Source organism: Stieleria bergensis, assembly GCA_007745635.1.
GTDB classification, from domain to species: Bacteria; Planctomycetota; Planctomycetia; order Pirellulales; family Pirellulaceae; genus Stieleria; species Stieleria bergensis.
The window spans coordinates 3,321,086-3,363,173 of the sequence record CP036272.1 but is presented as its reverse complement, the minus strand read 5'-3'; the positions used below and the strand labels follow the sequence as shown (position 1 = coordinate 3,363,173).

The 42,088-nt window shown below is 55.0% G+C and carries 31 protein-coding genes; 17 read left to right on the top strand and 14 right to left on the bottom strand.

Annotation, left to right across the window (positions count from 1 at the left end):
* The 9 genes from SV7mr_RS25310 to SV7mr_RS11545 form a co-directional block, all read left to right on the top strand.
* Window positions 1-201: hypothetical protein (locus SV7mr_RS25310; protein WP_419188413.1), on the top strand; the 201-nt coding region annotated here is incomplete at its 5' end.
* A 353-nt stretch (window positions 202-554) separates the two neighbouring features.
* A complete protein-coding gene (locus SV7mr_RS11580) occupies window positions 555-1,121 on the top strand; it encodes a hypothetical protein (RefSeq protein ID WP_145272134.1) in 567 nt (188 codons plus the stop codon).
* Window positions 1,122-1,907: 786 nt separating this feature from the next.
* Window positions 1,908-2,378, top strand: a complete 471-nt coding sequence (locus SV7mr_RS11575) for a hypothetical protein (protein ID WP_145272132.1) — start codon at window positions 1,908-1,910, stop codon at window positions 2,376-2,378.
* Between the two features lie 323 nt (window positions 2,379-2,701).
* The gene (locus SV7mr_RS11570) at window positions 2,702-3,499 is read left to right on the top strand and encodes a transglutaminase domain-containing protein (RefSeq protein ID WP_145272130.1); all 798 of its coding nucleotides are present in this window, start codon (window positions 2,702-2,704) and stop codon (window positions 3,497-3,499) included.
* Window positions 3,500-3,620: 121 nt separating this feature from the next.
* Window positions 3,621-4,001 carry a hypothetical protein gene (locus SV7mr_RS11565; protein ID WP_145272128.1) on the top strand — a complete coding sequence of 127 codons (381 nt, stop codon included), beginning with the start codon at window positions 3,621-3,623 and terminating at the stop codon, window positions 3,999-4,001.
* A 107-nt stretch (window positions 4,002-4,108) separates the two neighbouring features.
* Window positions 4,109-4,627, top strand: a complete 519-nt coding sequence (locus SV7mr_RS11560; protein WP_145272126.1) for a hypothetical protein — start codon at window positions 4,109-4,111, stop codon at window positions 4,625-4,627.
* A 561-nt stretch (window positions 4,628-5,188) separates the two neighbouring features.
* A complete protein-coding gene (locus SV7mr_RS11555; protein WP_145272124.1) occupies window positions 5,189-5,530 on the top strand; it encodes a hypothetical protein in 342 nt (113 codons plus the stop codon).
* Between the two features lie 205 nt (window positions 5,531-5,735).
* Complete coding sequence (locus tag SV7mr_RS11550) at window positions 5,736-6,161, top strand: alpha/beta hydrolase (RefSeq protein WP_145272122.1); 426 nt, start codon at window positions 5,736-5,738, stop codon at window positions 6,159-6,161.
* Window positions 6,158-6,649, top strand: coding sequence for an alpha/beta hydrolase (locus tag SV7mr_RS11545; RefSeq protein WP_145272120.1), 492 nt, complete (start codon window positions 6,158-6,160; stop codon window positions 6,647-6,649). Before SV7mr_RS11550 ends, SV7mr_RS11545 begins: the two co-directional genes overlap by 4 nt.
* Window positions 6,650-6,692: 43 nt before the next feature.
* Here the strand turns inward: SV7mr_RS11545 and SV7mr_RS11540 are convergent, their stop codons facing one another.
* Window positions 6,693-6,896, bottom strand: a complete 204-nt coding sequence (locus tag SV7mr_RS11540; protein ID WP_145272118.1) for a hypothetical protein — start codon at window positions 6,894-6,896, stop codon at window positions 6,693-6,695.
* Window positions 6,897-7,537: 641 nt separating this feature from the next.
* Between SV7mr_RS11540 and SV7mr_RS11535 the strand changes: the two genes are divergently transcribed.
* The 3 genes from SV7mr_RS11535 (at window position 7,538) to SV7mr_RS11525 (ending at window position 10,350) form a co-directional block, all read left to right on the top strand.
* Window positions 7,538-8,056: a hypothetical protein gene (locus SV7mr_RS11535; RefSeq protein WP_145272116.1), complete on the top strand. Its 519-nt coding sequence runs from the start codon at window positions 7,538-7,540 to the stop codon at window positions 8,054-8,056.
* A gap of 672 nt (window positions 8,057-8,728) precedes the next feature.
* Window positions 8,729-9,685, top strand: a complete 957-nt coding sequence (locus SV7mr_RS11530; RefSeq protein WP_145272114.1) for an endonuclease/exonuclease/phosphatase family protein — start codon at window positions 8,729-8,731, stop codon at window positions 9,683-9,685.
* 185 nt (window positions 9,686-9,870) lie between these two features.
* The gene (locus SV7mr_RS11525) at window positions 9,871-10,350 is read left to right on the top strand and encodes a hypothetical protein (RefSeq protein WP_419188412.1); all 480 of its coding nucleotides are present in this window, start codon (window positions 9,871-9,873) and stop codon (window positions 10,348-10,350) included.
* 86 nt (window positions 10,351-10,436) lie between these two features.
* Here the strand turns inward: SV7mr_RS11525 and SV7mr_RS11520 are convergent, their stop codons facing one another.
* The 5 genes from SV7mr_RS11520 to SV7mr_RS11500 form a co-directional block, all read right to left on the bottom strand.
* The gene (locus SV7mr_RS11520; RefSeq protein WP_145272110.1) at window positions 10,437-11,450 is read right to left on the bottom strand and encodes a PIN/TRAM domain-containing protein; all 1,014 of its coding nucleotides are present in this window, start codon (window positions 11,448-11,450) and stop codon (window positions 10,437-10,439) included.
* Between the two features lie 602 nt (window positions 11,451-12,052).
* Window positions 12,053-13,933, bottom strand: a complete 1,881-nt coding sequence (locus tag SV7mr_RS11515; protein ID WP_419188411.1) for a c-type cytochrome domain-containing protein — start codon at window positions 13,931-13,933, stop codon at window positions 12,053-12,055.
* Between the two features lie 134 nt (window positions 13,934-14,067).
* Window positions 14,068-16,533 (bottom strand): DUF1549 and DUF1553 domain-containing protein, encoded by a 2,466-nt coding sequence (locus SV7mr_RS11510; RefSeq protein ID WP_145272106.1) that lies wholly within the window; start codon window positions 16,531-16,533, stop codon window positions 14,068-14,070.
* 157 nt (window positions 16,534-16,690) lie between these two features.
* Window positions 16,691-19,174 carry a pre-peptidase C-terminal domain-containing protein gene (locus tag SV7mr_RS11505; protein ID WP_145272104.1) on the bottom strand — a complete coding sequence of 828 codons (2,484 nt, stop codon included), beginning with the start codon at window positions 19,172-19,174 and terminating at the stop codon, window positions 16,691-16,693.
* A gap of 496 nt (window positions 19,175-19,670) precedes the next feature.
* Window positions 19,671-20,972: a DUF1501 domain-containing protein gene (locus SV7mr_RS11500; RefSeq protein ID WP_145272102.1), complete on the bottom strand. Its 1,302-nt coding sequence runs from the start codon at window positions 20,970-20,972 to the stop codon at window positions 19,671-19,673.
* A 668-nt stretch (window positions 20,973-21,640) separates the two neighbouring features.
* Here SV7mr_RS11500 and SV7mr_RS11495 point away from each other — a divergent pair.
* On the top strand, window positions 21,641-23,332 hold the full coding sequence (locus tag SV7mr_RS11495; protein ID WP_419188409.1) for an arylsulfatase: 1,692 nt from the start codon (window positions 21,641-21,643) through the stop codon (window positions 23,330-23,332).
* Here SV7mr_RS11495 and SV7mr_RS11490 read toward each other — a convergent pair.
* From SV7mr_RS11490 to SV7mr_RS11480, 3 genes are all read right to left on the bottom strand, one after another.
* Entirely contained in the window at window positions 23,301-24,518 is a 1,218-nt protein-coding gene (locus SV7mr_RS11490) for an HD domain-containing phosphohydrolase (RefSeq protein WP_145272100.1), read from the bottom strand. The genes SV7mr_RS11495 and SV7mr_RS11490 overlap by 32 nt on opposite strands.
* A gap of 29 nt (window positions 24,519-24,547) precedes the next feature.
* Window positions 24,548-28,207, bottom strand: coding sequence for an ATP-binding protein (locus SV7mr_RS11485; RefSeq protein WP_145272098.1), 3,660 nt, complete (start codon window positions 28,205-28,207; stop codon window positions 24,548-24,550).
* A 394-nt stretch (window positions 28,208-28,601) separates the two neighbouring features.
* Window positions 28,602-29,531: a cobalamin-binding protein gene (locus tag SV7mr_RS11480; protein WP_419188408.1), complete on the bottom strand. Its 930-nt coding sequence runs from the start codon at window positions 29,529-29,531 to the stop codon at window positions 28,602-28,604.
* 302 nt (window positions 29,532-29,833) lie between these two features.
* On the opposite strand from SV7mr_RS11480, the gene SV7mr_RS11475 reads away from it, so the two are divergent.
* The gene (locus tag SV7mr_RS11475) at window positions 29,834-30,460 is read left to right on the top strand and encodes a hypothetical protein (protein WP_145272094.1); all 627 of its coding nucleotides are present in this window, start codon (window positions 29,834-29,836) and stop codon (window positions 30,458-30,460) included.
* On the opposite strand, the gene SV7mr_RS11470 is transcribed toward SV7mr_RS11475, so the two are convergent.
* The 3 genes from SV7mr_RS11470 to ruvB all read right to left on the bottom strand — a co-directional run bounded on the left by SV7mr_RS11470 (window position 30,461) and on the right by ruvB (window position 33,765).
* Window positions 30,461-31,834 (bottom strand): UTP--glucose-1-phosphate uridylyltransferase, encoded by a 1,374-nt coding sequence (locus tag SV7mr_RS11470; RefSeq protein ID WP_145272092.1) that lies wholly within the window; start codon window positions 31,832-31,834, stop codon window positions 30,461-30,463.
* A 94-nt stretch (window positions 31,835-31,928) separates the two neighbouring features.
* Complete coding sequence (gene nth / locus SV7mr_RS11465) at window positions 31,929-32,582, bottom strand: endonuclease III (protein WP_145272090.1); 654 nt, start codon at window positions 32,580-32,582, stop codon at window positions 31,929-31,931.
* 106 nt (window positions 32,583-32,688) lie between these two features.
* Window positions 32,689-33,765 (bottom strand): Holliday junction branch migration DNA helicase RuvB, encoded by a 1,077-nt coding sequence (gene ruvB, locus SV7mr_RS11460; RefSeq protein ID WP_145272088.1) that lies wholly within the window; start codon window positions 33,763-33,765, stop codon window positions 32,689-32,691.
* 245 nt (window positions 33,766-34,010) lie between these two features.
* On the opposite strand from ruvB, the gene SV7mr_RS11455 reads away from it, so the two are divergent.
* A complete protein-coding gene (locus SV7mr_RS11455; RefSeq protein ID WP_419188407.1) occupies window positions 34,011-34,592 on the top strand; it encodes a sigma-70 family RNA polymerase sigma factor in 582 nt (193 codons plus the stop codon).
* A 49-nt stretch (window positions 34,593-34,641) separates the two neighbouring features.
* On the opposite strand, the gene SV7mr_RS11450 is transcribed toward SV7mr_RS11455, so the two are convergent.
* Window positions 34,642-35,967, bottom strand: coding sequence for a Gfo/Idh/MocA family protein (locus SV7mr_RS11450; RefSeq protein ID WP_145272086.1), 1,326 nt, complete (start codon window positions 35,965-35,967; stop codon window positions 34,642-34,644).
* Window positions 35,968-36,525, bottom strand: coding sequence for an RNA polymerase sigma factor (locus SV7mr_RS11445; protein WP_145272084.1), 558 nt, complete (start codon window positions 36,523-36,525; stop codon window positions 35,968-35,970). It lies immediately after the preceding gene.
* 588 nt (window positions 36,526-37,113) lie between these two features.
* Here SV7mr_RS11445 and SV7mr_RS11440 point away from each other — a divergent pair.
* The gene (locus SV7mr_RS11440) at window positions 37,114-39,369 is read left to right on the top strand and encodes a sensor domain-containing diguanylate cyclase/phosphohydrolase (RefSeq protein WP_419188406.1); all 2,256 of its coding nucleotides are present in this window, start codon (window positions 37,114-37,116) and stop codon (window positions 39,367-39,369) included.
* A 385-nt stretch (window positions 39,370-39,754) separates the two neighbouring features.
* A complete protein-coding gene (gene uvrB, locus SV7mr_RS11435) occupies window positions 39,755-41,884 on the top strand; it encodes an excinuclease ABC subunit UvrB (RefSeq protein ID WP_145272080.1) in 2,130 nt (709 codons plus the stop codon).
* Window positions 41,885-42,088: the final 204 nt, after the last annotated feature.

The following is a 42,088-nucleotide window of genomic DNA, read 5'->3' as shown; positions in this document are numbered from 1 at the left end:
GCACCCTTGCTAGACGGGGACGCACCCTTGCTAGACGGGGACGCACCCTTGCTAGACGGGGACGCACCCTTGCTAGACGGGGACGCACCCTTGCTAGACGGGGACGCACCCTTGCTAGACTGGGGCAGTGAATCGTTGACACTCAGTGCGTTGTCTCCCAAGCCGAGTTGGTCCAAGGTATTGGGCATGGATTCGCAGTGAAGCCCATGGTGGTGGGGCGAGAGTCAAGAAAGAAATGAAAAGCAGCAATGGGATGAAGCGATGGGTGCGGGCTTTTACGACTGGTACGTCGCGGAGGTATTAAGGCCGCCTGAAAGTGCAAAGGAAACCGCACCGCCGATCACAGCAGCGGTCACACAACTTCTTCTGCCAGGTCTCGACTGGCAACCAGAATCGACTGGCAATTATTTCGCCGACTCGTTCTAATCAGTCCTTCCACGTCGCAACACGAAAGCGACAAACTTCAACGCACGATCTATCCCGGCACACCCCGTGCCCGGATAGATCGCATTTCGTTATCTGTTGTTGGAATTTCTTCGTCATTGGAGTGTTCTATGTTGCGCATTACCACCGCCCTCCTGCTCCTCTGCTTTGTCGCCGAGTCTCGGGCGCAAGACAAGGCCCGAATGGCGACCGGGGAACATTCGCTGATTGCAACATTCGACGAGCAAGACCCTCGCCGGAATTTCTTCCACGACGTAAAGGTTCACTCCAGATCAGAACGGCTCACCCTGGTTGTGCTGGACGATATCGCAAAGAAAGAAGAAAAAGCTGATTCGAAGCCAGCGAAAGGCGGCTTCGGCGATCCATCGGAAGATGGCACAGCGAAGTGGCCCGCCCGACCACTGGGACAAAGTCCTTGGCTTTCCACTCAGCGAAAGCTTAATGGGACTGTCGATGCTGAAGGAAGGATCCGTTTCGGGGGCACCACCACTCGTGATGGCAAGCTCGTCTCCCTTCATTTTGTTGGTCGCTCGTCATTTGCTGGTGCAGCTGGAAAAGTTTTTCTTTTGTCGGCGAAAGAGCCCGTCGTGGAGGGAACGTGGAAACTCAATCATCCATTCACCGATGGTGGCCTGATCCCTGGCTTCAACGGTGCGAGCAACCCCATCGGGAGATAGAAGCCACCGACGAAGCAGATCACAGAGCAATGCACTCGGAACCGCGAAGCCGATCTGTTTCAGAGTGGACAATCAACCGTCGCGCCCGGTGATTGCGGGCATTATTCGCTTTTGCGGATGCACATTTATCGCCACCGCTCGGCGCACAAACGATGCGATGTCCGAGGTCCCGGATCGGGAACGCTAATTATCACTAATCGATTAGGTCTGATTCGAGCGCATTCGTGTTCTGCGATTGCCTGCATTCGCTTCTGACGCTGAGGAATTGATCCACCGACCAGCGCCGACCATGACTCGACGATTCAAGCGCTGCACCGAAGGCACGAAGTCGAGGTTCGCGTGTAGGGTGAATCCCACGGCTCGGCGCACAAACGATGCGATGTCCGAGGTCCCGGATCAGGAACGCTAATTGTCACTAATCGATTAGGTCTGATTCGTGCGCATTAGTGTTGTGCGTGTGCTGCGATTGCCTGCATTCGCGTTTGACGCTGAGGAATTGATCGACCGAGACGCGTCGACACCAACGCTGAAACCCAGGCTGCTGAATGCAACGCCCGCTGGCCCATTGAAATTTGAATCGGGTACACTGGGAACGTCCGGCCAGCGCCGACGGTGACTCGACGAACCAAGCACAGCAGCGAAGGCGAGGTTCTCGTGAATTCAAATCATTCGCGTGCCACGGTGAATGCAGTCGTGATTCAGCCAAATGATCGGCAAACAAAAGCCAGGAATTGGTGACGCAGATAATGTGCAATGTGGGCTTTTATTGGCAGAGGATAGACCGACATGAACACCGAAAATTCGCGAGGGTCATTTTTGAAATTTTCAATACGTGACTTGATCACCGTGGCGACGTTCGTCGGCATCTCTTTAGCTCTTGTCATCAGTCGCTTCGACGTACGAGCATTGAAAACCGAGCTTAAAATGTTGTCTTCGGAACCATCTTTGAAAGTTCCTTTTAGTGATCCAACCAACACGAGTTACGCTGGGAGATTCTCGATGACGTCGGTGGGTGAATTTTACCCCAAGAACTATCTCTTTGATGCAAAACCAAGTGTGGCATACGAACTGATTGACTCTGATGGAACCAAAGTCTACGGTGGCGCGGTCCCGATTGATGTTAAATCCAAAATCTTTACGCTCAGAATTTCCCCGGCGTCTGAGTTGGACGGAGGGCTGTACGCTGTCAAGTTGATTGCGCTCGATGGCGATCAGGAATTGGTGGAGCAGTTCAGCGTTATTCGCATAACTGATTGAATCCAGTCCTCAGGTCTGACGTGCAATCGAATTACTGAAAATCCTAGCCACACAACCAATGAACGTCCCACGCGAGAACCACTGCGGGAAAAGGGGGTTGTTCAAATTCCAAACGAATGGGACTTCTGATCTTTTCCTGATCCCCAATTGAAAATATCGAAACGATCGTTGCTGAAATGATTCACTCCTTTTTGGGATTGGCAAACGCTGGATCACATTCGAAGTGGCTGTTCACTCGTTCCGGCAGGCTTACAGACGTTCGCCGACTAAACTGCGTCACAGAAAATCGTCTCCGAGTCTTCTCCTAACGGTAACCGCTAGCCATGTGGATGCACGCAACCTGCTACCTTGAGTTCAACACTCCGGTGGCAACTCCATTCTTGTTCATGCTGCGACCGCGCAGTGGGTGGCAGCAGTGGGTCAGTCGCGAACAGTACGTTCTAACGCCCAGCGTGCCGGTGGTCGAATTCACCGACACATTTGGGAATCTTTGCCAACGTTTAGTGGCGCCAGCTGGAAGGTTCTCGGTGCACACGTCGGTTGATATCGAAACTGCCGAAGCCTCTGATACAGCAGCGGGGGCTCACTTTGTTGAGGTACAGCAGTTGCCTGACGACACGCTTCCGTTTCTGCTGCCAAGTCGCTTCTGCGAAGCGGATCGTTTCAGCGAGATGGCGGCGTCCATTGTTACGGGCTGGGCGCCGGGGTACGACCAATGCACCGCAATTGTCGATTACATTCGCCAGACGAAGCGGTATGCACCCGGGACAGGGCAGGAGATAAACAGCGCGTGCGAAGTTAACGAGAGGCATCAGGCTGTCTGCCGAGACATGGCGCATTTAGGCATTGCCTGTTGTCGTGCGCTTTCGATTCCGGCGCGAATGGTCGTGGGATATTTCGAGCACCTGCAACCGATGGACCTGCACGCTTGGTTCGAGGCCTATGTCGGAGGGCGGTGGTACACGTTTGATCCAACACAAGGGGACCATCAAGGTGGACGTGTGGCGATCGCCTATGGTCGAGATGCGGCTGACGTCGCCATCTACACCCAATTCGGCGACCCGGTAGAATTGCTTCGCATGGATGTGGCAGTCGAGCGAATGGATGAACCGTCCTACTGAGATTGTTACGCATCAAATCCGCGAACCAAACAATGCACCGGGCGGCGCGGTGCTTTTCGTTGGACAATCTCTCGTCGCCGCCCGTTGATCTCCGGTCGCTATTCGTAAGAAGAACTAACGCATGAAAGCCAAAGAACAGTTTTCAATTCGACACCTGCTGCTCTCTACCCTGGTGGTCGCATTCCTCGTAGCAACGCCGATGAGTGCTCACCGGGTGGTGTTACCGCGTCTTGGGGCGGGGATCGCATGGATTGCGTACAATGGCTTGGTTCTGGCAACGGTCGCCTATCCGCTCTGGCATTTCAGCGGACGTGGATTGGTCGTACCAAGCATCGCCCTGTTGTTTTTCGTTGTCAACTTTGGTCCAGAAGTCGCCACGGTCGGTGACTTCCTTATCACGGGCAACAATGACGCTACTGGCTCCTGGCTTGCTGAGCGGGGACTCGACTACGATCCGTTGCTGAGTATCCCGTGTTGGTGCTCGATTGCAAGCAGCGGATAACAAGGCGGTGGTGCGTTCAAGTCAGTAGAGAGTCATTCCCCGCGGCCCGCATATCACAACCGCCGTCCGGCTAAACAGCACACTCACTTCGATTCAAAAGGACTCCCATGGCTGACGAAATCAAGATTCAGGAAATTGTAGAGTTTCTCCTTAAACATGGTGACGGATACGATGCAGACGAAGCTCGTGAGGCAGCCAAACAGTCGATCGAAGAAGGGCAACCCGTCGTCGAGACGATGTGCCTACAGATGCTCGCGGAACATGTCTTGGCCAGAATCCATGACCCGTCGTGGATCATTTCACGCGCCAACGAACCTGACTGTGAAGACTCAGAACTACTCAAACGATTGCTTGACTCTGGTGCATCAGCCGCTGATCTCGCACTCTTTGCCAGAATGTCACAACGGGAGTACTTAAGCAACTTGGGCTGTATTCTGGATGGCGCTGGCCTCTACGACACTCCGAGCTTGCCACACGAAGAATTTCGCATCTTCGCCGTAAACGATGAAGATCAACCAACAGCCATGATTGATGAACTTCACGAATCGCTGGGCTTTTCAGGTTTGGAAACCGAAATGGAGCTTTCTCGTCAAGCTGAACGGGACTCCGATAACGCCGGATCATAAAGAATGCACTGGACTCGCGAAGCCTGGCGTATTCAAATAGAAAATCACTTGACGCGCCCCAGTGACTTTAGACGTTAGGCCAATGAAAGACATTACGACGAATCCCTACCGTTCGTCTTCATCTGCCCCGCAAGGACGACACCGACCGCTGGCGTGATTCCCGGCATGTTGAGAGGTAGCGGTCGGCGTGTTGGCGGCATTCGCATTTTGGCTTGAATTGAAATTCAGGCGACACGAGAGCCGCGACTGCGAAACTGAGTGTAACGTTCGAAGGTGACCTTCACGATGCCGACAACCGCCAGAGCCATGACGTTCACAGGTGCGCGGTTTATGAAGTGGGAGATCTTTTGTTCGTCCCCCGTGAGTCGGACCGTGAGTTGGACCAAACGCAAAAAGTCTATCCGTAGAATGAGAGTCAAGATGGAATCATTTCGCACACGACGTTTTCGATGGCTCCTCGCTGCAGCCATCGTTCTGGCGTGCACGCCTTTGCCGAGTTTGATTAGTTCTGCCGCAACGCGGAACCAGGCGAGTTCTCTTACCATTTCTACGCTGCTCGTCTTGGACACCGATCACGAGAAGATCGTGAAGTACACGGTGCAGAGTGATGAGAGCTTCTATGCCACCGTCGATCATGGACAGGGGCACACAGCGGCTGCATCAGGCTTCGACAGCAAGACAAAGAAGCACTACGTCGGGATTACCGTACTCCTTGACCACATTGACTCGCGCCAGTGTGTGAAGGAGTTGCTGCGTGTTGGAAACGTAGGAGGACCTTCAGTCATGCCGGTTCTCGAAAATGACTCGTTGGTCAAAGAAGCCAAGATTTTCCGTCCTGAAGGCAACTATTCATTTGATCAAGCAGTTCACCTGCTAAAGTGGAACGATCGTCGTTACCAGTAAACTGTCGAGCGTTAGATAACGCGCTGACGCGTGCGGAAAGCAGTTCAGTTGGGAGGGTCCCATCTGCAACCTAACAGCGCCATGATCACGGAGTACTTAACAGCGCCGCTCCTGTCCCAAAACTATTCTGTTTGCACCCGGTGAACTTGGACGTTCGCTGGACGAGGTCACCGTAACATTGATGCCACCCACACGAGGAAGACGAATGATCAGCCGTGCTTTGATCGCCACGTTGTGCTTGGTCATCGCCGGATTGATGGCATCGTGGTTTGTCGCTGGCGCACTCGTCGCTCCTAGCCCTCGTGAAATCGGCGATCCACCACGCGACTTGAACGCAACTGCGTTCATCGTGAACAGCGATTCTGGTTCAAAGATTTCAGGCTGGCATACTCAACCCGATTCGAGCCACGGAGTGATCGTGTTGCTCCACGGCATACGGGGTTCGCGATTGTCGATGTTGGATCGCGCACGGATGCTTCATCATGCGGGATATGCGACAGTGATGATCGACCTCCAGGCACACGGTGAGAGCTCTGGGGACGCAATCACGGCCGGATACCTGGAACAACACGACGTTCGGGCCGCTGTGAAATTCGCGCGACATCAACACCCGCTGAGCCCATCGGCGTGATTGGCGTTTCGCTCGGCGGCGCGGCGGCTCTGCTGGCGTCCCCTTTGGACATCGACGCTCTCGTGCTGGAATCGGTCTATTTGGATATTCATCACGCCATCCACAATCGTGTCACCGCAAAACTTGGCCGGCTCTCATCGATTCCCGCTTCGCTGCTACTCATGCAACTCCAACCTCGTCTTGGTATTTCGCCGACAGAGCTTCGCCCCATCGACCACATGCCTCACATCGAATGTCCGGTCTACGTTGTATCCGGAGCGGAGGACCAACACACCACCGAATCGGAAACGCAAGCAATGTTTTCCGCTGCATCAGATCCCAAACAGCTTTGGTTGGTCGATGATGCTGCACATGTGGACCTGTTGCGTATCGATTCAATTGAATACCAACAACGGATTGTCGGTTTTCTGGACCGCCACCTCCGCAACGATAACAATGAGGCTGGCAAGCCATCCGATGCAAGCGAGCAGCAAAGTCGGGAGTTTTGAGTTCGATGATCCACCGTCGCCGCTGGCTAATTGCTACCGCTCGTCAGATCAAGACTTGCGTGAGCGAAAGACGCGTGGTCGAGGTCTTGGCTGGCTTCTTGGAAGGACTTGATTCATGCAGTGATCCAGGTTGCTTGCTGCGACGGATCTCGTTGGTGGGAAACGTGCGTGGTCGATTATGACCACGAAAGAGACGAATGACGCGAAAGAGTTCATGCAGGTGTTGAGTCTTGCTTGGTGCACACATTTTCCCTGTCTATGGCTCGATTGGCTTTGCCTTCAATCTTGTTGATCTGAGAAACTACAGACGCTTGGTCGCAAGATAGAGGTCTGATGAGGATCAACTCGATCACCGTTGGAAATGAAACGTCGAAGGGCAGAGGCATCTTCGGGTGCTGCTTTTTTCCCTTCGATGTTTTCGCGATGCCCATGAATTTCGGCCATTGTGCCCGATCTTACCGACAGCAAGCCGCAACACGGTATTAACCACCGAGCAAGAAATTCCAATTCCCGTCAAACCAAAACAAACTGGCTCGCAAGCATTCAAGCTTCTCCGGCAGAATAAGAGTTGAAACACAGCGGAAGCGTCCCAACCGATTGTCATCGTACTCGCAATCTTCACGGGTGTTGCTTGAGCCGTCGCTCCTTTGCTAAACTGGCAAAGGGCAATCACGACGCGAAAGAAGTCCCCAGTCAACGGCGGTAGAAGCGTTACGAAGTGACGCAACGGAATTGGGTGGTGCTTGCTTCGACGATGAAGCCGTTTCGATGGTTCGGCTTCCCCACGCCGTCCGCTCTGAAAACTCATCCATTTTGCAATCTGTGGCACAGTGCCGAGGCCTTCGAAACGGAGGCGATCTCGGTGCTGGCCCAAACGATCAATTTAACATGACAAACTCCCAAGCACGACGACTCGCCTGCGTGGTTGCTGCGACACTTTTGGCAGCAACAGCCATTTTTGCTTTCATGCTACTGCGGGGTCCATCGGGCAGGGAGTTGAAAACGGGAAAAATCGAAACCGCCGCCCTCGGCACGACGATCTATCACCTCCAGGATGGATGGCTGATTAAGGGGCTAGAAGCGGAGCTTGGCACAACTGGGACCAAGACCTGGTTGATCCTGGTTGCGAACAGAGAGTATGGAACTCGCTTCGATGTGGTTCCCGGTGGAGTGGAATGGAAATCCGACGACACCGCATGGGCCCTATCGACCAAAGGCCAACTTCGCGAGGCAAGCACCGAAAAGGCGTGGTGGGTAACGGGTGTGAATGTCACTGCCCCGCGTACGACGACCGGCATGTTGATGGACAATGACTTGTTAGCAGCGGTGAAGCGTGCTCCTTCGGAATACAGCGTCTACGACCTCTATGAACTGCGCGGTCCGAAGGTGGAGCGTCCCACTCGCTAATAGCACAGCGTGCATTTGCGACCCTCTTTACTGCGGCCATTACGTGTCATCGGGCCAAAGGCAGTTGCAAGTGAATGAGGCTGGTGGCGTCGTGCTTTCGCGTTCGTCTCGTTCATCGTTGTTTTAGTCTCTGGCCTGACCTGCGTGAGTGGAAAGGTTGGGTTATTTGTGACGGAGGTCAGTGTGGTGAATTGGTTGGGCTTTTTGTTCAACCCCTTTGGAGCAGTTGGCGGTGTTTGTCAGATTGACCAAAGTGCGCTGCGATCATCTTAGCATTGCTGTGAAACAGCTTCTGCGCTCGGACAATGCGAACTGAAGTGAAGCGATCATGCGGCGAGTGGTTCCGGGCTGAGATCAAGCCGCTGAGATCAAGCCGAGGTACAATGGATTCCGTTGACGCGACCTGACGCAAGGTAGTTGCTGCCGCCGCTTTGCGGATGGGATTTGAGCGATCTGGTTGCAGGACTGTTACAACCGCTTTTGCCGTGATTGGATGCGTCGATATCTGTTGCCAATTGGAATCCCCTTTGAGACAATGGGGCAGTGCACATGGATCACGTGCATCGTCGCCGCGATTCTTGAGCCTGCGTTCAACGTTTCCGAGACACAACGCTGTTTCCACCGCGACGGATTGATGACTGAGCTTCTCCGAACTCTCTCCCACGACACGCGATGAAACGAATTGCCAACCTTTTTGAAGTGGCGGTGATTCTCTCGCTCCTCTCCGTTCTGGCCGGACTGCTAGGCAAATATCATCACCTCCTTGATCTTGGGGCCCATCTGCGACTTCAAGCGACCGTCACGTTACTTATCTCGGGACTCGCTCTTCGTTGGCTCAAGCGGCCTAAGTACTCCAAAGCGGCACTATTCTTTGGCGTCGCTTTCTCGCTGTTGCTAGGGCCCTATTTCAGCTTCAGCTCAACCACGAGCGAGCAACAACATCGACTGTTCCTGATGAATGTTCTCACAAGCAATGCTCGAAAGGCGGAGGTGATATCTCTGATTGAAGGAACCAACCCCGATTTCGCGATCTTGCTGGAAACCGACGCGACGTGGATCGAACAGCTTGATGAGGCGTTGCTGGCAGAGTGGCCACATCACATACACATCGCTCGCTCCGATAATTTCGGCATTGCACTCTACAGCAAACTCCCGTTTTCATCGTGCGACACCATCGATTACTCGACGAGCGTTCCGACGCCTTCGATTCGCGCTAGTTTCCAGACCCACAAAGGCCTGCTACGGGTCATCGCAACGCACTCACTGCCACCGATGAACTCCGTATCGTTCACTGCTCGCAACGAACTATTCGCTGAACTTGCGAAAGATGTCAGGCAGCATGGGGCCGACACCACAATCGTTGCTGGTGATTTCAATTGCACGCCGTGGTCACCGTGGTTCAAGACGCTGTGCGCAGAATCGACACTTCACAATTCCATGCGTGGCCAGGGCTTAGGCATCTCCTGGACGCCATTCGGATTCCGAATTCTGGGCATTCCGATTGACCACGTTTTGGTAGGTCGTATGATCAATGTCACCCGAAGGCATGTCGGTGACGTTGCTGGATCAGATCATCGGCCAGTCACCGTGGACTTTTCGATCGTTCAAACACCAGCGGCATCATTCTGATTTCCACGGGGCTGAATGGTACAGACTGCATGGGACGGACTTCGGCCATTTGTTCTCAATGCGTTTTTGTTGCATTTACTCCTGGTCGATGATCTGACACCGTTGTACCGAGACAAACAAATCACTGGAGAGTCGAGATGCGATTTCGCTTGCTACTTCGTAGGCTTTTTACAGGTGCCATTTCGATGTGCATGCTTGTTCTGCAGGACGTTCCCGCAACTTCAGCGGAACCAGAACTTCCATTCCTTCAAGTCGGAAAAGACTACCACATAGGATTTCCCAAGGACCGCAGCCCCTTTGTGTACTCAACGAGCGGTATCACCGAGTCGTATGAGAAACGCCCAGATGGCACCAAGGCCAACAGGCGGCCAGCGCAATGGAGCATGAATGTTACGCTGGACATTTTTCACGTCACCCAACTGTCCGCAGGTTCGTGGATACTGGTGGAACACCCTGCATCCCCCAAAGACTACGCGTTGTGGGTTGGAAAACATCGCGCTGCTCTACGGTTGACGAATGCCGACAATCTGGACGCCGAGTCGTTGGCAATCAGCAAAACGTATGCTTCGAAGGAGATTAGAACCACGCAAACATGGATCAATCTAGACCATGCTGTCACCATCAAGCCCGTGTCAAAAGAGTCACTTAACATGACGACGCAATAGGCGGCGTCACGGTTAGGTGAACCAGCGGGACCATTCCAGGCTAACCAGAGTGTGCTGGTTGCCGCTGGGCTATGGTGTGCCAAGCGCTAGCGACTGTGACTGTCGTGCTTGGCAAAGATCATCTTGCCTGCATTGGTCTGCAGTGTGCTTGTCACCTGCACAGGCAAGTCTTGACCGATCCGGTTACGACCACCTTCGACGACCACCATGGTTCCGTCGTCCAGGTAACCCACGCCTTGATCTTGGCCTTCACCGGCTTTGATGATCTTGACCTTGAACTCTTCGCCGGGCAGATAGACAGGCCGCAAGGAGTTGCTGATTTCGTTAAGGTTGATCACCGGGACATTATGCAGCCTGGCGACTTTATTCAGGTTGTAGTCGCCGGTGACGACCTTTCCTTCCAGGTGTTTGGCCAGCAGAACTAGCTTCAAGTCGACCGTCTGACCGGCGAACTCGGGAAGATCGCGATCGAAGATCATCAGATCAACGTTTGCATCGGCGCGCATTCGATTGAGAATGTCCAAGCCACGTCGACCACGAACGCGGCGCAACTTGTCGCTGCTATCCGCAATGGCTTGGAGCTCGGTGAGGGCAAAACGAGGCATGATCAGCTGATTGTCAAACACACCGGTGTTCACCAGGTCAGCGATTCGTCCGTCGATCACCACGCTGGTATCCAGTACCAAGGGCTTGAAGCCTTTGACTTCGCGAACAAATTCAACGTACGGAATCAGGAACCGAAAATCATCTCTCGTCTGCACCAGGACGCTGACACAGATGTAGCAGAGCACCATGCCGATGATCAGCTTGACCGATTCACCAAGCAGCTGCGACGACGAGAACGATGGCGCAATGGCAATCCAAAGAATCCCGGTCAGGAGCACTCCGATCAAAACGCCAAAGTAGATGGCGGAGATCAGGTCAATCCGTTTCTGCGGAACAAAGATGTCAGCCAGGATGACCGTCAGCGCTGTCCCGATGATGCCAAACATGATGACAAAGGGGTCCAGCGGCGGATCGGGAGGAAGGGATTCGTTGATGATCCACGAAACCCCACCAGCGCACAACAGGAAAATGATTCGTAAGAGGACTAGTTCCATCAAATCCGGTGGGGTTAATGGTTCGTCAAAGTGATTACGATCTGCCGTAGGACTGCAATTGTACAGATCATTGATGGTGGAGAATGTAGTCGACGCACCAAAGTGGGCAACATCAAACGAAGTCCACTGAGAACAGAATGTACCCGCCAATCTTGCGAAATCTACGTCCCAATACTCAGGGGATCTGCCACTTTGCAAGCCTAGCTTGTCGCTAAAAGAAACCGCCGACTTTGCAGGTGAATTTGCGCGTCAAGCGATTGGTCGTGATTCCTTCAACAGCCGCGAACAACGGACAGGCGATCCACATAATTGGAACGTCAATTGCAGAGAGCCAAACTGCTTTTGTACGTGCAGATCGTAAGAGAGGTTCATACGGAGTGCCGCCCTGGGCGCGCAAACGACAAAACCTGTAGAAAAGACAATGGCAGCCGCAACGACATGCCACCAACCACTGGCGAATCAACGTCAGCATCGGGATTCAAAGAAGCCAAAGGTCTGGCGGCGGCCCCACGGAACCAACCCCAGCGGTGGTTCCGCTGACTCATCGACAGTGACGGCAACCGGTCACGCTTGTGACCGAGCAAGAACCACGCAGCGCGAACTTACTTTCCGAGCATCTCAAGTGCTTTCTGCAACGACCCCACCGAAGCATTGGCTGCATCGAGTGCGGCTTTTGCGCCCCCGATCTTTCCTTGAGCATCCTTCATTGTTGCTTCAGCAGCCGGACGGGCTGCCGTCAGTTTGGCTGCATCCGCCTTCGCTTTTGCGATCGCAGCTTGCTGGGCACTGATCGCTGCTTTCTGCTGTTCAAGTTGTTTTGTCTGGGCCTCCAACTGGCTTCGAAGTGCGGCCAAGGACTTCTCCAGACCAGCCACGGTCGTCTGGCTCTTTTGAGCTTCGACTTGTTTCTGTTGCATCACACCATTGGCGGCTTTGACTGCGTTATCAATGTCAGTGACGGCTTTACTGGCCGCTGCGGAGGCTGCCGCCAGTTGATCCACGCTTGCTTTGGCTTTGACAGCGGTTGCCTGAGCGGCAACGAGTTTCTGTTTGAGCTGATCACGACGAGCTTGCAAGGACGGCGGATTCGACTTCAGAGCGACGACGACCTTGGGATCATCTGTCGAGGCGTTGAAGATCGCGCCGTTCCAGTCACCGAAGATGATGCGTTTGCCATCGTGGGACAGAGCGACTTCCAAAGCGTCTTCCGTACAGTTCGTGAACTCCTTGAGCAATTTCCCATCGGCAGCCCAAAGTTTGGCTCGATTATCAACCCCTGCGGTTGCGAGGCGGCCTTGGTGATCAAAGCAAACACTGGTCGCGCCACCACCGTGAGCACTGATCGAGCGAATGGCTTTGCCGCCATTCATCTCCCACAGTTTAACGGTTCCATCAGCACTGGCACTGGCCAGAACATTTGAATCATCACGCCAGGCGAGCTTATAGATTGCGCCTTTGTGACCAATCAGATTGAGATACAAGCGACCTGTCTCGGCTTCCCAAACGCAGAGTCCACCGGAACGATCCGCAGAGGCTACGAGGACTCCGTCGGGACTGTAGGCAACCGAATAGATCCAATCGGTGTGTTTCTTGATATCAAACAATCGCTCACCGGTGGGGATATCGTAGATCCGCAGCATCTTCTGCGGTCCCCCCAGAGCAATGTTTGACATGGATTCGTTGACATCGGCACCGAAGACCACATCAAATTCGTCGCCAACACTTCCGACACGGTTACCGGTCTTCACGTCATAGATCGCCACGATTCCGCTTGCCGAGTGCTCGCCACCACCGGCAATGAGATACGAGCCGTCGCGACTGAAACGCAAATCCTGTGCAACACCTTCTGGGAAAGGAATGACACCCAGCAGTTCTGAAGTATCAGTGTGATACAAGACGATCTGATTTTGTCCGGCCACGGCAACAACCGGCGCCCAAGGGCTGGCGGCGATCGCAGTAACAGCCGCAGGCCGCGAAGTTTCGGTAACGGTCTCCAGAGAAACCGACTCAGGCATTGCCACTGGGCCTTCAGGTTTACCGCCTCCAGTCGGAGTGTATGTCAACGGGTTGGCAGCTTTCTTCTTAACTTTGGACCCCGAGTTCTCCAGGATACCGCCTTCGATCCACGAGCGGATGATTGCCAACTTGTCAGCTGGCATTTTGTCAGCTTTGGGAGGCATAACGGGAGTGTCATCGTGGTTGACCAACTGCCACAATCGACTGCCTTCAGCGTCGCCGTCATCAAACACGACTTCGCCGCTACCGCCGCCTTCCATTGTGGAACCGAAGGTATCCAGGGCGAGGCCACCTTTCTTTTCACCTTGGTGATGGCAATTGAGACAATACTGCCTAAATACGGGCAGTACATCGTCTTCGAAAGTCACCTTCTTAACAGCTTCATCGGCAGCCGAAACAATAGAGTCTTGAGTCAAGACACCTGCAAACAGAATCAGAAGTGGGACACAGGCTGGACGCAAATTCATGGTCATTCGTCGATCAAGGGGCGATCTGCGGTGAGGGGGTGGAGAACTTCGTTCACGGCAGACAAAAGGCTGGCAACAATGACCGCAACAACGCGTGTTTGTTGCGGGACTATTCAATTGGACTGGGGCAGCAATCAGTGGTTGAAGACAAACTCGCGGGAGTTCAAGACAGCCCAGAAAATGTCTTCCAACGCTGCAACTTTATCTTCCGCTTCGGTCACTTGCTTCATCAAATCAGCGCTTTCTTTCTCGTTGGGTTTACGAGCTAGGCAACGCATGTAAATCCGATCAAGCACCTGTTGCTCGGTGAGCGATTCCTTTTGCATCCAGTTCCGGACCTTGGCACCTTGAGCAACTTTGTTACTGATACTGGTACCATTCAACAGGTGCAGAGCCTGGGAAAGCGATGGATCGGTACGGGCTTCGCAATCGCAAACGGTATCACGGGGAGCGCGGCCAAAGGTGGTCAAGAAGTAGTTACTGGTTCGGCCATCGGCGATTTGAACGGCGCGAGCGCCAAGGGGCAGACCGGTGAATTTGTCAGGTGCTTCGGTAACTTGGCAAATGCAATCCAGCAAGCTTTCCGCAGGAATCCGGCGAACGACGGCGTGAGCATAGTTCCGCGAATCATGCGCGTTTGAATCGTTCACATCGGCGGTCCGCTGGTACGCGTTACTATTGCAGATGTCTCGAACCAGGCTTCGGAAGTCGTACTTGTATTCAATCAGTTTTTCCCCCAGGGTATCGAACAGTTCTGGGTTACTGGCAGGATTACTCACGCGAATGTCATCCACTGGATCAACGATACCGACGCCCATGTAGTGCGCCCAAACGCGGTTGGCGATACTGGTGGCGAAGAACGGGTTGTCAGGCGATGTCAACCAATTGGCGACCACTTCACGACGATCCTTGCCGCGAGTTTCCGGTGCGTCGCCACCTAGGAAGGTCGGCGGTTGTGGCTTCTTGGTCACAATGTGGTTGGTTTCACCCGAGTCACGGTTGTAAACAATCCGCTCTCGATAATCCTCCGCCCCCTTGCGTCCCACTTGTGTAAAGAAGGAGGCAAAGCCGTAGTAGTCATCCATCGTCCAGCGATCGAACGGATGGTTGTGGCACTGAGCACACTGGGTTCGAATGCCCATGAACACTTGAGCAACGTTTTCGGAGGTTTTGAGCGTGTCGCGTTCGATTTCATAAAAGTTTGTTGCCGGTTGCCCAAAGGTACCGCCAGTGCTGGTCAACAGATCGCGAACCATCTGGTCGATTGGCACGTTGCGAGCAAAGTTATCGGTCAACCAATTTGAATACAGGAACGCGGACTTATAGCTGACCTGGTTGCTGCTCTTGATCATCAGCAGTTGAGCAAATTTCATCGCCCAGATCTCACTGAACTCTTTGCGTTCCAGCAAGCGATCGATCAGCTGAGCGCGTTTATCGGCAGACGCGTCACTGACAAATGCTTCGACCTCTTCGACACTGGGCAGCATGCCGGTGATATCAACCGTGGCGCGACGAATGAATTCGGCGTCAGTGCAAAGTCCACTGGGAGTGATGCGAAGCTGTTGAAGCTTTTTCCCAACCAACACATCGATATAATTTCCGTTGACAGGTTGAGGTTGGTACTGGAGATCTTTGGGGAGGGCCAGAACTTGGCTTCCCACCGTGTGCGTGTCGAAGCGTGCCATGACGAACGCTTCACCTCGCCGGCCTGCAGTCACGTTTCCTTCGTTATCAATCGCGGCGGTGCCGGAATTATTGGATGTAAAGGCAGCGAGCCGAGTCACATCTCGCGTTGAACCATCACTGTAAGTGGCGACGGCGACAAAGCGTTGCTTGGTTCCATCGCCTTCGATGACGGCTTGTGAAGGATAGATCGCAACGGAGTCAACTGTTGGTGGTGGAGTTGGGTCCTTCGGAGCCCCATCGGCAAGCCATTCCAACATCATGGCGTAGTACTCGCTGTCCTCTCCGAACAACTTGCCACCGGTATGCTGTACCGTTCCGATCGATTTCTTGATCAGCAGACTTTCGGTTGGAACGGCTAAGTTGATTCGACGAACACCGATCTCACGCGTGATGCGAAAATGGTCTCCTTCGGGATCAAAGCCAAACAGGCTCAAGCGAAACCCGTCTTTCCCACGCGCTGCACCGTGGCACGACCCAGTGTTGCAACCGGCACGTGTCAGAACAGGCATCACATCGTTGGTGAAACTGATTGGCGGTTTGGTGGTCGCACTGCCCACAACCACTGGGATTGACACTCGCTTGCCATCCAAGTCGGCATGCAGTTCGGTTTGTCCATCGGCGAGTGGGAACAGTTGAAAGCCATCCAATTTGACTTTGCTGGCATCGCCGACCGACCACTTGACCCGTGAACTGGCGTCTTCGGTGATGCCATCGGGACGCTGAATCACGGCAACGAATGACTGAAAGTCACGGGCTGAGTTCAGCTTGATTTCTGGTGGATACACAGACAACTGGTTCTCAGTTGCTGGTGTCTCATCTGCATGTGCACTCGATGGGCCTACCAGCGAGTGGCATTGACAGATGCCAGCGAAGGCGGCCAAGAACAACAGTGATCTACTAAGGCAGTCTTTCATTTTCAAACTACGGGTTGCTAGGAATCCGTTCGGTTCGTCCGATCAGTTGAATCAATGGGAAGCAAACTCGTTATGCCACATTGGATAATCGAGTCGATCAAAAACGTGCAGCAAACGCCGGCGGGAACCGGGCTTGCTAAACAAACTTGCAAGCGGATTACTCTTGCTTTTTCATTTGCCGTAATTGCTCCAGTCGGCTCAGTGGCTTTGGAGCAGCCGGTTTGGGAGCCGCTTTGGGCTTTGTTTTTTCTTCTTTGGGTTTTTCAACCTTCGGCGGCAAAGGCTTGTCGATGCGTAGCTCGCCAACACCGTTGGTTTGCATGATGACTTCATCGCCCACCGTCACACGCGTTCGAATGCTTAATGTCTTGTGTAATCCAACACGGGCGTCTTTGGCAATCTTCAATGGGAAGCTAACGCTCTCGGCACCAGCCGGGACTGGTTGCTTGACTGCGTCGCTGGTGACGCCAGCGGGCAGGCCAACCAATTCGGCTTCCGCCGCACCGGGAAGGTCGCGGTTAATGGTCAACGGCACCGCGACGGTGACCTCGGTGTCCAATTCTCCGGCCGACTTGGGAAAGGTGTATGAGAACAACGAATCCTGAACTTCCAGCATGATCGGGTTGGTAGCGATCTGAGCTTGTCCAGTCGACGAGTTGTATGTGGCAAGCAAGATCAAGGGCCAAGTTCCAATCCCAGCGCCACCATTGGCAGTGATTGGAATGGCAGCTTCTGTTTTCCCTTTGTCGATGTAGCGACTGTTATTGATGGCGACCCCTGGTGGGTTGTACAGCGTTCTCAGGGTGACGCGTTCGTCAAAGCCTTCGTTCTTTTTGATTCGCACAATCAAACTTTTGCTGCCGTTCCGGACGATCGGCGTTTTAGGCTGAACCATTTCAATGGTGAACGGTGCCGCGTCGGTCACTGCCGCTGCAGCTCGCTCGGTACGATGAGTAAACATAGCTCGTTGGTTTTGTCCCAAGACCAAGTTGTGAGTTTGGCTCAGACGACCACCAACCAATGGGCTCTTTTCGTCACCTTTAGCGGTCATGCTGTACAACGAAGCGTTATGTTTCGCATCGGCCGCAGCCGTCAACAGCACGGGAACTTCTGGTCGGCCAGGAGGCATTGGAAACGTGGTTGCGGTAACGCCTTCCGGCAAACCGTCCAGTGATAGATTGACTTCGCCGTTGTAGCGATCGCGAGCAGCGGTCACGACGATTGCCATCGAACCACCGACGGGAACGGCTGTTCGTTCGGTTTCGTTACGTCGCAGTTGCTTCAGAGTCAGTTTCACGTGAGGCTGAGGCATCGTGACTTCGATGCGGTATTGATGCAAACGGCTGCCTCCACGCAAGTGATCATAGATCCGCACGGTGTGCTTGCCGTCTTCTGCGGCGGTAAACTCGACCGCCGGGTCGATCTTGCCCCCACTGTCGTCACCACTGACCAGCGTTGCGGCCTTGGGATTGTAGACATTGATGACTGGATCCAACGGTGATCGCAGCGAGTGACGGGCAAAGACCTCAACGCGATACCGAGTTCCTTTTTTGCACTCGAACGAGAAACAATCAAAGTCACCGGGCTTTTCGATCATGCCGCAGTAAGCACCTGGGACGGGCACGACGGGAGCTTTGCGGCGATCGTCGTTTGGCTCCTGCTCCAAGGCGACAGGCAACTCGTTCACACGCACCCAGTTAGGCGACGGGCTAACGCCGGAAGCGGTCTGTGTGGCCAAGCCATGCAGGTAGGTGTTGTCTGCGGGCAGTTCAAAGGTCGTTTCCTGCTCACTCCCGTCTGCCATCAACAGTTTGGCTTTCAGCTGACTGGAGGGTTGACCACCGGCAGGAAAGACAGCCAAGGGCCGTGGGTAGTCGCCGATGTGCAATCGATAAAGCCCCACGGCGCTGCCAAGGAAAGAACTGTCCCGGATCATCACCGTGTACACACCGTCTTTGGGTGCTTTAAACGTGCAGTAACCGTCTTGTTGCAAGAGAGCCGAATCATCGCTGGAAGCGACTTCGAAACGCCCTTCATCCAAGATCGCAATGTAGGGGTCCAGAATGTTCTGGTTGTTCAGCGAATAGGCCAAACGCAGCCCATCGACTTCTACGTTCAGCGTCTGGCCGGCCTTCAGAGCGACCTGAAAGTAGTCAATGTCTTCGCGGGTCACGACACCTTCGATGGTGCAATTGAGATCAATCTTTTGCGGAGCTGCAAAGTCATTGTTTGGTTCGACTTCATTCACAACCGGGATCTGTCCAACGCCTAGCAAACGCAGGTTGGCGATGCCGCTCTTGGTGACCAAACGAATGGGATACAAACCCGGCGTGAGATTTGAATCGGTCCTGAGCTTGACTTCGACCTTGTTGCCACCGATCGGCTTGACTTCCAGGATTTCGATGCCGGGCAAATCGCAAAGCACTTGATGAGCGTCGTCAAGACGGCTACCGGCTAACGTGATCACCGTTTCCTGTCCGCGAACGATGCCGCAGGGAGTGATCTTGGTGACCACAGGCAAGGTCGCAAAAGCATTCCCAGTCGGGAGCAACGCAAGGCCGCAACAGATGGCCATGACGTAACACAGGCGACGCAACATTGATTGGCGGACATCAAGCAGGGGGTTTGTTTTCAAGCTCATCGTTAATCCGATCACGATCATGGGACGGTGCTTAGGATGATTGCATCACGGTACACAAGACGATTGCCAGAGTGACTGGCACATCGCAGTGTCGCACAGCGAGCGAAAAGCCACCAACGATGGCGGATCTGATCAAAGATCGACCATTGCAGCAGCAGGGATAGGTGTGTGCAAGTGGTTTTCGACTGCCAGCGGGAGTTGGCAGCATCGTCAGATTCTAGTCCATCAGGACGGGGAATGAATCTGCCGATGGAAAATCACCAAGTAAGGTGGGAATGGCGTTTGCCATTGTAGTGGTGGGGTGTTTGGGCAAAGCCCCGACAGAAACCAGGTTTCTGCCCGAAAACAACTGGGCCGCTCTGCAGCACCAGCATGGTATTGATTACGGATGCCTGCCAACGTGTGGCAGGCATTCATCTCGGCTGGACCTTCGGGCGTCCCACGCCGCAGTATCGGGCGCCTCACACGTTGGCTTGGGAACCGATAACCGAACGGATCAAACCATCAGCGGTTCGATCAGTTGACCACCGTCGACGATTTCAATCGGACGATCGCCAGGAGCCATCAGTTCCTTGTCAGCAACGATGCCCAGGCAACGGTACATTGTGCAGGCCAAGTCAGCTGGTGACACGGGGTCTTGATCAGGCTCAGAAGCGGTTGAATCGGAGGCACCGTAGATCATGCCACCTTTGATACCACCACCGGCGAGCATCACGCTGAACACCTTCGGCCAGTGATCACGGCCAGCGGTGGCGTTGATTTTGGGGGTACGACCGAATTCACTGCTGACCATCACCAAGGTTTCATCCAGCAGGCCACGCTCGGACAGATCGTCCAGCAGAGCGGACAATGCGACATCAAGCGATGGCATGGTGCTCTTGAAGCTGGAAGTAATGTTATTGTGCATGTCCCAGCCACCGTAGGTCAGTGTGACCAACCGCGTGCCAGCTTCCACCAGGCGGCGAGCCATCAGCAATCGCTGACCGGCTTGATTGCGGCCGTACTTATCACGCAGCTTTGGATCTTCTTTCTCGATGTCAAAGGCCAGCTTTGCTTCTGGAGTGTCTAGCAAGCTGTAAGCTCGCTCGTAGAAGGTGTTCATCGCCCCAACACTGTCGGCCGAACTGGTCGAGACAAACTGGTTGTTGACGGTAGCCAGAGCTTGCTTGCGACGCATAAACCGTTGCTCGTCAACGCCACTGGCAAGATTCAAATCGCGAACCTTGAAGTTGCTTTGCGCTGGATCTGAACCCAGTGCAAATCCGCCGTAGCTGCTGGGCAAGTAGCCCGTGCCGGCGAACTCATTGGGAACGTTGGGAATGCAAACGTAGGGAGGCAGGTTTTTGCGTGGACCGTATTCATGACTGACGACGGCACCGAAGGATGGGTACTTCAGCGCGGGACTCGGCTTGTAACCGGTGAACATGTTGTGCGTGCCCCGTTCGTGAGCCGCTTCACCGTGGGTCATCGAGCGAATGACGCTGAACTTGTCAGCCCGCTTGGCCAACTGGGGAATCGTCTCACTGACCACTTCACCCGTATTGGTCTTGATGGTTCGCATTTCACCGCGATATTCCATCGGGCTATAGGGCTTGGGGTCAAAGCTTTCTTGCTGAGCCATGCCACCAGGGAGATAAACGTGGATCACGCTCTTCGCCTTCGCTTCGACAAAGTCATAGTGTTTTTGCTCAGCCATTGCCTGACGCATTAGAAGCTCTGGCAAGCTTAGGCCAATGCCTCCCAAAGTGCCTGCGGCCAAGAATCCACGGCGACTGAACGGGTTTCCTTTGCAACGCATCTCACGACTCCATCAATGTGGTTAGGTGGTTGAACCAATCAGCTGCAACCTTGCATTTCGCATCGCTAGACGAGCTTGGCGACGACTTCTGATCGGTTGGATTTTGCCCCAGAAAGGGCGGGGGTGGGCAACACAAACCCAACATGGAAGGCTTGTATTGTAGTTGGGGAATGGTGGTAGGGTGTGTGTGGTCCAGCAGCGTCCCGGTGAGCTAACGGGTAGCTTACCGATTGTGCTGGCACAGTATTTTAACCGTTTGACTAGCGCTCAAGCAAGCCAATCGGGGTGCCGTCTGGAGAATTACAAAAATCAATCACTGGGCCCGAAGGAGTTCGAACCGCTGTTTGCTCCCCCCCAGCCAGTATCAATCAATGTACTTGTCTGGAGAAGTTTCGCAACCAGAAAGCACCCTTTTGACAACGCAGACGGAGCAGAGACGAACACAAGAATTGTCAGGGAGCCGCCAGTTTTTCTAAAATCACTGCGGTCGCGTTCCGCATCTTCGGAAAAAAGCCAGAAAACCGGGGCTTTGGCAGAGCGTCCGGCTCAAAACGGGGCGGTAAAAAAGAGGAAGTCTCGACGCTTTTTTTTGGGCCGCCGCAGGCGTGGCAATTTGCCGCGCCCGGTCCTTCAATTTCAGAAAGCCCCCCGATCGGCCCTATTTGCCCATGCAAAACGACAACGGTATCCTAGCGCCTGCCTCGTCTGCATTTGAGGTCGTCGCGTACGACAACGACTTGACTTGCCCCCCAGCCCCATCGCTTGCTGAGAATCTGATGCGCCCCGCTGAAATCATGCGACACCTTGCCGTCGATCGCCTTCTCGTTTCATGGCGATCCCTCCTTAGTTTTCTCTGCGTGCTGTTGTTTGGCAATCCACTGTTAATCGCCCAGACGGCCAGCCGCCCGAACATCATTCTGATCATGGCAGATGACATGGGCTGGAGTGATGTTGGTTGCTACGGCGGTGAAATTGAGACGCCCAACTTGGACAGAATGGCATCACTTGGGATGCGGTTTCGAACGTTCTATAACAATGCGAAGTGCGAACACACACGTGCGTCCCTTTTAACGGGACACTGGTGGACACATGTGGGTGCATCCGCGTCGGTCCATTACAAAGCAGCAACCTTTGGCGAACGATTGCGCACCGCTGGCTACCGAACGCTGATGACTGGCAAGTGGCACGCAGGGCAGACACCCTACCAACGCGGCTTTGACCGTTACTTTGGCCTGACCGATGGCTGTTGCAACTTTTGGAACCCGGGTCATGCGCGCGGGCCTGAACCCGAACCTGCCAAGAAAAAGGTGCGTCGCTGGGCGATCGATGATCAGGAATTCTTACCCTTTACCCCCGAAGATCCGGACTTCTACACAACCGACGCGTTTACCGATCAAGCCATTGGATATCTGAACGAATACAAAGCAGAGACGAAACCATTCCTGCTTTACTTGGCTTACACGGCGCCGCATTACCCGTTGCACGCTAGTCCGGAATACGTTGCCAAGTATCGCGGTCGCTATCAAGACATTGGCTGGGATCTACTCCGAACGCAACGTTTTGCCACGCAACAGACCTTGGGGATTCTGCCGCCCGGCGCGGAGCTCTCACCACGCAACCAGGCAGTGCGTGCTTGGGATCAGGTAGCTGAAAACGAACGAGATTGGTGGGACCTGCGGATGGCGACCTATGCAGCGATGGTTGATCGGATGGACCGGAACATCGGTCGACTGCTAGGTGCGTTAGACGACAACAAACAGTTGGACAACACGGTCATTCTATTCCTTTCGGACAATGGAGCGAGTGCGGATTCCCCCGATCGGTCGACCGTCAAGGGAACCATGCCGTGGGAAGTCACCAGCTATCTAACACAAGGCAAGCCCTGGGCCAACGCTTCGAACACACCGTTTCGCGAATTCAAAACCACCGATTTCGAAGGCGGCACACGGACTCCGCTAATCGCATACTGGCCCGGTAAGATCAAGCCTGGCACCGTGACAGATCGCGTCGGTCACCTGATCGATGTCGTCCCCACCATGCTGGATCTTGCAGGCGTCGAAGAGAACCAACACCTTCCCGGTCGCAGCTTAGTTCCTGCGTTTCTGCAGCAGGGCATGGAGCGAAACTGGCCGTTGTACTGGCAATTCGGAAAGGCGAAAGCCATTCGCGATCAACGCTTCAAACTGGTTGCGATCGGCAAGGGAGCCTGGCAACTGTATGACCTTCAAAGCGATCCTTGTGAGCTAAATGATCTCGCAAGTCAGATGCCGGACCGAGTAGCGGCGATGTCGGCGCAGTGGCAAGACTGGTGGAAAAGCAACCAGCTGATCAATTCGAACGGTGCTGGGAAGGCACGTTAGGCGTGATTCCAGGCACGGGCAACTCCAAGGGGGCCAGCGGAGGTTTCGCAGCGTTGGCTTTCGCATTGTCTTGCGTTGCCGCTGAATTGGCGGAACTGGCTGAGTCAACTTGGTGACCGACTTGGTTCTTCTTCAACTCCACGGACATTTCTTCCACGCAATCGGTTTCGCCCGGCATGCCGGAGTCTTGCAACTGCAAACGCAACTGGCGAAACACTTCGCGACTCCTTTGGAAGGCTTGCACCACTTCTGGATCAAAGTGTTTGCCGGAGCCGTCGTTGATAATCTTCGCGGCCTCTTCATCCGTAAACGCATCCTTGTAGACGCGACGAGTCGTCAAGGCATCATAAACGTCCGCCAGAGCAACGATTCGTGCGGAGAGCGGGATTTCCTGGCCCCTAATACCGAACGGATATCCGCTGCCGTCCCATTTTTCATGGTGGGAAAGGGCGATATCGTGTGCCATGCGTAGGAAACTGGCTTCGGGGCTGCGTTCCATCGCCCCCTTTAAAGTCTCGGCTCCGATCAGTGGGTGTCGCTTGATCAAGTCGAACTCTTCCGGCGTCAGCTTTCCCGCTTTCAGGAGAACATGATCTGGCACACCAACCTTGCCGATGTCATGCAAGGGACTGGTCTGGTAGATCAGGTGAATGTATTGAGGCGTGATGATGTCGCGGAACTTGTCTTCCTTGGCAAGTTCTTCGGCCAGCGTTCGTGTGTAGCACTGGACGCGTTCGATGTGGTGACCGGTATCGGGGTCACGACTCTCGGCAAGTTTAGCGAGCGAAAAGATAAGCGCTTCGCGTGTTTCGAGTTGTAGCACGCGTCGGCCGACGTTCAAACGCGCAATGACCTCTGCAGGATGAAAGGGCTTGCAGATGAAATCATCAGCCCCTACGGTCAGGCCTTGCACACGTTCCTCAACGCGATCCATGCTGGTCAGCAGGATCACGTACACATAACCTGCTGCGTTGCTTTCGCGAATTTTGCGACAAAGCTGCAGTCCATCCATGTTGGGCATTTGCCAATCGGTCACGACCAAACGGATGTCTTGATCGCGGATCTTCTGATAAGCCTCGTCTCCGTCTTCGGCCTCAACCGCCTCGAACCCGGCTCGCTGCACCGCAGCGCTCAGCAAGTGGCGCACGATGCAATCATCGTCAACAATGAGGACTCGGCTGGGCATGTGTTTACTCGGCGAAGGAAATCAAAAGGTTAATGGTGAAGCTCGACGCAATCTTCGATCCAGGCCAAGCAGCGATTGATCTCTGCTTCTAACTCATCCATCGATCGCGTCACCGTTTCGGACTGTCTGTCCTTCAACTGGCGTTCCAGATCAGCGGCAAGGTGAGCCAAAGGTTTGGCGGACAAGTTGGCTGCCATGCCTTTGATGCTATGCGACTTTGCTTTTGCCAGAGTCTGGTTGCCGGCGCTGACCGCCGCCTGCAATTGCTGATGCTGTTTGGGCAAGTTTTGTTTGAACAGCGCGATCGCCGTTCGAGTCACATCGACGTCATCGCCACAACGAGACACGAGATCCGCCATATCGATTGCCGGCCGCGTGTCGGTGTTTGACGGAGCGTCCGGCAATTCGGCGCCAGGTAAGACGCGACGAAACATTTCCGTCAATGATTGCCGTGAGATCGGCTTGGGCAACATGGCGTCCATTCCCGCGCTAAGGCATCGTTCGCGTTGTCCCAAAACCGCTTCCGCGGTCACAGCGACGATTCGTAACGCAGCATGAGGCGAAAGACGCAGCTCGTCGGCTTCATGCATCAAGCGCAAACGCTTGGTGGTCTCATAGCCGTCGAGCACGGGCATTTGACAGTCAATCAGGATCATATCGTAAACAGCGTGTCTGGCCAGATCGATCGCCTGCAACCCACCGTAGGCGACATCGACCTGAAATCCCATCGCCTTACAAAGCTCGCTAGCGACAATCGTATTGACCTCGTTGTCGTCAATCACCAGCACTCGTCGGCCATCCCAGGAAACCGTTTGACGGGACAAGCTGACATCTTCTGAAGCAGCTTGACCAACGATACTTCCCGCGTTCAATGCCGTTGCGAGCTCAAGCCGACGGATCGGGGGATCCAGGCTGCCAGGTGCACCGTCAGTCAGGTCCGGTGAATGCGGACTCAGTCCCCAAGTCACAATGGGAACGTCGGTTCCTAAACGCTGAATCGCTGTTCGATCGTTGGCCGAGAGCCGTGTTGCATCAGCAAGCACCACCTCAACGCAGCCAGCCAACGCCGCAACCGTTTCCTCGATCGACTCGTCGGCCTTGGGCTGTTGGATCGCGAATCCCCATTGTTCCAAATAGCGGCGTACGACTGTTGCGTGTAGATCATCATGGGAAAGGAGCAGCACGTTGCGGGGCTGCAAGGAATCCAAAGCCAGACGCACCTCTGCCGCCCTCGGCAGGATTTGTGTGCTGGTCCGCATCGGTAGGTTCACAACAAAGGTGCTGCCCTGTCCCGGTAGGCTGTGGCAATCAATCTGTCCGCCCATCGCGTCAATTAGTTTTAAGCAGATTGACAGCCCCAACCCCGTGCCGCCAAAGTTCCGACTCGTTCCGGCCTCGGCCTGCACAAAGGGCTGGAAGATGCGGTGTTTCTGTTCCACCGAAATACCAACACCGGTGTCGCTAACGCGTAGCGTGAGAACATGCCGCGCCGAGTCGTATTGAACGTCCACACGGATGTGCCCAAAGTCCGTGAACTTCACGGCATTGTTAACAAGGTTCAGCGTGATCTGTCGTAGTCTGAGTGGATCACCGACCAATGAATCGGGAATCGACTGATCGATAAACGCGTCGATCTGCAAACCTTTGGCGAGTGAAGCATGAGCCTGCATGCTAACGGTGTCGTTAATGATCGCTTCAATCGATAGTGGGACGGACTCGATTTCCAGTTGGCCTGATTCAACCTTGGAGAGGTCTAAAACATCATTGATGATCGCCAGCAACGTTGTCGCTGAACTCTGCGCGATGCCCAGATACTTTTTCTGACGTTGCTCCAGCGCGTTATCATCGATCATGTCCAACATGGCAATCACACCGTTCAGTGGAGTGCGCATTTCATGGCTCATCCCGGCAAGAAATTCGCTTTTGGCATGGCTTGCCGCTTCCGCCTGCTCTTTTTCGATCGCCAACGTTTCGGCGCGCAGGCGTTCGGTGATATCGACAACGGTCCCTTCGTAGGACTGCAAGTCTCCATGGTGATCTCGAACCAGGCGTGCATTGATGCTGACCGTACGTTCGCCTTGGTCGCCGGATTGAATGGTCGTGCGAAAATCCTGAACCCGATCACTGTCGTCCAACTCATTTAGCAATCGAGCATTGTCGTTGCGTTGCAGAAACAACCCTGGATGTCGCTGACAGTGGGCTAATAGAGCCTGCGAGGAATCGAAGCCCAGCAAACTGGCGAGTGCCGGATTGGCGTGCTGAACGGTCCCGTTTGCATCGGTTTGGAAGATGCCTTCGGAGGCTCGCTGGACGACGTCTTTGAAATGCCCTTGGACCTCCAGACGTGAAGACATTTCATCGCGAACCTGATCAAGCACGCGGTTGTACTCGGCGGCGATTTGCCCCACTTCCGTATTGGGAACAATGCTGACACCGCGTTTGAAGTCACGGTCGCGTCGATGCCGAGCCATTTCGGTTAATAGATCACGCAGATCAGAATTCGCGTGGTGTTCTGCAACGTTCAGTCCGATGTATTCGTTTCTCGCAGTCGCTCGCAACGGCAGCCAGCGGTTGGCGAGAAACAAGATTACCAGGCTGACGCCGAAGGCCCAACACATCACGACTCCGCAACCGATGGCCTGAACCGAGAGTTGTTGCCAAAAGGCATTGCCGTTTTGCCAGAGGGCAGGGCTGCCGAAGAGCGCCACCGACAGTGTTCCCCAAACACCTGGCAGACCGTGTGCCGGCACTGCGCCCACCACGTCATCGATTTTCATGCGTTCCAACCAGCCAACGCACTCGGTACACAAAATCGCCCCCACGGCAGCGATCACGATTGCTGCTTGGGGAGTGATCAAATGACAGGCCGCGGTCACCGAGACCAAGCCCGAGACCACGCCATTGGCAACAATCGCGACGATGTGATCCACTTTTCGGAATGAGCCCCAGACCAATGCGACCACACCACCGGCTGCGCCTGCCAAGAGGGTATTGCAAATGATGCCGGGAACCTTGTCGTCAAAGGCGAGCCCAGCGCCGCCGTTAAATCCGATCCAGCCAAACCACAAGACCAACGTACCGAGCACCACAGAGGGCAAACTGCTAGCATTGATTCTGCGACGTTTTTTGCCAAACCTCCCGATCCGTGGACCAAGGACCACAAGTGCCGCCAGCGCCACCCAAGCGCCAACCGAATGCACCACCGTCGCACCGGCATAGTCGATGAAGCCTATTGACTGCAGCCATCCCGTGTGATCGTCATCCCACAGTCCGCCCCAAACCCACTGACCCACTATCGGATAGATCAGTCCGCTGACCAGGATGTTGATCAGCAAGTAACCTCGGAAACGCACTCGCTCTGCAACCGCGCCACCGATCAGCGTTGTCGCGGTTCCACAAAACACCGCTTGGTATAGAAAGAACGAGAACAACGACGACGACCATGACTCGCCACCACCGGAACCGGGAAACAGGACAATGGTGGGGATGGCATACATGACGCCAAACCCGACAAGCCAAAACACGATGATCGAGATACAGAAGTCGACCAAGTTCTTGATTGCAACGCTGATGCTGTGCTTCGTCCGCGCTGCTCCACTTTCCAACAAACAGAATCCTGCCTGCATCAGCAGCACCTGTGCGGTGCAGATCATCACCCACAGTTGATCGAGATTCCGGACGTCGTTCATCGTCGATACAGATCCGCAGACAGGTTGTCAGTCGGTTGAGTTTGATTGTTGACACAAGGACGCCGACGCCGGCCATGCAGACACGGTTGGTCGAAACACACATGACGCCAGCCTGGACGAGCTGGCAATCCAGCTTTGCCCGTTGATACGGCCCAACAAGCCCGCCCAACAAGCGCGCTCAACAAGCCAATGGCTGCCTACCCGCGCAGCACGCCAACGCACTCCACACGGACAGAGTGGCAACAGTAGCTTTCAGCGCAGAGGGAAATGAACTCCCTGAAATGCCGTTCGATAATAGAAACCCCGCACACCTGCCAACTCAATGCTGTGGGAACGTACCGATTGCGACGGTCGTATCAGGGCCAGGTGTTAACGCAGAGTCGCGCTAGCTGGATTAAGAAGCCATGGACAGGCGGGTCAGCAAGCTGTTGGCAGGCCCCAGTGAAGCTGGGAATCGATGCATCTCAGGGTGTAAGAGATGAGCCAGCAGTTCCAGCGAGTCGATCAGCGAAGGACCGGGGCGATTGAAGTACTGGGAGCCATCCAGAATTGCAACTTGCCCGCCTTTGACGCAGGGCATTGCTTCCCAATGAGGGTTTCCAGAGAGCTGCTGAATGTCGGTCATGGATCGCTGAATGGAATAGCCACAACAGGCGACAACGATCATCTCTGGATTGACATCCTGAACCTGCTGCCACGTCGTCTTTGTACTAGGCTGGCCAGCGGTTCCCAGAAGATCAATTCCTCCAGCGAGCCGGACTAACTCGGGATTCCAATGACCGGCAACGAAGGGCGGGTCTAGCCATTCTAAAAACACCACGCGACGACGACGTAACGTTTCGCTGCGTTCAGCGATCGTGTGAACGCGACGCTGCAGCTGGACAAGCAATTTCTGGCCTTCGCCACGACTTGCCGTCACGGCCGCCACTTGACGAATGGAATGGTACAAACCGTTCAAAGACATCGGACTCAGATCGACGACCACCGGGGAGTCCTCCATCGAGTCGGCCAGATCCTGAACTTGCTCTTGATCAACGGCACACACCTGACACAACGACTGAGTCAGAATCACCGTCGGTTTCAGTTTCCGCAGCAGGGCTTCATTGATTGTATAGAGCGCCGTGGACTGCTGGAGCTGCTGACCAACGGCGACATCAATCTGCTTGCTGGACAGGTTGGCTGGAATCGTCGAAGCGGTCACCACTTTGGGCGCACCAGCACCGGCAGGAATGGCACACTCATGAGACACTCCGACCAGCTTGTCCTCCAATCCAAGAGCGCAAACAATGTCCGTCGCACTCGGCAACAGCGATACAATTCTCATCCTATGCAGGCAATCCATTCAGCAGCGAATCGAAACAGCGTTAAGTTCAGCGAGAGCATGCCAAATCGACAAGCAGGTTCGCCCCCAGGGGGACCGCTCGCCGGCAGCACTCTTGATGAATCATAACGCGGAACATGAAGTCGACCAGGAATAAATCCCGCCAAGATCCATTGGCCTGACCGAAGCAGCAAAGTATCTCGATCCGATCGGTCTCTGAATAGGGGAGCGAGTCAGATTTTCTGAACCATCTGGGTGTGTTCGCGCCGGAAGGGTGGCCAACCGCCGCCTGCAGCCCGAAAAACGTGCGGCAGATTCGAACCACCGACGCAGGGCAAGCTAGACTCCCGGCAGACGGTGCACGCGGCTGGCCGGAACAGCAACCGAATCGGGGTCCGCCAGCAGCAGACATCCAGCTGATCACGCTGCTGATCGCGCTGCTGATCGCGCTGCTGATCGCGCTGCTGATCGCACAGCGGATCGCAATACTTGCACCGACGATTCAACCACCAACGCTCGCCAGCGAGACCATCATGCAAACCCGAATGCTTTGGATTGTTCTGTCCTTCATTGCCGCCACATGCTTGACGCTACTGCCACTCGGCGAGGCACAAGCCGAATCGGCTAGCGGCCGCTGGAAAGGTGGCTGGTACAGCAACAGCACGGGCCATAAAAGACCGATGCGTGCCAAAATCTGGAAAGTCGATCAGAACAACTATCGAGCTGTGTTTGTGGGCCGTTTTGCAAAAGTTGTTCCCTTCGCTTACCCCGCCCGACTGCAGCGAGTCCCTGGTAGCAACGTCTACCGGTCGGCGACTCGACTGCCGCTGCTGGGGCAGTATCAAATGAATGCCACCATCAAGGGGCGGCAGTTCAACGCGTCCTATTCCAGCAAACGCGATCGTGGTGGCTTTCGCATGTCGCGTCGTTGATCAAAAGGCTTGATCGCGACGGTACTCGCCCGCTGGAACCACTGCTCCCGCCTGACTGGACAGGCGGACGTCACCGATAATGCGAACCCCTGATTCAAAACGCAGGTCGCCAGTCACCTGCAAACGGCCCGCATCGCATAACGACGGTGCCTCTGGAATTCGCTGCTGTAGGTCATCGATCAACCCGTAGTAATCGGCCTGCAGTTCAACCGTTGGCGGAATGCCGTTGCGTCTGGGGATCAGACCGACGCTGTAATCGTCATGCAAAGCATAGGCATCGGAGCGAACCGCCAGCAGATCGCCTGTCGTTTTCACCGGCGCAAAACGAGACCTTGGCACACGAATGGCGGTGCTCCCGGGCAGTGTTGCAATCGCGGCTCCCATGGCGGTTTCCAATTGATAAACCGCGGGTGAATCAGAATCGGTCGGGTCAACCTTTTTGCGATTCACAATCGTCGGCATTTCAATCCCGCCAGGCTTGGAACGCATCTGTTCGTCAATGGCTTCTAAGTCCAACCATAGGTTGTTGGTGTTGAAGTACCGGTGACGCTGCACGTCTTGAAACAGTTCCGCTTCGTCTGGATGACACTGTGATCTTTCGCGCAGTAGAAACTTGCCATCATGATCCAGTGCCAAGTGGCCACCTTTGCGATCGGCAGCCGTGCGGTCGGCGACCTCCATCAAGAATGAAGCGCCCGTTTCCACAAAGTGGCCGAGCAATCTGGTGTCAAGCGTTGCGCCAAGGTTATCTGAGTTCGACACAAACAGATAGCGCCGGCCCGCGCCCAGCAGTTTGCCCAACATGCCGCTGGTGACCAAGGCGGCATAGATGTCCCCGTGCCCAGGCGGACACCACTGCAGAATCGGATTGTCTGGCCACTGAATGGGCAGCAGCGACTGAGCATCGAGCTTGGGAACTTGGTGTTGCTGGAAACACATGACCGCCGAAGCGTCCGCGCCGGACGCTTCCAGGACAGCCTGAGTCTCAGCCGCGGTCGAAAAACTGTTCATCAGCACCAGCGGGACAGACAGTTGGTTTGCCTGTTGCAGAATCAGATCCAGGAACGTGAATTTGCCGCGGACCTTGAGCAGCGATTTCGGTCCTTGCAGTCCCATCGACGTGCCAAGGCCACCGTTTAGCTTCAGGATCGCCGTCTGCGGTAACGCCCGACTGCCAGCCCGAGCGGCATCGCTGTGCAAGGTGTCCGCATCCAACAACGAATGGGCCGGTTGCAGCGTCTCCTCACGGAGATACGTCTCTTTGCCCGAGACCAGTTGCTCGTAGTGTTGAGCAAAGCCTGCGATCACAATGTCTGGCAACGCGGCATCTCGCAATGTCTGCTCGACGATAGCGAACGCGGAAGACTGATTCATAAGAGTAGTTTCGGAAGTAAAAAGGACCCGCGAGGGCAGTGGCAGTGACAAAGACTAGCTTGCCCGGAAGCCGAACGACGCTGGCTGCCAAGGATTAGGGCTTCTTCAGCTGGACGGGTTTCTTGCGTTTGGGATAAAGCGAGCGGCACATTTCGCAGACCGTTCCATCGCATCCACGAGCCGTGCAGAACTCACGACCGTAAAAAATGATTTGCAGATGCAAGCGGTTCCAATGATCGCGTGGAAACAGTTTCTTCAGTGACTTTTCTGTGTCAACCACATTCTTACCACTGGCGAGCCCCCAGCGCTGAGCGAGCCGGTGGATATGTGTATCCACAGGAAACGCCGGGACTCCGAAGGCCTGAGCCATGACGACGCTGGCTGTCTTGTGCCCAACACCGGGCAGGGCTTCCAATGCGTCCCAATCCTCAGGCACATGAGAATCATGTTGATCTAAAATGATTCTCGACAAGTTGGCGAGGCTCTTTGATTTCTGCTTGGACAGCCCCAGCGGCCTGATGATCTCGTAGATCGCGGCCTGCCCCATAGCAGCCATCGTCTCCGGAGTGCCGCCCACCGCAAACAGCGCCGGCGTGATCTCGTTGACTTTCTTGTCCGTACACTGAGCACTCAGAACCACCGCCACCAGTAAGGTGAACGGGTCCCGATGATCTAAAGGGATCGGCGTTTCAGGATACAAGTGATCTAGCGTTTGCAAAACATGATCGGCGCGTTCTTGCTTTAGCATCTGGACATTGACCGAAAGAGTGACTGGGATGCCATCGCCGACAGAACCACGCTCTGGATGCGAGCTTTATCGAGCTCGTCTGGTCGACAACGGAGGTGCAAAGCGATCAGTTCTTGACCGGCACGCGTTTCATATGTGTGAAGGCTTTTCCGGTTGCCATTCGTCCACGTCGCGTCCGGAGGATTAGCTCGCTGCGAAGCAAGAACGGTTCGACCTCGTCTTCCAGCGTGTCGCCGCTAACGTTCATGGTGTGAGCAATGGCGTCCAGTCCAGCCGGACCACCGGCAAAGACGCGGATCAACGTGTCCAAGTAGTTTCGGTCCTGCTTGTCCAGCCCCAGCTTATCGATCCCAATCATGTCCAAGGAGTCACGAGCCACACCCAAGCTGACGTCACCCTTGGTTTTGATCTGTGCGTAATCTCGCACCCAGTGCAAACGATTGTTTGCCAGTCGTGGTGTACTGCGACTGCGTCTCGCAATCTCGTTCGCTGCGGCATCGTTGACGGACATGGACAACTTGTTGGCATTGCGCTGCACCAATTGGCAAAGCTGTTCCTGGGTGTACCAGCCAAGGTGTTCACGAATCTGAAAGCGATCGCGCAGCGGCGCACTTAACATGCCAGCTCGGGTGGTCGCGCCGATCAATGTAAACGGCTGCAGTTCAAGGTTCAACGTACGTGCGTTGACACCTTCGCCCAAGACAATGTCGATTCGAAAGTCTTCCATCGCGGTGTACAAGTACTCTTCAACCGCTTTGGGGATCCGATGGATTTCGTCAATGAACAAAACGCTGTGAGCGGAGACGTTGGTCAGATAGGGAACCAAGTCCTTGGGCGCCGTCAGACCGGCCCCATTGGCCATCTGAACCGTGGTGCCCATTTCAGCCGGGATCACCGTTGCGAAGGTGGTCTTGCCTAAGCCCGGTGGCCCATCAAAGAGGATATGGCCGAGCGGTTCGCCCCGGCCGAGGGCAGCATCAATGGCAATCTTCAAACGCTCGATGACATCTTGCTGGCCAACCATCTCGTCCAACCGCCGAGGTCGCAGCCCCGAATCGGGCTCTGCACCGCGAATGATCTCCTGTGGCGAGGCATGTGACTCCCCCGCCTGATCCGCAGGTTCCTGTGCCGCATCATCGGGTTCAGCTGAATCCTGTCCGTCGTAGAATTTCTCTCTGGCCATGGCGTCGCGTGGTTGCTCCGTTCCCTAACTTCCTGTCGGAATTTCCTGCCTGATTGGGCGTTTCCATCCTGTTGGCTTGATCGCTGCATTCCTGCTTAAAAAGCTAACTGGACAAGCCAACCATGTTTTAGCGTATTTTGTGCGGTTCGTCGGCCCCTAGAGATTACAGCGGCCAGCCAATCACCCCTCAGCAAGTTACAATCAGAGCCAAACCAGCGTTGCATCCCCCAAAGCATGGATTTCCTGTGACCACTGAAGAGAATTCCGCTGACCCGATCGACTGTAGCGATCCGGCGATCGTGGCCAAGTACGAATCGTACCTCCGTATGCTGGCACAAACTCAGATGCGCCGCAAACTGCAGGCCAAGTATGGGGCGTCGGACATCGTTCAACAAACCATGCTGCAGGCAGTGCAAGCACTGGATGGATTTCGAGGCGAGAACGAGGCCCAGTTCCGCAAATGGCTTCGGCAGATTCTTTCACACCACCTTTGCCATCTCGATCGTGACATGCATCGCGACAAACGCGACGTGCGCCGCGAACAGTCGATGGAAGACAAACTGGCGAAGTCATCGATGCGTTTGGAAGGCCTGCTTCAAGGCGATGTCGCACGCCCCAGCCAAAACGTCATGCAGGGCGAAGCCGTGCTCGCACTTTGCCAAGCCATCGATCGACTGCCCAACGAACAGGCCGAAGCGGTTCGCATGCACTACTTGGACGAAATGAAAGTTTCCGAAGTCGCCGAAGCGATGGACAAAACCACCGCCGCCGTCGCGGGGCTGTTGCACCGAGGCGTCAAAACGCTGCGACGGATGGTTGAGAACTAAGGCTTGATCGAATGCCTCAGCCGCTCCGCTGAATGCCAGCCAGCGAGAATCAGGCGAGCTTCAGTTCACCGCGCAGCGACTTCATCCGAGCTAGCTTGCTGGTCTGGGCAGCTCTTTGCCCCAGCAATGCCATCAAAGTACTTTCGCTGGCCTGGTCCACTTGATTCTCGGCATCGCCGTGACGGATCGAAGCAAAGAAGGCTCGCAATTGAGCTTGTGTTGCAACCATCGACGCCGAAGGCTCCGCCGACTGCCAGGTCACATTCCCGCTGCGATCAAACAGTTTGCCATTCGAAAAGTCTGCGTGACCCTGGGTCCCGTAAAGCCATTCGCCGGTACGCTGCCATGAATTCGCAGCGCGTCGAGTGTGCGAGATCAATGAAACGTGATCGGCAAACTCGAATTCAATGCTCTGATGCTGGAACGCTAACTCGCCAGCTTGTTGATGGCCCGATGGCTGAACGGCGTTCTGCTGATTGGCCAATTCGGCGTCGCTCAAACTTGCCCAGCCCGCTTGTCCCTGTGCCGTTAACAGTGGCCGGCCGATCACGCGGCGCAAAACATCCAGTCCGGCAACATGCTGTTCTAGCAGCACATCGCCGCCGGTCCAGTTGAACTGGTTCCAATGAGCCAGTTGCTCCTTTTCGGATCGGGCGACGTGCTTCTTCAGAGAACCGCTATTGCAGTAGGACTTGGCGTAGATGATGTCACCAATGCCGCCCTGTTGCACTTGAGCGATCAAGTCCAGATCACGCTGATCATACTGGCGTTGGAAACCAACGTGAACGGTCAGTCCTTGTTCTTTTGCCACAGCGGAAGCATTGACGACCTGCTTCAAACCATTCAGATCGGCCGCCATCGGCTTTTCAATGAATACATGTTTGTGGTTAGTGATTGCGTCCACCGCAATCCCAGGTTGGCAAACCGGCGGCGTGGTGATGAACACCACATCGACATCCTGCAACGCTTGATGAGGTAGCAGCGGCTGTCGAATCGAGCCGCCTGAGGTCAACAGATTGCAGTGGTCTGCCAATCGTTCCGGATGACGACTTTTGATGCTGCGAAAGACGCTTTGAGCACGACCGCGATTGTTGTCAACCAAGGCCGTGATCTCAATGGCATCATCATCCAACGATGCCATCGCATCGAGCAGTTGCCGGCAACGGCGACCGCAACCAACCATCGCGATCCGCAGCTTGCTCTGTTTTGAACTGGCGATCGCTTTGGTCGCAGCGCTGGCGCCAGCGATCGCACCACCGGCAATCATTAGACCGCTGCCACGAATAAAATCGCGCCGATCTTCTTGATATTTACCAGCGTTGGCCGAGGTGGGATTCGAGTCGACGATGGGGCGGGACTCAGTGGGGTTTGACATTTAGGTCCTTTCTCGCATCTTCTTTCGTGCTCTGGAGAGCATCGGCCCGATTGAGTTTTCGCTGATCCCGTTGCGTTCACTGATCTGTCGATACGACAAACCTTCCAGATGGTACTGACGGACGACGGCAGCCTCAGTGGCATCGAGCTGTTCCATCAAATGCATGATTTCATCACGGTCATCAATGCGTTCAATCGGATCGGAATCTGGTTGCTGCTGAGCCTGCCATTGAGCGTTGTCACCGCTGGACGCAAGCGTGCGTTGCAGCATGCGACGGACGACCACGCGTCGCCCAATCACCGTCAGATAGGTCGCCAACGAACTGTCGTTACGAAACCGTCGCAACACAGCTCGATCATTTGACAACAGCGCCAAGAAAATCTCTGCCACTAAATCGTCTCTCAACGCTGCATCCAACTCCAGACCTCGCGCCCGAGCCGTATGGTTCACCACGTGGACCATCAAACCTAGGAATCGATCGACGAAGTCCTGCCAAGCACCTGGAGCGCCCTCAAGACATCGTTTGACAAGTTTTCGGTCAATGTCTGATAGTGTCACGTGACCTATGCCTCAGGCAAGATTGAGTGCTCGTTAGGAAGCTTCCAATGCGTCGGCAGAGTAAAGGATACGGCCCCATTCTACCGCAATGGGCGATCACCGGCCATTTCAATCAAGGGGGCAAGATCGCTTTGTCAAAATAATGCAGCGACACGCAACACGTCCACTCAACGCGGCCGCTTCATTACACCTGCACCTCGCTCACCCATTCCCCGCACCATGGGGCGCGATTCCGCCAACGTTTGCATCATCGAGCATCGCGAAAGGGGGGGGAGTGAAACACTGCCTGCGGTCCCACAATCTAACCGCCAACCAATGATCAGCGGAGACGATGAAGTCCTTCTTATGGAAATTTTTTTCATCCAGTTTGCCAGCTGGAAGCCGCAATTGGCCCACTCGCTAGGACTATCTTTGTCGCAACGAATGGACTTGCCTACATCCGATTGCACGACCTGCGACAGCGATTCGGGTCGTATCAGTGTTGCGGCCCGGCAAGGGGACGCAGGCGGCACAAATTCTATTCGTGCGGGTAAGCGATGACCTATGTTTTCCAGTTGCCCGAAAACCCTCATCGTCCCACTGATTGATATGAATAACAGCAGCCATAGTGACCAGGCCACACGGTCGGCTAAGAACGCAGACGGATCCACCGAGCCACAGGCAAGCAAGGTGGACGATCGATCACGCAGCGACTTTGACATCTCCAGTTTGCTCAACCGTCTGCAAGTGATGACCGAGGCTGTGACCTCCGATCCGATGCCTCGTCCACCACGGTCGGCTCGCAGTGGCAACAATCAGCTGACGGCCGCCCGCCTTGGCCACGCCAATGCCTTGTTCTATGCGCTGCGCGCCAAACATGCCGCAACGGCGGCTCACGGTTTAAGAGTCTCGCTGTACTGTAGTGCATGGGCCGAGCGACTGAAGCTCAATCAAGCCGCGCAAACGCGGATCGAAATCGCCGCCTTGCTCCACGATTTGGGCAAGATCGGCATCCCGGATCGCATCTTGCGCAAGCCCGGCAAGCTAACCGCTGACGAGCAGCAACTGATGGCGACCAATCCTGAATTAGGATGCGAGATCCTAAGTGGCTGCACCAACGATGAGGGCATTCTTGAGATCATCCGTCACGCCCGGTCTTGGTACGCCGGGCCTCGCGCCAACGCCCAGTGCTGTGGCGACGACATTCCGTTTGGGGCGCGCATGTTGGCGATCGCCGACGCCTTCGACGCGATGACCACTGAACAGGTCTACCGGCCGGCGATGAGCCTGGATCGGGCGCTTGCAGATTTGATCCAGGGTGCTAACACTCAGTTTGATGGCACGCTTGTTCGCGACTTCCATCGCTTGTTGGAAGCCAGCCCCGAAATCCTTCAAGGCACCGTCGCACAGCGCTGGTTACTGGAGTTACGCCCCGAAGACAGCGCAGCGTATTGGACCGGCGCGGCCAGTGGCAACACCCCCAGCACATCCGCTTCATCAGCCACGTCCAACGATCGCCAATCGTCGTTCAATCAACGTCTGCTTTCAACATTGAAAGACGGCGTCGTCTACACCGACAACGCCGGTACCGTTCTCCAGTGGAATCGCGGCATGGAACGGTTAAGCGGTAAATCGGCCGAAGCCATGGTTGGCAAGCTATTCACCGGCGACGCGATCGGTTTGCTCGACGATGATGACCAGGACTTCCCAGAATGCCCGATGACCGAATGCCTTCGCACAACGCATCCTGTGCACCGTAAGATGAGGATGGAACGCGACAACCAAGAAAACGTCGTCATCCACGTTGATGTCACTCCCGTGATGAACAACGAAGCTGGCCTATCGGGAACACTGATTGTTGTGCGGGACCAGTCCGACCAAGTGCAATTGGAAGAACGCCTGCATCTCTTGCACGAAGAAAACAGAATCGACCCACTGACTCGCGTTAGCAACCGAGGGCACTTTGACCGGCGTCTGGAAGAGCTCGTGTCGATGAATGTTGACGGAGAATCCACGTTCTCGTTGATTATCTGCGACCTGGACCATTTTAAAAGCGTGAACGATCGCTTCGGTCACCCCGGTGGCGATGCCGCTCTGATTGAGTTCGCTGACTTGCTGCGACAACACCGACAAGAAGGTGACCTGGTCGCGCGATACGGCGGCGAAGAATTCTTGTTGCTGGCCATCGACTGTGACAACGCCTCTGCAGCTCGCCGCGCCGAGCAGATCCGCCAGTCGCTGGAAGCTCTGCCCATCACTGCGTTGGAACAAGAGAGTCTGACCGCCAGCTTCGGCGTCACCGAATTTCAGTCAGGTGATTCACCAGAAACCATCGTTGCCCGCGCCGATCGTGCTCTGATCAAAGCCAAGGACAATGGTCGCAACCGCGTGGTCCAGTTGGGCCTTGGCAAAATGTCCGAGTTCAACGGAAACCCCGATGAGGAACGACGCGGCTTCTTTACCAAGACGTCGGGCAGTGACAAGCTCATTGTCGACCTCGTCACACCCGTTCCCGCTGACATGACGATCGAGAAACTACGCGGCTTCATCGCGGATCATCATGCGGACATTATTGATGTCGCCGAGTCTCAGGTGACGCTCGCCGTCCAAGCCTCCAAATACAGTGGCGGGCGCCGCAAAGTCGATCAACGCATCAACTTTCAAATTCGCATGACGCTTAGCGAAGCCCATCTGGACGAAGTCAAAGGACTTGGCGGACGCTGCGAATACACCAAAGTGCACGTCGAACTCGGCCCCAAACGCGGACGTGATCGTCGTAAACGCGACTACCAACTGGCTGCAAATTATCTGCTGGCCAGCATCAAGTGTTACCTGATGGCCGACACCATTGAGCCCTCCGAATGAGCGTCTCTGCGCTCTGAATGGCAATCACGCCTCGCAGGCACGCTTGGGAGCTGAGGCTGGTGAATCAGCGCTGGTGAATCTGGGGCAACGCGAATCTGGGGCAACGCGAATCTGGGGCAACGCGAATCTGGGGCAACGCGAATCTCGGGCAACGCGAATCGCACGCATGATCATCATCACGATTTGCCTCGCATGACGCTTCGCGACCGGCAATGCTCCCCGCGCTTCGCGACCGGCAAAAATCGCCTGGCTTCGCGGGGATCACATCTAGCCGAAATCTGACCGGTCTGGCACATTGTGTGGTACAGGAAAGTGAGCCAAGTTCGCTCGCCGCGGAACACTGAACTGCCAGCCGTTGATCATCAGCCAGATTGGGTATCGCTCCATGCCTTCGCCTTCCGAACTCTTTCAGTCCGCGGCACCGACGCCCTTTGATCTGAACCAGCCCTTTCCGCCTGCCGGTGACCAGCCCAGAGCGATTGAACAACTGACCAATGGCTTTCTGTCGGGCAAAACTGCTCAAGTTCTGCTGGGAGCCACCGGTACCGGCAAAACCTACACCATGGCCAACGTGATTGCGAATCTCAATCGCCCCGCGTTGATATTGAGCCACAACAAGACGCTGGCCGCGCAGTTGTACGGCGAGTTCAAGGAATTCTTTCCCACCAACGCCGTTCATTACTTCGTCAGTTATTACGACTACTATCAACCCGAAGCCTATATCCCGCAGCGCGATGTCTATATCGAAAAGGATGCTTCGATCAACGAGGACATTGACCGGCTGCGACTAGCGACCACCAGCAGCTTGGTCAGTCGCCGCGACGTTGTGATCGTCGCCTCGGTCAGCAGCATCTACGGCTTGGGATCTCCGGATGACTACAAAAAGTTGGTGATCAGTGTTACCAAAGGGCAGGTGATTCGCAGAGACGCGTTGCTGTTAAGTTTGGTCGATGTGCTGTACGATCGCGGCGACCACGACTTCACACGCGGCAAGTTCCGAGTCCGTGGCGACAGTGTGGAACTCTGGCCCAGCTATGAAGAGTTCGCCTATCGCATTGAGCTCTGGGGAGACGAAGTCGAAAAGATCTCGATCATCAATCCCTTGACTGGCGAGACCTTGGATGTGGTTGAGCAGTTCTTCATCTATCCCGCCAAACACTTCGTGATGCCGGAAGATCGGATCGGACGAGCGATCCGCGTGATCCGCGAAGAACTCGCTCAGCAAGTGGCGCTGTTCCAAAAACAGGGCAAGTTACTGGAAGCCGAACGACTGAACTCACGCACCAAGTTCGACCTGGAAATGCTTAGCGAGGTGGGGCACTGCCCGGGCATCGAAAACTACTCGCGTCCGCTTTCCGGAAAACCACCCGGATCGGCGCCGGACACGCTGTACGACTTCTTTCCTGATGACTTCGTCACCTTCGTCGATGAATCACACGTCACCGTGCCTCAGGTGCGAGCCATGTACGCGGGCGACCGCAGCCGTAAACTGACTTTGGTCGATCACGGTTTCCGATTGCCAAGCGCACTGGACAATCGGCCAATGAAGTTTGAAGAATGGGAGCAGCGCACGCATCAGATTTGCTTTGTTAGCGCCACTCCCACCGACTATGAACTCGAACGCACGCAAGGTGAAGTGGTCGAGCAAATCATTCGCCCCACCGGTCTACTCGATCCAGAGATCGAAGTGGTCTCTGCGCGTGGGCAGGTCAATCACTTGATCAAAGAGATCCGGCTGCGGGCCGAACGCGACGAACGCGTGCTCGTCACCGCGCTGACCAAACGTCTTGCAGAAGACTTGGCCAACTATTTCCAAGAGCAAAACATCCGCTGCCGCTGGCTTCACAGCGAGCTGAACGCGTTTGAACGAATGGATCTGATTCAAGAGTTGCGTACAGGACAATTCGACTGCTTGGTCGGTGTGAACCTGCTTCGCGAAGGACTGGATTTACCGGAGGTGTCGCTGGTTGCGATTCTGGACGCTGACAAGGAAGGCTTTCTGCGTAGCGAAACAAGCTTGATCCAAACCATCGGCCGTGCCGCGCGAAACGCCAATAGCCAAGTGATCCTGTACGCCGATAAAGTGACCCGATCCATGCAAGCGGCGATCGATGAAACCGAGCGTCGCCGCAGCCTGCAAATGGCACACAACGCCAAACACGGCATTGTCCCCAAAACGGTTCGTTCCAAAATCAAAACCGGCATCGATTCCGAGGCAGCCAAACGACAACAAGCCAACTCCCGCGTCCAAAGCGTCCAGGACACCCAGTTGGTCACCATGCAGATGCTGGACAAACTGGAGCAAGAAATGCTGGCCGCCGCCGAAGAACTGCAGTTCGAAAAAGCAGCACAATTACGAGACCGATTCAAGCAGTTGAAGCCCCACGTCGGCAAGCCACTCTCAGAGATCGAGTTCACTGAAAAAGAAGCCCCCAGCGGCAGCCGTCAAAAACGAGGCGGTAAGGGGACAAAGGGCGCTAAAGCACGTTCAATCCCCCGGCCCAAGTCAAAGTAAACCCGACTATCAACCGCAGGCCGTTACAACCGGTTTCCTAAGCGGCAGCGTCCCACCAGCAAACCGTGGCAACGCCAGAACAGTAGAGTGCCGAGCTTGCACGCACCAAAAAACGTGACAACGCCAACCGCAACCAGCCACAGCAAAACCCTCCCCGGCCGGGCATTGAGACAATCAATTCCCCCGCCTTGCAACTCTGTAAAT

Bases quoted from the DNA above. Each gene is read 5' to 3' on its own strand.
- SV7mr_RS11505 (WP_145272104.1), bottom strand. From the start codon at position 19,174: ATGAGCTTGAAAACAAACCCCCTGCTTGATGTCCGCCAATCAATGTTG.
- SV7mr_RS11580 (WP_145272134.1), top strand. From the start codon at position 555: ATGTTGCGCATTACCACCGCCCTCCTGCTCCTCTGCTTTGTCGCCGAG.
- SV7mr_RS11510 (WP_145272106.1), bottom strand. From the start codon at position 16,533: ATGAAAGACTGCCTTAGTAGATCACTGTTGTTCTTGGCCGCCTTCGCT.
- SV7mr_RS11480 (WP_419188408.1), bottom strand. From the start codon at position 29,531: ATGAGAATTGTATCGCTGTTGCCGAGTGCGACGGACATTGTTTGCGCT.
- SV7mr_RS11535 (WP_145272116.1), top strand. From the start codon at position 7,538: ATGACAAACTCCCAAGCACGACGACTCGCCTGCGTGGTTGCTGCGACA.
- ruvB (WP_145272088.1), bottom strand. From the start codon at position 33,765: ATGGCCAGAGAGAAATTCTACGACGGACAGGATTCAGCTGAACCCGAT.
- SV7mr_RS11520 (WP_145272110.1), bottom strand. From the start codon at position 11,450: ATGGAACTAGTCCTCTTACGAATCATTTTCCTGTTGTGCGCTGGTGGG.
- SV7mr_RS11540 (WP_145272118.1), bottom strand. From the start codon at position 6,896: ATGTGTGCACCAAGCAAGACTCAACACCTGCATGAACTCTTTCGCGTC.
- SV7mr_RS11500 (WP_145272102.1), bottom strand. From the start codon at position 20,972: ATGCGTTGCAAAGGAAACCCGTTCAGTCGCCGTGGATTCTTGGCCGCA.
- SV7mr_RS11560 (WP_145272126.1), top strand. From the start codon at position 4,109: ATGGCTGACGAAATCAAGATTCAGGAAATTGTAGAGTTTCTCCTTAAA.
- SV7mr_RS11490 (WP_145272100.1), bottom strand. From the start codon at position 24,518: ATGCCCAGCCGAGTCCTCATTGTTGACGATGATTGCATCGTGCGCCAC.
- SV7mr_RS11530 (WP_145272114.1), top strand. From the start codon at position 8,729: ATGAAACGAATTGCCAACCTTTTTGAAGTGGCGGTGATTCTCTCGCTC.
- uvrB (WP_145272080.1), top strand. From the start codon at position 39,755: ATGCCTTCGCCTTCCGAACTCTTTCAGTCCGCGGCACCGACGCCCTTT.
- SV7mr_RS11515 (WP_419188411.1), bottom strand. From the start codon at position 13,933: ATGAATTTGCGTCCAGCCTGTGTCCCACTTCTGATTCTGTTTGCAGGT.
- SV7mr_RS11565 (WP_145272128.1), top strand. From the start codon at position 3,621: ATGAAAGCCAAAGAACAGTTTTCAATTCGACACCTGCTGCTCTCTACC.
- SV7mr_RS11440 (WP_419188406.1), top strand. From the start codon at position 37,114: ATGAATAACAGCAGCCATAGTGACCAGGCCACACGGTCGGCTAAGAAC.
- nth (WP_145272090.1), bottom strand. From the start codon at position 32,582: ATGCTAAAGCAAGAACGCGCCGATCATGTTTTGCAAACGCTAGATCAC.
- SV7mr_RS11525 (WP_419188412.1), top strand. From the start codon at position 9,871: ATGTGCATGCTTGTTCTGCAGGACGTTCCCGCAACTTCAGCGGAACCA.
- SV7mr_RS11575 (WP_145272132.1), top strand. From the start codon at position 1,908: ATGAACACCGAAAATTCGCGAGGGTCATTTTTGAAATTTTCAATACGT.
- SV7mr_RS11550 (WP_145272122.1), top strand. From the start codon at position 5,736: ATGATCAGCCGTGCTTTGATCGCCACGTTGTGCTTGGTCATCGCCGGA.
- SV7mr_RS11450 (WP_145272086.1), bottom strand. From the start codon at position 35,967: ATGTCAAACCCCACTGAGTCCCGCCCCATCGTCGACTCGAATCCCACC.
- SV7mr_RS11570 (WP_145272130.1), top strand. From the start codon at position 2,702: ATGTGGATGCACGCAACCTGCTACCTTGAGTTCAACACTCCGGTGGCA.
- SV7mr_RS11495 (WP_419188409.1), top strand. From the start codon at position 21,641: ATGCAAAACGACAACGGTATCCTAGCGCCTGCCTCGTCTGCATTTGAG.
- SV7mr_RS11485 (WP_145272098.1), bottom strand. From the start codon at position 28,207: ATGAACGACGTCCGGAATCTCGATCAACTGTGGGTGATGATCTGCACC.
- SV7mr_RS11470 (WP_145272092.1), bottom strand. From the start codon at position 31,834: ATGAATCAGTCTTCCGCGTTCGCTATCGTCGAGCAGACATTGCGAGAT.